This window comes from Falsiporphyromonas endometrii (assembly GCF_042654485.1).
Lineage (GTDB): Bacteria > Bacteroidota > Bacteroidia > Bacteroidales > Porphyromonadaceae > Porphyromonas > Porphyromonas endometrii.
Map to the genome: position 1 here is coordinate 1 of NZ_JBHSGO010000049.1, position 48,026 is coordinate 48,026.

General features: G+C 39.4%; 40 protein-coding genes, 3 tRNA genes and 1 pseudogene. 13 read left to right on the forward strand and 31 right to left on the reverse strand.

Annotated elements, in window-relative coordinates:
- Positions 1-97, forward strand: a pseudogene (locus tag ACFO3G_RS02955) (transposase); the annotation flags it as partial.
- A 608-nt stretch (positions 98-705) separates the two neighbouring features.
- On the opposite strand, the gene ACFO3G_RS02960 reads toward ACFO3G_RS02955, so the two are convergent.
- From ACFO3G_RS02960 to mazG, 7 genes are all read right to left on the reverse strand, one after another.
- Positions 706-2,763: a protein-disulfide reductase DsbD family protein gene (locus ACFO3G_RS02960; RefSeq protein ID WP_380077851.1), complete on the reverse strand. Its 2,058-nt coding sequence runs from the start codon at positions 2,761-2,763 to the stop codon at positions 706-708.
- A 330-nt stretch (positions 2,764-3,093) separates the two neighbouring features.
- Positions 3,094-4,053 (reverse strand): pseudouridine synthase, encoded by a 960-nt coding sequence (locus ACFO3G_RS02965; RefSeq protein ID WP_380077853.1) that lies wholly within the window; start codon positions 4,051-4,053, stop codon positions 3,094-3,096.
- A 2-nt stretch (positions 4,054-4,055) separates the two neighbouring features.
- Positions 4,056-4,421 (reverse strand): hypothetical protein, encoded by a 366-nt coding sequence (locus ACFO3G_RS02970; protein WP_380077855.1) that lies wholly within the window; start codon positions 4,419-4,421, stop codon positions 4,056-4,058.
- 23 nt (positions 4,422-4,444) lie between these two features.
- Positions 4,445-4,834 (reverse strand): FtsB family cell division protein, encoded by a 390-nt coding sequence (locus ACFO3G_RS02975; protein WP_380077857.1) that lies wholly within the window; start codon positions 4,832-4,834, stop codon positions 4,445-4,447.
- Between the two features lie 273 nt (positions 4,835-5,107).
- Complete coding sequence (locus tag ACFO3G_RS02980) at positions 5,108-7,960, reverse strand: M16 family metallopeptidase (protein ID WP_380077859.1); 2,853 nt, start codon at positions 7,958-7,960, stop codon at positions 5,108-5,110.
- A 162-nt stretch (positions 7,961-8,122) separates the two neighbouring features.
- Complete coding sequence (locus tag ACFO3G_RS02985) at positions 8,123-9,451, reverse strand: glycosyltransferase (protein WP_380077861.1); 1,329 nt, start codon at positions 9,449-9,451, stop codon at positions 8,123-8,125.
- 67 nt (positions 9,452-9,518) lie between these two features.
- Positions 9,519-10,307, reverse strand: coding sequence for a nucleoside triphosphate pyrophosphohydrolase (mazG, locus tag ACFO3G_RS02990; protein ID WP_380077863.1), 789 nt, complete (start codon positions 10,305-10,307; stop codon positions 9,519-9,521).
- Between the two features lie 263 nt (positions 10,308-10,570).
- Between mazG and ACFO3G_RS02995 the strand changes: the two genes are divergently transcribed.
- Positions 10,571-12,787: a heavy metal translocating P-type ATPase gene (locus tag ACFO3G_RS02995; RefSeq protein ID WP_380077865.1), complete on the forward strand. Its 2,217-nt coding sequence runs from the start codon at positions 10,571-10,573 to the stop codon at positions 12,785-12,787.
- 35 nt (positions 12,788-12,822) lie between these two features.
- Here ACFO3G_RS02995 and ACFO3G_RS03000 read toward each other — a convergent pair whose 3' ends face one another.
- From ACFO3G_RS03000 to ACFO3G_RS03045, 10 genes are all read right to left on the reverse strand, one after another.
- A complete protein-coding gene (locus ACFO3G_RS03000) occupies positions 12,823-13,920 on the reverse strand; it encodes a glycosyltransferase family 2 protein (RefSeq protein ID WP_380077867.1) in 1,098 nt (365 codons plus the stop codon).
- Positions 13,921-14,060: 140 nt separating this feature from the next.
- On the reverse strand, positions 14,061-15,041 hold the full coding sequence (locus tag ACFO3G_RS03005) for an SPFH domain-containing protein (protein ID WP_380077869.1): 981 nt from the start codon (positions 15,039-15,041) through the stop codon (positions 14,061-14,063).
- Between the two features lie 11 nt (positions 15,042-15,052).
- Positions 15,053-15,517 carry an NfeD family protein gene (locus tag ACFO3G_RS03010; protein ID WP_380077871.1) on the reverse strand — a complete coding sequence of 155 codons (465 nt, stop codon included), beginning with the start codon at positions 15,515-15,517 and terminating at the stop codon, positions 15,053-15,055.
- Positions 15,518-15,694: 177 nt separating this feature from the next.
- The gene (locus tag ACFO3G_RS03015; protein ID WP_380077873.1) at positions 15,695-17,233 is read right to left on the reverse strand and encodes an MBOAT family O-acyltransferase; all 1,539 of its coding nucleotides are present in this window, start codon (positions 17,231-17,233) and stop codon (positions 15,695-15,697) included.
- A 588-nt stretch (positions 17,234-17,821) separates the two neighbouring features.
- Positions 17,822-18,091, reverse strand: coding sequence for a hypothetical protein (locus tag ACFO3G_RS03020; RefSeq protein ID WP_380077875.1), 270 nt, complete (start codon positions 18,089-18,091; stop codon positions 17,822-17,824).
- 106 nt (positions 18,092-18,197) lie between these two features.
- Positions 18,198-18,956, reverse strand: a complete 759-nt coding sequence (locus ACFO3G_RS03025) for a hypothetical protein (RefSeq protein WP_380077877.1) — start codon at positions 18,954-18,956, stop codon at positions 18,198-18,200.
- 371 nt (positions 18,957-19,327) lie between these two features.
- Positions 19,328-20,695 (reverse strand): hypothetical protein, encoded by a 1,368-nt coding sequence (locus ACFO3G_RS03030; protein WP_380077879.1) that lies wholly within the window; start codon positions 20,693-20,695, stop codon positions 19,328-19,330.
- Complete coding sequence (locus tag ACFO3G_RS03035) at positions 20,695-21,198, reverse strand: RNA polymerase sigma factor (RefSeq protein WP_380077881.1); 504 nt, start codon at positions 21,196-21,198, stop codon at positions 20,695-20,697. Before ACFO3G_RS03035 ends, ACFO3G_RS03030 begins: the two co-directional genes overlap by 1 nt.
- 83 nt (positions 21,199-21,281) lie before the next feature.
- Positions 21,282-21,845 (reverse strand): hypothetical protein, encoded by a 564-nt coding sequence (locus ACFO3G_RS03040; RefSeq protein ID WP_380077883.1) that lies wholly within the window; start codon positions 21,843-21,845, stop codon positions 21,282-21,284.
- Positions 21,846-21,936: 91 nt separating this feature from the next.
- Positions 21,937-22,425, reverse strand: coding sequence for a hypothetical protein (locus ACFO3G_RS03045; protein ID WP_380077885.1), 489 nt, complete (start codon positions 22,423-22,425; stop codon positions 21,937-21,939).
- Between the two features lie 162 nt (positions 22,426-22,587).
- On the opposite strand from ACFO3G_RS03045, the gene pfkA reads away from it, so the two are divergent.
- Positions 22,588-23,568, forward strand: coding sequence for a 6-phosphofructokinase (gene pfkA, locus ACFO3G_RS03050; RefSeq protein ID WP_380077887.1), 981 nt, complete (start codon positions 22,588-22,590; stop codon positions 23,566-23,568).
- Positions 23,543-24,658: an A/G-specific adenine glycosylase gene (gene mutY / locus ACFO3G_RS03055; protein WP_380077889.1), complete on the forward strand. Its 1,116-nt coding sequence runs from the start codon at positions 23,543-23,545 to the stop codon at positions 24,656-24,658. Before pfkA ends, mutY begins: the two co-directional genes overlap by 26 nt.
- Positions 24,659-25,444: 786 nt before the next feature.
- On the opposite strand, the gene ACFO3G_RS03060 is transcribed toward mutY, so the two are convergent.
- The 8 genes from ACFO3G_RS03060 to ACFO3G_RS03095 form a co-directional block, all read right to left on the reverse strand.
- On the reverse strand, positions 25,445-25,927 hold the full coding sequence (locus tag ACFO3G_RS03060; protein WP_380077891.1) for an ExbD/TolR family protein: 483 nt from the start codon (positions 25,925-25,927) through the stop codon (positions 25,445-25,447).
- 10 nt (positions 25,928-25,937) lie between these two features.
- On the reverse strand, positions 25,938-26,552 hold the full coding sequence (locus ACFO3G_RS03065; RefSeq protein ID WP_380077893.1) for an ExbD/TolR family protein: 615 nt from the start codon (positions 26,550-26,552) through the stop codon (positions 25,938-25,940).
- A gap of 27 nt (positions 26,553-26,579) precedes the next feature.
- Complete coding sequence (locus ACFO3G_RS03070; protein ID WP_380077895.1) at positions 26,580-27,050, reverse strand: hypothetical protein; 471 nt, start codon at positions 27,048-27,050, stop codon at positions 26,580-26,582.
- Between the two features lie 8 nt (positions 27,051-27,058).
- Complete coding sequence (locus ACFO3G_RS03075; RefSeq protein WP_380077897.1) at positions 27,059-27,892, reverse strand: MotA/TolQ/ExbB proton channel family protein; 834 nt, start codon at positions 27,890-27,892, stop codon at positions 27,059-27,061.
- 51 nt (positions 27,893-27,943) lie between these two features.
- Positions 27,944-28,031, reverse strand: a tRNA-Ser gene (locus ACFO3G_RS03080).
- A gap of 146 nt (positions 28,032-28,177) precedes the next feature.
- Positions 28,178-28,978, reverse strand: coding sequence for a TatD family hydrolase (locus ACFO3G_RS03085; RefSeq protein ID WP_380077899.1), 801 nt, complete (start codon positions 28,976-28,978; stop codon positions 28,178-28,180).
- A gap of 1 nt (position 28,979) precedes the next feature.
- On the reverse strand, positions 28,980-29,987 hold the full coding sequence (locus ACFO3G_RS03090) for a polyprenyl synthetase family protein (protein WP_380077901.1): 1,008 nt from the start codon (positions 29,985-29,987) through the stop codon (positions 28,980-28,982).
- Between the two features lie 189 nt (positions 29,988-30,176).
- Positions 30,177-30,881, reverse strand: a complete 705-nt coding sequence (locus ACFO3G_RS03095; RefSeq protein ID WP_380077903.1) for an energy transducer TonB — start codon at positions 30,879-30,881, stop codon at positions 30,177-30,179.
- A gap of 399 nt (positions 30,882-31,280) precedes the next feature.
- On the opposite strand from ACFO3G_RS03095, the gene ACFO3G_RS03100 reads away from it, so the two are divergent.
- Positions 31,281-31,427 carry a hypothetical protein gene (locus tag ACFO3G_RS03100; protein WP_380077905.1) on the forward strand — a complete coding sequence of 49 codons (147 nt, stop codon included), beginning with the start codon at positions 31,281-31,283 and terminating at the stop codon, positions 31,425-31,427.
- A 49-nt stretch (positions 31,428-31,476) separates the two neighbouring features.
- Here ACFO3G_RS03100 and ACFO3G_RS03105 read toward each other — a convergent pair whose 3' ends face one another.
- The 4 genes from ACFO3G_RS03105 to rbr form a co-directional block, all read right to left on the reverse strand.
- Complete coding sequence (locus tag ACFO3G_RS03105) at positions 31,477-32,520, reverse strand: Omp28-related outer membrane protein (protein WP_380077907.1); 1,044 nt, start codon at positions 32,518-32,520, stop codon at positions 31,477-31,479.
- Between the two features lie 3 nt (positions 32,521-32,523).
- Positions 32,524-34,431, reverse strand: a complete 1,908-nt coding sequence (locus tag ACFO3G_RS03110; protein ID WP_380077909.1) for a hypothetical protein — start codon at positions 34,429-34,431, stop codon at positions 32,524-32,526.
- 115 nt (positions 34,432-34,546) lie between these two features.
- Entirely contained in the window at positions 34,547-36,256 is a 1,710-nt protein-coding gene (locus tag ACFO3G_RS03115) for an Ig-like domain-containing protein (RefSeq protein WP_380077911.1), read from the reverse strand.
- Positions 36,257-36,626: 370 nt separating this feature from the next.
- Positions 36,627-37,205, reverse strand: coding sequence for a rubrerythrin (rbr, locus tag ACFO3G_RS03120; RefSeq protein ID WP_380077913.1), 579 nt, complete (start codon positions 37,203-37,205; stop codon positions 36,627-36,629).
- Positions 37,206-37,728: 523 nt separating this feature from the next.
- Here rbr and ACFO3G_RS03125 point away from each other — a divergent pair.
- Positions 37,729-38,166, forward strand: a complete 438-nt coding sequence (locus tag ACFO3G_RS03125) for an Hsp20/alpha crystallin family protein (RefSeq protein ID WP_380077915.1) — start codon at positions 37,729-37,731, stop codon at positions 38,164-38,166.
- Between the two features lie 158 nt (positions 38,167-38,324).
- Here the strand turns inward: ACFO3G_RS03125 and ACFO3G_RS03130 are convergent, their stop codons facing one another.
- On the reverse strand, positions 38,325-40,139 hold the full coding sequence (locus ACFO3G_RS03130; RefSeq protein ID WP_380077917.1) for a DUF349 domain-containing protein: 1,815 nt from the start codon (positions 40,137-40,139) through the stop codon (positions 38,325-38,327).
- A gap of 616 nt (positions 40,140-40,755) precedes the next feature.
- Positions 40,756-41,025 carry a hypothetical protein gene (locus ACFO3G_RS03135; protein ID WP_380077919.1) on the reverse strand — a complete coding sequence of 90 codons (270 nt, stop codon included), beginning with the start codon at positions 41,023-41,025 and terminating at the stop codon, positions 40,756-40,758.
- 161 nt (positions 41,026-41,186) lie between these two features.
- On the opposite strand from ACFO3G_RS03135, the gene hflX reads away from it, so the two are divergent.
- The 7 genes from hflX to ACFO3G_RS03170 all read left to right on the forward strand — a co-directional run bounded on the left by hflX (position 41,187) and on the right by ACFO3G_RS03170 (position 47,539).
- Positions 41,187-42,419, forward strand: coding sequence for a GTPase HflX (gene hflX, locus ACFO3G_RS03140; RefSeq protein WP_380077921.1), 1,233 nt, complete (start codon positions 41,187-41,189; stop codon positions 42,417-42,419).
- Between the two features lie 8 nt (positions 42,420-42,427).
- Positions 42,428-42,844: a rhodanese-like domain-containing protein gene (locus tag ACFO3G_RS03145; RefSeq protein ID WP_380077923.1), complete on the forward strand. Its 417-nt coding sequence runs from the start codon at positions 42,428-42,430 to the stop codon at positions 42,842-42,844.
- Positions 42,845-43,105: 261 nt separating this feature from the next.
- Entirely contained in the window at positions 43,106-43,951 is an 846-nt protein-coding gene (locus tag ACFO3G_RS03150) for a 3-hydroxybutyryl-CoA dehydrogenase (protein WP_380077925.1), read from the forward strand.
- Between the two features lie 409 nt (positions 43,952-44,360).
- Positions 44,361-46,589: a RelA/SpoT family protein gene (locus ACFO3G_RS03155; RefSeq protein ID WP_380077929.1), complete on the forward strand. Its 2,229-nt coding sequence runs from the start codon at positions 44,361-44,363 to the stop codon at positions 46,587-46,589.
- A gap of 55 nt (positions 46,590-46,644) precedes the next feature.
- Positions 46,645-47,283: a dethiobiotin synthase gene (gene bioD / locus ACFO3G_RS03160; RefSeq protein ID WP_380077927.1), complete on the forward strand. Its 639-nt coding sequence runs from the start codon at positions 46,645-46,647 to the stop codon at positions 47,281-47,283.
- Between the two features lie 85 nt (positions 47,284-47,368).
- A tRNA-Lys gene (locus ACFO3G_RS03165) sits at positions 47,369-47,441 on the forward strand.
- Positions 47,442-47,466: 25 nt separating this feature from the next.
- A tRNA-Lys gene (locus ACFO3G_RS03170) sits at positions 47,467-47,539 on the forward strand.
- Positions 47,540-48,026 lie beyond the last annotated feature (487 nt).

Genomic DNA, 48,026 nt, shown 5'->3' on the forward strand with positions numbered 1-48,026 from the left:
TGAACGATTTATTTGCGTGTTTGGGATTAGCCCAGACCCGCAAGTTATTGACAAACTTTTCAAAGAACTCATTTTATTTACTGCCAGAGCCGCTTAGGCTTGGATATTTTTTAACGAACTATTGTATAACTATAGAATTCACAATCATAATATATCATGCGCTAAATTAATAATTAATATTGAATATTAATATAATTGAATTAAGATGTTATAATTAGCAATATCTAACCTTCTATTGTAGCATTACAAAAAACTGCTATATATTACTTAATCTGTTTAAAAATAAAATTACTGATAAACTATTGTGACATCTATAAACTTGAATTTCCCCTTGTGATTTCTCGCTAAACAAACGGCATTACTTGTCTTGTGGACTTGGCTGTACATCTCACAGAGTTTTCTCGAACAGCCTACCTTTCAATGCTTTTCAACAAAGAAAACCTTCCATAAAGGCAAAATCCATCGCCCCATAAGGCTTCTGCCTCAAAATAGAAGGTGTTTTTCTCAGACAGCTGACTTTGGAACTCAAAAGGGGTGCTTATCTTGTAAAAATGAAATTCTCAACCGCATAAATTCAGCAATTGAGCATCATTTATTATCAACAGCAATAATTAAATATGGCTATCTAATGAGAATAAAGGTTCTACAATAGAAAAGGCCGTGCATTTCTACACGGCCTTAATAGTTATCATTCAGTGTGAATTATTAATTCTTTCGAGCATCAAATTCTTTCAAACCGGCTTTCAAGAAATCTATATAAGCCGACACATCTTCATTGTATGATCTTGAAGGGCCAAGAGGCATGCCATTAGGATCAAGAGGAACATAGAATGGTTGCGACGTAGCTCCAAACTTACTGGACTGCAAATAGCTCCATTTGTCTCCTACTGTACGCAATTTCTTCTGATTGCCATCCTGATCTGTAACAGTAAACACTTCCGGCAAAGGTTTCTTATCGTCTACCATCAATGTTATAAGAACATAGTCCTTGTCAAGAATATCTCTTACAGTTGGATCGATCCATACAGCATTTTCCATTTTACGACAGTTGACACATCCAAATCCTGAGAAGTCTAATAAGACAGGCTTATTATTTTGCTTGGCATAAGCCATACCCTCTTCATAGTTATCAAATTTTGCATGCAGTTCGCCATCATAAAGACTAAAGTCTTGAGTATTTAGAGGGGGAGCAAAAGCAGAAATAGCCTTTAGAGGTGCACCCCAAAGTCCCGGCACCATATAAACGGCAAATGCCAAAGAGATCGTTGCCAAGAAGTATCTCGTAACCGATACTGTCTTAAGCTCGCTATCATGCGGGAATCTAATTTTTCCAAGAAGATAAAGACCTAAGCAGGTAAATATCACAATCCACAGAGAAAGGAATACTTCTCTGTCCAAGATGTGCCAGCCATACGCCAAATCAGCAACTGACAAGAACTTAAGAGATAATGCCAATTCGAGGAATGCGAGAACAACCTTTACAGAGTTGAGCCAACCACCACTCTTTGGCATAGATTGAAGCATATTCGGGAAGATCGCAAACAATGTAAATGGCAAGGCCAAAGACAATGCAAAACCAAACAATCCAACTACCGGACCAATAATATTATTTGTTGTGGCTACCTGCACCAAAAGTGTACCAATGATAGGACCGGTACAAGAGAATGATACCAATGTAAGGGTAAACGCCATAAAGAATATACTCAACAACCCGGTGGTGGCATCGGCTTTGGCATCCATCTTATTGGTCCACTTAGAAGGTAATACAAGCTCAAAAGCGCCAAAGAAGGAAACCGCAAAGAAGATCAATAATAGGAAGAAGATAATATTAAATACAGCATTAGTGGCCATACCATTGAGAGCACTTGGTCCGAAGATCAAACTAATGACAATACCAAGGAGCAGATAGATTACAATGATAGAGAAACCATAGATCAAGGCATCTTTGATAGCTTTCTTACGACTTTTGGTTCGTTTTAGGAAGAAGCTCACTGTCATCGGGATCATTGGCCATACACAAGGAGTCACCAAAGCAATAAATCCATAAAGGAATCCCGAAATAAAGATAAACCAAAGAGAAGAACTGGCTTGATGCAATGTAGCATCGCCATAATCCTTCAGCTCTTGAATAACAGGCTGCCATAGCTTAGATTCTGAGCCAAGTTTTTCAGCGATAGATTCGGTTGAGGAATCCGCAGCTACAGCAGGGGCTATCGTATCCTCAGCCGCAGCAGTTTCTGCAATAGCTACATCATCCTGAGCCTGAGTTGAAGCAGGGTCAGATTGAGCAACTTTGGATGTTGCGGCTACATTATTCTTGTTGAAAGAAAATTCAGATTGTACAACTTCACAATTACCGACAACTTCGCTACAAGCCTGTCCCTTGATATAACCTTCGGCAACAAACTTGTCTCTATCGGTTACTTCCAACTTTTGAGTAAAAGTAACGCTTCCTTCATAGAAGAAAATATCGGTATTAAAATCTTCATCAAACCCCTTCTTAAAGGCTTTGGATGCTTTGGGCGCACCTTGAAGTTTTGCACCACTCAACTTATCGAAGTTGATAGTCAAAGGCATCGGTCCTCCCGACTGCTTAAAATCATACAAATGCCAAGTTGGCTTAAGTTGTGCTGTAAAGACAATAGACTTCACAGGTGTAGGAGAATCAACAAACTTTACTGTCCATTTGCAAGGTGACTGAGCACTTACATTCAAAGCAACCAACGATGCAAGGAACAGAAGAAGTGTACCTATTCTTTTCATAGCTAACTGTTATTATTAATGTTAATTAAATTCAATCTCTTTTGCGCGTTATACTTAATGAGAAATTCAAATAAAGCCGCACTAACAAAAGCACAAGCTACCATCTTAAGTAAAACACTGGCGAGAGAAATTAAATGAACACATGGTAGCTGGAAGCAGCATACTTATCAGCCCTATACGAAAGCAAATGTATTCAAAATAAAGGTTCTCTCTTTCATCCAACAAAATGTCTTGGGGCATATTGAAGGACACCATTAGTCATCTTGACACTAAAAAGATGCCTTACAAATTTTCTGACCTGTTTTAGACATATTTGGATCCAAATATAGTTCAATATTTCTCAGGTACATATAAGACGAGCCTTGAAAACACTGAAGGCATCTTCTCCATAAATACCATCTCTTCATGTGTAAGAGGATGCACAAAAACCATCTTAATCATTTGTAAAGCTACAGCTTCCAAATCATCAATAACCGATCCGCCTCGTTTATCCCCACACAAAGGCATGCCCACCTGCTTCATCTGCTTACGAATTTGGTTATTTCTACCTGCAAGCAACTTTATTTCGAGCAAACTGTTGTGAGGACCCTTTTTGAGCAACTTGTATGAAGCCATACCATTTTGGGGTCTTCCCATTGCGGTGGGATCAAGCTCGGCTATAAGCTTTGCTGTCTGTTTCTTTCCCTCTTCCGGCCTTAAAGGCTTAAGCAACAAACCCTCCTGCAATGGCGGGATGCCCTCGACAACACAACGATAAACTTGAGATAAAACAATCTGATCCCAATGATCCGTAAAATAAGCTTGTGCATCTTTATTTTTTGCAAAGATAACAAAGCCTGCAGTATCATTGTCAAGACGATTGATCATATAGACTTTCGTTTTGGGATTATACTGCTTAAGATGCTCAGAAAGAATCCGTAAAGCTGTATTCTTTTTTTCAAAAGATGTTCCAACCGTCGGAATCCCGGCCCTTTTGAAACAAATTACGATCTCATCATCCTGATACAAAATATCCAGCATCGGGTTGTTTAGCTTGTCCGGGAGTGGATGAGCATGCACAATAACCTCCATGCCATCCGTCATCACTCTGGTAGCAAGCGTTTCAGCAACACCATTGACAGAAACAAAACGATCTCTCAGCAGTTGCTTGACTGTCGTTCTGCTCTTGTTTGGCATATTCTGTAATATGAAATCGATCAGTTTAGGCCCTTTTTGATCATCCTTATCATTCAAGTTTACCACAAAACGCAAAGATCGAGCATTGTTGTGGTTAATAATTTTCTTCTTCATAACTATTTGTTTTTCTTTTTTCCTTCGTTCTTATCTTCTCCATCCTTATCCTTATTCAAAGCCAATAAGACTGTCGAATAGATCGCAAAAACCATTGCCAAAGCAAACAGCAAAATCCAAAGATTGTTGTGACGAAGCATAAACGAAGAAGAGATAATCAATAGAATACCGCTAAAAAAAGCCATTCTAACCAAACGACGATAACGCAACGTCATTTGCTTGTGCGGCATCAAAAGAAAATATAATGTGTACAATATCGCTCCAAATAAATAGACCCATGGAGTCCAACTCCAATCTTTGATAGCGAAGGCTGTACCTATGATAACACAAACAGAACCTATTCTATATAACCAAGGATATTCTTTCATCAATTGTTTGATATTTCTAAATATTATTCTTGTTTTTGATTGACAGCAGGTTGCTCAACCAATTCATCGGAGTCAGATATAATATAGACCTGCTCATCCGGAGCTTTCATCATAAAACGCAGCCTCGCCTTATGCTCCACCCCATCTTTGTCGTTCTCCACCTCCACAAGACGTAAGCTATCATGTTTATATTGCTCGTCCAAACGTTCGATTTCATTGTCAAGATGAATCAATCGAGCACTCTTCTTCAAACTTTGGTAAATGTTGTTTTCACCAAAAGAAAAAGTAAAAACAAGCATAAGCACCAACGCAGCCGCATACTTAAATAAAGGGTGATGCTTCTGCCATTCGTTGAATTGCTTGAGCTTGACCTTAATGCGTCTATATAACTCGGACATTTTCCCCAATCCCATAATACCTTTTTCAAAAACAAGTACCACAAAGATAAACAAGACAAAGCAATAAACAGCATAAGGCTGACAGAATAATAGCTATTGAAATATTGCGTTTCAAAATGCCAAACAGAAGAAGACTATAATATCATTTGGACAATTATTAGGAATCTTTTCCAATATACATTTCAATCTCAATTAAGCTTTAGACAAAATAAGAGGAAAGGTCAAAAAAAAGAGAAGGCCATATCCACATGGGATACAGCCTTCTCGTATTGAGTTATGAGTTATAAATTACTTCTTCAAATCTTTTTCTGTTTTGAAGCTTGTAACCCTCATTTGGAGTTTGTTGCCTTGTTTAAGGATTTCTTTCACCAAGTTTTGAACAGCTTCCGGAGTGATTTCTTTCATCACCTTATCATAATCAGAAACCCAATCAAATCCTTCTACATAGTAGTTGATCATATGACCAAGCCAGTAACCATTCTTTCTTTGGTTTTCTTCATGAACCTTAGCGTTATTAAGAAGAGTCTTCTTGAGATATTCTCTATTAGGACCATTCTTAGCAATGTCTTCAATAGCTTTATAAACAAGCTTATTCATTGCTTCTGCCTTTGTTGGGTCTGTTGGGAAGAACACCTGGATAAATGCTTCTCCCTTAGGATCGCTTTGAAGAGTAGCATATGCACCTACTGAGTAAGCTCCACCTTCTTGTTCACGAATTGTAGCAGTATATTCTTGTGAAAGGATTGCACCAAGCACATCCATTAGAATAGCATTCTTTTGTGTGAAAGGAAGCTTGCAAGGAATTACATCCAATATATAAGAGATTGGGGTATCAAAATCCTTCTTAAAGAACAAGTCTTTCTGTCCCTTTGCCATCGCAACCTGCACCTTTTCATTAGTTACATTAGGATGTTTCTTATCAACTGGAAGTGCTCCGATATATTTTGCAATAAGTGGCTTCATTGTTGCTTCATCGAGATTTCCGATAAAGAAGAACTTAGCTCCTTCATAGTTTGCAAAACGCTCACGAGCAATCTCCATGATACGATCATAGTTTATATCCTTGAGATCAGAAAGTGTAAGCGGTGTTACACGAGGATCATTGTTATAAAGCAATGATGGTACAGAGTCTTGAAGTGCAGACATTGGGTTGTTTGCAGCATTCTTAAGAGCCACTTCCTTACGTTGCATAAATGCATCGAATGCATCTTTGTCAGCTCTTCTCGCTGTAGATTCGAGATATAGAAGTTGAAGCATTGTTTCAAAATCAACTACAGATGAAGATCCTGAAACCATATCCTTATGAAGAGAAACAACACATGATGTAGCTGCTGTACGACCGGTCAAAGCCTTTTGCAGAGCAATAGCATCAAATTTGCCAAGACCTCCAAGATCCATTACTTCACCGAGGACCTTCAAATTGGTAAAGTCTTTTGGTCCATAAAGAGACTTACCACCCTTTTTCTCAGCGCTCATGATGATGGTATCATCCTTAAAGTCTGTCTTCTTAAGATAAACCTTGATACCATTGTTTAGAGTAAGCTCTGTAACACCATACTTTTGGTTCTTCTTTTCAGAAACAATCTTGCCACCCTTAGGTTCCTTGTCAAGGAGCTTTTCATCAGAAACTTCTTCCTTATAAGCCTCTACCTTTGCTTTGCAAGCATTTTCAAAGATTGTCTCAACCTCAGCTTCTGTCGGATATTTAATATCATCCTTTTTAGGACCTGTGATACCGATAGCGACATTCTTGTCTGTAATCAAACCTGCTGCATATTGATTAACCACATCCAAAGGAATGTTGGCAGCAAGTTGTTGCATCATATTATATTCATATTCGATACCGGGGATATATCCACCATCGAGATAGAATGATTTGTATTCTTCGATATATGAGCTGTTTGTTCTCTTAGCACGTTCCTTATATGAGTTCTCATATGATGTAATAAGAGATTTCTTTGCACGATCATATTCACTTTGAGTGAAACCAAACTGCTTAACCTTCTGTGCCTCAGAAACCAAAGCCTCTAAAGCCGGCACTGCACCACCATTCTTACAAATAGCGATGAAGTTGAAAGCTTCTTTAGTTTTGGCAACACCCATATATGAGCCATCATAAGCTCCTGCCTGCAAGAATGGAGCATTAGGTTTCATGGCATAAGCCATTAGTCTTTCATTGAGCATTTGTGAAACCACAGCTTCCATATAATTCATTGATACACCTGCAATAGTATTCTTGTATTCATTAGGCAATACATCATGCTTGTACATCAATTGTACTGTAGTAGCAGTCACTTCCGGGTCTGTAGCGATACCGATAAGAGGCTTGTCATTGTCTTCAACAGGCACATAATATCTTTCTGCAGCATTTACAGGTTTTGGCACATCCTTAAAGATGCGTGTAAGTTCCTTCACTACATAGTCGGGGTCGATATCACCAACAACGATTACACATTGTAGGTCCGGACGATACCATTTTTTATAATAATCGCGAATACGCTTATGAGGGAAATGGTCAACTACATCCATGCTACCAATCGGCATACGCTTAGCATACTTATTGTTAGGAAGTAGTTTTTCCATCAATGTAACCAAGTTGCGAAGTTGTCCATTGTCACGAGAGCGCCATTCTTCATGAATAACACCACGCTCTTCGTCAATTTCCTTACCAACAAGAGAGATATTATTACTCCAGTCATGCATAATAAGGAGACAGCTGTCTACCACATCTTTCTTTTCTGTCGGAGCGTCCATAATAGTATAGACAGTCTCATCGAATGCTGTGTAAGCATTGAGGTCAGCCCCAAAACGGCAACCAATTCTTTCGAGGAAAGAGATTAGATTCTTGTCCGGGAAGTTTTTTGTCCCATTAAAAGCCATATGCTCAAGGAAGTGAGCCAAACCTGACTGGTTGTCATCTTCCAAGATAGATCCAACACGCTGCGCAATGTAATAGTTTGCACGATTCTTAGGATTAGCATTGTGGCGCACAATGTAGGTCAAGCCATTCGGCAATTTGCCATAACGAACAGCCGTATCCACGGGCAATTGTTGCATTTGAGGAGCTTGTGCCGACACACCAAATGGCAACACAGCTGCGAAAGCAAAAGCAACGCCCAAAATTAGATGCTTAAAATTCATAATTTGAATACGTTTTACTTTATAATTGTTATTACTATTTCTCATTGAATTAGGAGCAAAAAAGGAGTTGTCGTCCTAAGATCTCACTCATAAAATTGAGGTCTGCTGTCACAAATGTAATATATTATTTTTTGAAAATGATAGCTTAATAGTATTTATACATCAACATTTTAGGCTTTCAAGGTAGATAGACTGGTACCTCTGAGCTACTATTGGACTGTCATATTTCCCTAATACAGTGCATCTACAGCAGTTTCTGGCGATTGACAAGGATTGATCTTCAGTGGAATTTTTAGGATAATTATTTTTTTCTTCAAAATAGTATTGCAGGATAAAATCTTTCATATTCTCTACATCTTTCAGAGGAGAAACATGACCCAAGTCTTCAGAAGATATCATTTCCGGTATTCCTCCGACATCAAACCCCACACATGGAGTTCCACAAGACAACGATTCCATAATCGTATTAGGTAAGTTTTCCTCCAAAGAGGTAGTTACAAATAGGTCAGCAGCATTGTAAGCCTTTGCCATCAGTCTCTTATCCGTTACATATCCCAAATAATGAACATCAAACGGAGGAAGTTTGTCTTTTGCTTCTTGGCTCATGTTGCCAAATATGATTAAATGAAAATCCTCCCTTATTTCGGGATGGCTCCTATATAGAGAATGCAACATCTTGGCCAACTCATCTATTCCCTTGCGATAATCATCTGCTCTCACTGCCCCAAACATGATATAAAAGCCTTCCTCTCTAATGCCTAACTGCCTTCTTGCAGCAAGACGAGACATCGGGGCAAAAAGGTCCACATCGATAGGATTAGGCACATTATAAAAAGAGGCATTTCGCAACAAGGAAGATTTTTGAGCCTCTTTCATAATCCATTCGCTACAGCCAACGATATGCAGATTGAGCTTTGAGTAGAGTTTTATCTTTTCTGATGCAACTATTCCGGAAAGGTCTTTCTGCTTTGTTGAATTGATTTGAGGACAGATCCCGCAAGGGGCATTTAAGGTGTATCTCTCACATTCTCTCGGATGGTGACAAATAGAGGTGGCCGGCCACAAATCATGCAAAGTCCAAACAATAGGTTTGTGTAATGAGGCAATTTTCTCTATCCCCCTCAAACTCAAAAAGCCCTGATTGATCCAATGAAAATGAATTACATCTGCCCACTTCACCCACGGATGGTCTTGAATATCCAGTCCAAATCCTGCAGTAGAGACATGGAAGAGTTTGGATCTATCCCATTTGTTATGAGTAAATATTTGAAGTCTCTCAGCTAAGAATGCACACTTATACAAGAGTTTTTTACCAAGACTTTCGGTTAAGACTTTGATATGTTCATTGGGTTGTCCGGTAGCCACCAACATCTTTGCATCCACCCCCTTTGAATTATTTAGAGAATGAAGAAGCCTTTGTGCAGCCACAGCTGCTCCACCCACAGCATCTGAGGTGGACACGATAAGAACCTTGATATTATGTTCTTTCATATTAGAGTGGTCTTATTGATCCAACAGTGTAGAGAGATTTGCATATCGGCAATGTCAAGAAAGCATTTTATAATCCATGCTGTTTAGCCTCTTGCCAAAATGCCTCCATCTCTTGAAGAGAAAGATCTGTAATAGAGCGATTGGCCCTGGTCGCAGCCTTTTCGACATAAGTAAAACGATCTATAAATTTCTTATTGCATCTTTCCAATGCATTATCGGGTCGCACTTTATATAGTCTTGCAGCATTGATAACAGCAAAAAGAAGATCACCAAACTCCTCTTCAATATGAGCAGTATCAGACTCTTTTATGGCTTCAAAAACCTCTTGATATTCCTCCTCTACTTTAGCCCAAACATCCTCTCTATGTTCCCAATCAAAACCCACTCCAGCAGCTTTGTCCTGGATTCGGAAAGCCTTGATAAGTGCCGGTAAAGAACGAGGTACTCCCGACAAAACAGTCTTGTTGCCTCCCTTTTCTTTCAGTTTAAGCTTTTCCCAATTGGTTATTACTTCATCAGCGGAGTCAGCCTTAACCTCTCCATAAATATGGGGATGGCGATAAATAAGCTTATCACAAAGAGCATTTGCTACATCTGCAACATCAAAATCACCTTTTTCCTCTCCTATCTTAGAATAAAAGACAATATGAAGCAGTACATCTCCAAGTTCTTTTTTGATCTCATCTGGTTGATCATCAAGCAAAGCATCTGTCAATTCATATACCTCTTCTATTGTGTTTTGTCTCAAACTCTCATTGGTTTGCTTCCTATCCCACGGACACTTTTCTCGTAAAGTATCCATCACATCCAATAAACGGCCAAAGGCCTCCATTTTTTGCTGTTTTGTATGTTTCATTACGCTAAGGTAGTTAATGTGCATCAGTTTATAGATTACACAAGTTGATACAAAGATAGAGACTCTTATCAAGTAATGGCAATGAAGAGTTGATTGTCATTACCATGATCTCTTTCTATTTTAGAGCAGATATCCTCGCAAAAAGAGATAAAAAGGGAAAAGGAGATTTTCTTATCTTTGATAACCGATTTTCAGAGAATGTATAAGTATATAACTAAAACATCTAAGCTTAGGCAAACGATTCAATAACATATATCTACAATATGCTAAGAGACTACCCCGTTATGGGCATGCACTGTGCGGCATGTTCGGCAAATGTCGAGAAGACAGCTTCAAAAGTGGCACATATATTATCTGCTAAAGTAGACCTTGGTGCCGCCATACTCCATATTGATGCAGACGATCAATTTGAGGAAAAGGATCTTATTGAAGCAATCAAGAATATTGGATTTGAGTTGATCGTAAGTGAAGATGAAGACGAGACTCTCAAAAAACAGGAAGAGTTTCAGAAGAGAGAATTTAAGATTTTGTCCTTTGAGCTCATTTTTGCCTGGCTTGTTTTTGTGATTGGCAGCATTGTTATGTTTATAGCAAAAAAGAGTTGTTCGGATTATGCAATGATACAACTCAACCACCATCTGTTTGGATGGTCCATCGCCACCTACCTGATATGTGGAAGAAGGTACATTGTAGGAGCACTCAAACAACTCAGACATGCCGTTTTCTCCATGGACACACTTGTTTTTCTTTCGACCACAGCCGGCATTATCTACTCGGCAATCGCCATGTTCAGACCGGACCTAATGGGCGGGACCAAATTGCACACCAATTCATCAACCATGATATTGGCATTTGTCTTACTGGGGAAGTTTATGGAAACAAAAGCTACCGGCAAAACAAGAAGTGCCATCCGGTCATTGCTTTCACTTAAACCTAAAGTAGCTCGGAAAATTGATAAAGAGGGAGGAGAAGATCTTATAATAGATATCCGTCAAATCAAACCGGGAGATAAACTAAGAATATTGCCGGGAGAAGAGATAACAGCTGATGGGATTGTTTACAAAGGAGAGAGTAATGTAATCGAACAAATGATTACAGGAGAATCACAACCGGCATTCAAAAGTAAAGGATCAAAAGTCTTTGCCGGTACAATCAATGGCAAAGTACACGAATTGATAATCACCGCTCAAAAAACGGGATCGGACACTGTCCTAAACGAGATAATCAGAGTGGTAAAAGAGGCTGAAGCCACCAAAGCTCCGGCAACTCGTATTGCAGATCGCATAATAGCCATTTTTGTGCCGACAGTACTTGTCATCAGCTTACTTACCTTGATTGGGTGGTACGTAATTGGGGGATCACAGATGGTCAGCTATGCTTTGGTTTCAGCAATATCCGTTCTGGTCATTGCCTGTCCCTGCGCACTGGGTTTGGCAACCCCTACCGCTGTATCGGTCGCCATCGGAAAAGCTGCACGCATGCAGATCCTAATCCGATCGGCCAAAGCGCTTGAAGACATCGCAAAAAGTGACACATTTGTCTTTGACAAAACAGGCACGCTTACACTTGGCAAACCCAAGGTAACACATTATGAATGGCTAACCGAGGCAGGTGAGCACAATGGGTTGGCCACCTTGCTATATGAAGTTGAGAAAAGAAGTACACACCCCTTGGCAGAAGCCCTTTGCAACTTTTTGTCCTCCCAAAATTTATTATCCGACAACAAAGAAGATTATTCAAACATCAATCCTCTAACCGAACCGGGCAAAGGAATATCATTCTTTTATAACAACGATCTGTATCGTATTGGGACGGCTTCTTTTGTCAGCGAAATGCTGGATATTCCCATCGATGAAACGAAAAATAAAGAAGAAGGGTCAAAAGTCTATTTTGTCAAAGAGAACTTTCTGCTGGCAAAATTTACAATTAGCGACAGCATACCCCAAAGGAATATTGAAGTAATAAGACATCTCCAGAAGGAGCAAAGAAGGGTCTTAATTATGACCGGTGACAAAAAAGAAGAAGCAGAAAGGGTTGGCAAAATATTGGGAGCCGACCAAGTTTTTGGTGAATTGTTGCCCGATGAAAAGATGCAACAAATCGAAGAACTGATAAAACAGGGGCGCCATGTTGTGATGGTTGGAGATGGAGTAAACGATACTGAGGCTATGACAAAAGCAGAAGTTTCGATCGCAATGTCCAAAGGCTCTGACATTGCAAAGGAGGTGGCAGATATTACCCTTATGAAAAGTGATATCAGACAGATTCCACAACTAATCAAATTATCCGAAAAGACCAGATCAATTATCAAACAAAACCTTTTCTGGGCCTTGATATACAATGCAATCGCCATCCCGGTTGCCTCAGGACTCTTTTTCCATTGGACACACTATATCCTAAATCCCGGTATCGCTGCTGCAGCCATGGCCTGCAGCTCGGTCCTTGTTGTCACAAACAGTCTAAGACTGACTAAAGGATAAAGCGCTGTTTTGAATTGATTGAATCGATCAAATTGTCATTTCTTGGAAGGTGAGATGATTGGCTCCTCCCTACCTCTTTGAAAATGAAATGTGTGTCCTCTACCCGAAAGGAGCTGCATATAAGAGAGGATGTCATCGTAGCTTAAGGTTGTGGTGTCTATTAAGAGATCCAAATTGCCGGCAACTTTGTACTTATCCAAATCTTTGTTGTCGAAATTGATATAATGAACTATTTGGTTGGATCGATCTTCGGTTGCTGAAGTGTTTCGCATCAAGCGGATTCTCCTTAACGCTTTGGCTAAAAGAGTTCTCATAGAAATAGCAAAGCTTATGGTACATCTTCCCAAAAAGCCCATCTTTGATTGATAATACTTATCAAAAAACAACTGCATTGCCCCATTAAACGATTTGAGGTACTTTAGATCGGTAGCCGAAGAGCTCTCGCCCTTGTAGTGTAAGATTGGTACGGGCAGGTAATAGCAAGCAGCCCCACCCAACACAATGCGATGAGAGAGATCAATATCCTCACCATACATAAAAAAACGTTCGTCAAGAAGACCAACCTTATCCAACACAGATCGTCGCATCATCATAAAAGCTCCGGCCAAAACCTCTACTTCATTTGCCTCGTCCATAGGAAGCCACCCCATATAATACCTCCCCATAGTGCGATTCTTGGGGAAAAGACGATACAGATAACTAAGTTTGAAAAAAGAGGCCGAAGGAGATGGGAATCCCCTTTTGCTCTCAGGTAGGAAATCTCCATGCGCATCCATCATTCTCACCCCAAGACCTCCAACCTTAGTATGCTGCTCCATCAATAAAAGACAGTCCTTCAAAGTCGATTCTCCTATCACAGTATCCGGATTAAGAAGCAAGACATACTTACCGGTGCTCTCTTTGATAGCCTGATTATTGGCTCTGGCAAAACCAACATTCTCCCTGTTTTCAATATAATGAACTTCAGGATATCTGGATTTACTTAGAGCTAACGAATCATCTCCGGAAGCATTATCGACGACCCAGACATCTACATCTCCCGGAACATGTTTAATTGAGCGAAAGACCGAATGAAGACATTGTTCCAAAAGTAATGGGACACGATAATTAACGATAACAATAGACAACAACATGCTGAATCATTGGATGATACAAAAGGGACTGACCAATTTTTAAGATTGTCTATCAGTCCCTTTTCTATATTATTTGATAAGATAAAGGCGTTCAAGAAACGGACACCTTCACAAATTACTCAAACTGCTTACACAGCCTTTTAAGAATGCTTCACAAGGTCTTTGATGCCTCCTACAGCTCCAAGCACACCGGTAGCTTCATAAGGAAGATATACAATCTTGGCCTTGTCGCCATCAGACATAGACTTGAGTGTCTCCATATACCTTAGTGCTATCATGTACTGAATAGGATCAGACCCACTGCCTTGGACCGCCTCAGAAACCAAATGAATTGCTTTTGCTTCAGCCTCAGCAACCAATACTTGAGACTCAGCTTCAGCTTCCGCTTGCAAAATCTTAGCTTTCTTATCCCCCTCGGCATGATTGATAGACTCTTGCATCTTACCTTCCGACTCGCGGATAACCGCCTCTTTGAGCCCCTCGGCTTGCAAGATTTGAGCTCGTTTGTCTCGTTCTGCACGCATCTGCTTCTCCATAGCATCTCTAATGTCTCTTGGAGGATTGATATCTTGCAGCTCAACACGATTCACCTTCACACCCCACTTATTGGTAGCGTCATCCAAAATATCCCTCAATTTACCATTGATTGTATCGCGGCTGGTAAGAGTCTCATCCAAATCCATCTCACCAATAACATTACGGAGACTGGTCTGAGTCAGCTTCTCAATCGCATCCGGAAGATTCTGAATCTCGTAGACAGCTCTTATAGGATCGACAATTTGAAAATACAAAAGTGCATTTATTTCAGTTACCACATTATCACAAGTAATAACATTTTGCTTGGCAAAGTCATAAACAGTCTCACGCAAGTCTATACGATTGACAGTAGCAAAACGGACCATCTGCCCCTGCATTGTCTGTACCGTGTACCTCCAATGCATAGGTCTCGCCTTATCAATAAAAGGAACAACCAGGTTGATGCCGGAGGTAAGTGTGGTATAATATTTACCAAGTCTCTCTATAATAACGACTTGCGATTGTTGTACTATAACCAAACTCTTGCTTATGACGGCAATAATAAGCAAGACCAAAACTAAAAGAATAATTAACGTTGTATTCATAATGTGTTTAATTATTTATGATCGATCAAACGAACTTTCAAGATAATACTGTCATAAGAGACAATTTCTACCATTGTCCCAACCTCAATGGAACCTCCATCAACATTCACCGCACGCCAAGAGTCTCCATCCACCACAACACGGCCTTGTTGTCCATCAGATGTAATTAATTCAGACACCTTAACCTTCCTTCCTATGAGTGCATCCATACCGGTCTCACGCCTACGAGACGAACGCTTGGAGATTCGATTGACAAATGGACGCAAATAGATTAGAGACAAAATCGATCCGGCGCAAAAAAATACGACCTGCCAAATAATCCCAAGACCTATCAGTGCCGGCACAATGGCAATCAAAGCTCCCACGCCAAAACAAGCCACCACAAAACCAGGTGAAAAGATTTCAAAAATAAATAGCAATATCGCAATCACCAGCCACCATTGCCAGGATAAAATATTAAAAGTTAAATGTTCCATAATTATTGTTGAGTTTGACCATAAAGGGAATCAAAACACCTCTTGGCAGGTAAATGTATTGCCTTATGTATCTATGACAAATATAATAAATCATATCCTAACACTGAAAGCATTTTGAATTAATTTCTCAATTGGTTAGGAGAATCGTCTTCTGAATATTATAAAAGGGAACAATGATTAAAATTGGAAATAAATAAAAGGCTGGACATCGGCACTCTTAATCTGGAAAACAATAAAGACAATCAGTAGAAGATAAAAAGCTTGTAATACTAACGGAGAAGCTGTAATGGCTCCTTGAATCCGATGATCGACCTTTTTAGGAATAAAATGAGCTATATATCCCAACAACATCATAGCCAAGACATAGGGATATCCGGCAATAATTTGAGGGATAAGAGCAGGCTGAAAGTCGTAAAAAATCTGATGAAGCACGTTTTGCACAACAAGCATATTGTCGGCTCTGAAAGGGATAAAAACAAATGCTACGAAGTTGAAGGTAACAATAACGCCCATCACTCGCCAAAAAGGCTTCATATCTTTGCCCATTGCCTTACATCTCGGGAATAAATGCATCGTAAACTTATGAATAGCCAAGGCTACACCATGAAGAGCACCCCACAAGATAAACTTAGCTCCGGCACCGTGCCAAAGCCCGCCAAGAAGCATCGTTATCAACAAATTGATGTAAGTCCTAAACCTCCCTTTTCGATTTCCTCCCATGGAAATATAAAGATAATCCTTTAGCCAAGTCGATAACGAAATATGCCATCTACGCCAAAACTCTGTAATAGTGGCCGACTGAAAGGGGGTATCAAAGTTGATATTAAACCTAAATCCAAGCAACAAGGCTATACCAATGGCCATATCAGAATATCCCGAAAAATCGCAATAAATCTGTAATGCATATCCATAAACTCCCAATAGGTTTTCCACTCCATGATAGAGCAATGGCTGATCAAAAATCCTGTCCACAAAGTTTAGACTAATGTAATCACTTATCACAGCCTTCTTTATGAGTCCCGAAACGATCAAAAACAATGCTTCACCAAACTCACTTCTTGTAACAAGAGGACGACGATAAATCTGTGGGATAAAGTCAATAGCCCTTACAATGGGACCTGCCACAAGCTGAGGGAAAAATGACACATAGAATATATAGTCTATCCATCTATGCAAAGGCTTAATACGACCTCTATAAACATCAATGACATAACTCATCGTCTGAAAAGTGTAAAAAGAGATCCCGACCGGCAAGAAAATATCGAAATGGACTACGGTAATAGACTCAAGAACGGGAATACCAAACCAACCTCCAATGAAATGAAGAAAATTGCCGCCCAAATCAACCAAGAAATTGAAATACTTAAAATAGCCCAGTACCCCTAAATTGATGCAGGTACTCAGTATGACAAAAAAACGTCTTAGTCGCTCTCGATGAAAGGTCTTCTCCATCAGTAGAGCGATAATAAAGTCACTTGTCGCCCCGGCCACAAGAAGAAGGAAAAATATTCCGCTGCTTTTATAGTAAAAGTAAAGAGAGAAAAGGGTCACATATATAATACGCAACAATGTTCTCTTCCTTAAAAGCATATAAATTGGCAAGAAACACAAAAACAGAAGGAAGAAGAGCCCACTGGAAAATATCATCGGCGATTCACGATGATAAAGCAACAACTCTCCAATTTTGGAAAAATCTAAACCTTGAATGAAATCCATTTATATATAATCTGTCTTGCTACAATATTGCCAATAAAAGTCCCAATGAAAATATGAAAAAGAACTTCTTACTCATATCTTCGACCGGCAAAAGTAAATAGAATAATTCAATTTAGATACAATAAGATAATAGCAGTATGTGATGATTTCACTATACTGATGAACAATACAACTGACAAATTATGGTGCAAAAAGACAACCATTCACAAACGAAGAAATAGAAAACGAATAATATTATCTGTTAAATAGAAGCTCATAAGCTAAATATTGTAAATATATAGAGGAGTATTTCCATGGAAAAAGTAGCCTGTTTTTGAGCTTAAAAAAGGCCATTTCTTCTATAAAATCAGAGCGAAGGGAGATTTGTCGGCCTTACTAAATGTTAATTTATATAAAGTGCTATTTTTATTTGTCTTTCGCCCGCTTAAAAATCGACTTTAGGCCGCCTTTTTTGGAAGGTCGCGCGACTTGCAATCCATTCTCGCGCTACCTTGAACCTATACTCGCGCGAGGTTGCACCCCAAGTAGCGCGACTTCGCATGTCAAGGTCGCGCGAGATCAGATCCAAAGTCGCGCGAGAACGNGACCCTAACCCTCGAATTTGTGAATTTGAAGTTGAATCAGTGTTGTTTCAGTAGCTTTTAGAGCATTAGAACAGGTAACAGTATTTAACAAATAATCCCCTCTCATGACGAGCTTCACAGCCCAATGACAAGGAGACCTCTTCAGGTTGTATTTCATGTCCACGAAGTCATTGATTTGTTGCATGTCAAGAAGACATATCTTACCCTCTTGAAGGAATGATCCTTCAAGTAAAACAATCATCAAAAGGAAGGTAAGTAACATGATTATCTCCATGGTATCTGTCTTTATCAGTGACTAAGATACTAAAAAGGATCCTCTTTAGCAATGTATCTTCACATCCAACCATGATGATTGTTCTGAAAAAAGCGAAATACAATCGTCAATGAACGGCAATCAAAGAATCTGCAATATCATTGGCAACCTCATCAATTTCGGATGAATCTTTTTGTACAACGACCGGTTTTGGCTTGGGCGTAGGCGAAACTTGTGTAATGGCACCCTTTGAATAACTATAAATGTACGATGGCTCTCTATCCCTGGGGGACACAATCTTACCGTCATGAGCGAGGTATGAGTTCTTGATACCCTCTATACGACCGGAAGCTCGCTTTATCTTATCATGATCCTTTCCGGTCAAATAAAATATGTAGGCATAAGATTCATTCTCCATATCCCCATAGGAGGTTACAATTTCTTTGATCCCGTCACCATCCAAATCGACAGCAGAGATTTGCATCTTGTATTGCACTCTCAGGTTATTAAGAACATCAAACATCTTAGCATAAAAATCAGGTTTGGGCGATATCAGGAGATTCTCATCATGTCCATTGATCTTGACAGCCAATTTGATTCCTACATTATGATCAGGCCCTATTATAAGAGTTTCCTCTTGACCATCATTATTCAAATCGACAGCCAAGCTCTCTTCCTCATCATAAAGCGTATTGCCGTCAGCCATGATATAGTCCTTGGCCGGTATCCCAAATAAAACATCCGAGTATTTAGCAGCCTCAAGTTGCTGTATTCTCGCACTATCCATTCCGGTGCTATCATCATCCAATCCCAATGTACTCTTCTTATTTGAGTTGCAGGAAATAAGGCATAAGGCACAAAAGATTGCCAAACAATACTTCATCATAATAACTTCTTCATTAAAGACATATAAAAACAAACATAGATTGAGACGTAAAAATCTCGCATATATGCTGCCTCTTATCTTGCAAAGATAAATTTAATTATCACAAAATGAGTTGATGACAAAAGACATTCAGAGCACCCTCATATAAAGATATAGCCACCGGACGACGGTAATAAAAGAATATACATATCACGGTACTTGCTACCTCCATTATTTTGGGGGGCTGTGTGACTCTTGGCAAAATAATAAGTATTAGCCTTAACTATATGAATGAAATATATACAGAGGCCAACGAAGAGAACACAAAAACGTACCAAAAGTCAATATACTGATGATACTCTCGAAAGAACAATTAGGAATAATAACGAATGTTAGAAATCAAACATCAGTCCAAATGAAAGTGCAAAACTAAACGGATGCTCGGAGTAATAGGTAGATATTTCTGATCCATTGTCTAACACATAAGAAACTGTCGGCTCTATAAAGACACCTACCTTCGTATTAAAATGATATGAAGCACCGGTCTTCAATCTCATACTGAAAGTAAATGGATGGCTGTGTATCGGACTACCACCGTATACACCATACGCCAAATAGTCCACAGCAATACCTGCTCCACCATAAAAGCTCCACCTATATGTTTTATAAAAATCAGCCTTTAGATCAAACGGAATGCCAATCATATGAAGACGCTGATCTTTCTCATTTCCTTCACTATAAAGGAAGGAGTATCTCAATCCGGTTTGTAAAGAGAATCTTTTGGTAAACTTGTAATTTACTTGAAGACCAACCACAAGTGGCAAACGATGCACAAGAGCTTCACCTTGATCATACAACTTGGCATGATTAGATTCTAACTTGTACACATTGATATTGTTATGGTCATTATCGTCAGGAGTATCATCCTCCGATGAGCCGGGTTTATCGTTTACACCATTAGAGCCGGGCCCATCCGGATCCTCCGGCATGAAACCTGTATCCGAAATACCATTGTTCAATGCTGAATTAGTCAGCCCTATTCCAAAATCTACGCTAAGCGAAAATCTCGAACTTTGCTTCTCTTTAGGCAAAGAAGATTGTGAGACAGAGACACTGAAAGAAGAATCTATTGCAGGTGAATCTATCCTCCTCTTAGAAGGCGGCTGATTGGTGGATTTAGAAGAATTTAAATGATTCTCATCTTCCAAATTATCAGGCACTACAATTTTATCTTCGCCATGGTCTGAGATCTCATATATCGTATATGGATTGATAGGCTCGCTCGATAAAACTGCTTTGGAAATAGATTTCACAGAAACCGTAGAAGAAGGAGCGGATCCCGAAAGTTTTTTCTCCTCCACACATGTTTTGGCAGTCCATTTATGACCTTCTTCCAAAGATGACGAGCTATTGTATTCGATTACTCCATTTCTAACAGGGTACAGAAATACTATCCCAAGAAGGATAACGACACACCATGAAACATAGGGAAGATAAACTCTCAATTTGAGATGATTATGACTTCTATCAAAGGCTCTATCAATGATGCTCCAAGCAGCTTTGAGATTGAAAAATACTGCAGGAATCAGCATAAAGAAGGATAGAAACTTTACCCAAAATGAGCTCTCTTCTTTCTTAGGCAACTTTGAAAGCAAATCCTCCCACCCCTTATCCTCATCAAAGGGGAGAAGTGGAGACTCATCGATCAGTTTGTTTCTGATACTATCGAGCCAATCTTTGCTTTTGTCATCTTGCTTCATTATACCTTCTTTAATTTGTTTATCTCCTTGCAAAGGAACTTCTTGGCCCTTGCCAACTGAGAAGAAGAGCTCTTTTCATTGATTCCAAGTTTCTTGGCAATCTCTTTGTGTGAGTAACCATCCACCACATACATCATAAAGATGGTCTTATATCCGGGAGGCAGTTGATCGATTAGAGCCATCAAATCGCCATAAGACAATGAATCCAAGAAAGATTCTTCAGGCTCTTCTTCCTCCAATTCCAAATCAACTGCTATCGCATCATCAAAAGAACAACAGTCCATCTTCTTGGAGTGTCTCAAAAACATCAAAGACTCGTTAATTACCACTCTTGTAAGCCAAGCCTTAAGAGATCCCTCCCCACGATACTTAAACTTCTCAATACGATCAAAAATTAATAGGAATGAGTCTTGCAATAAATCTTTTGAACTATCCAAATCAGATAAATATCGATTAATTACCCCCAACAAATAGTGCGAGTAGGTACAATACAGAAGTTTCATTGACTCCCGATCTCCCTTTTTACAAGCTTCCGCAAGGGCATCCTCCGATATGGTCAAGTTAGTTTGAATAGTACAAAGAATCTCTATTTACCTAAGTCAATGATAATCCTATGCATAATAGGATCATCGTAATATTTAAAATCACTTGGGTCTATCATCGAATACTTATCCCTATCAATAGTGTCCGAATACTTTTTGCCATCAAGAAGTATTGATTCTATAACGTTAGCACCATCGGCATAAAAGTAAAACTTGAGAACCCTCTCTTGACCGTCCGGGAAAGTAATCTTAAAGGTTTGGTAAGTCTTATGATCATTCGGATTAAACTCCCCAAAGCCCAAATAAATGCCGTTATCTGTTTGATTTTTCAAAACACATACTCCTTTGAAGAACTCCGGCCAGGCTCTCAAGCCATTTTTATTTTTATCAATCTCTCCCAAGTGAGTCTCTTTGCCATTGAAAGTAAACTTCAAAGACTTGTAATAGTCCATGGCAGAATCACTTTGAGGCACAGAACCTTGATTATCAACAATCTCTATGACAAAACAATTGTTCCAATAATCCCTAATCACATCTTCGTTTTCTTTCTTGTCACATCCACAGAATAAGATGGAAAGAAATCCAATCAGTAAAAATACGTTCTTCATTCGTCTGCAATTATATGTGGACTTGAATTATTCTTATCCTTCTACCTTCTTAAATGCAAAAAGCAAAAAATACTGCACGAGTACAGAAGGATTAGCTCAAAATAAAAACATACTCCGACTCCTGAGTAAGAGTAACTTCATGCCCATAACTCTCTTCATGAGCATAGTACAAAGCGATTGCTCTAAGTAAAGATCTTCTAAAAATCTGCTCTTTTTCTGCATCTAAACTTAGTTCGGGCAAATTAAGACCAAGGGTTAAAACACCTCTCTTATCCTCTTCCAGACCCTCTTTCTTCACCTCCCCAAAATATAATTCTGCACTGTACCAAGCATCATGAGAAGCGACCAAAACTGCAAGTAGCTGCATTGTTTGCTGACATTCTTCGTCTGCATTGTCATCCATATAAATCATAGAGGGATACACTCCATCATAGCCACAAGCATTAAGATATTCGGTCCATGGGAAATATTGCACTACCCTTCCCAGTCCCAATCTGGGAGCTCTAAAGTTTTGTCCGCCGAAGCAAGGCTCATCATCATCCATATCAAAAGGAGATGTATTCATGTTGTCGTCATTCATCTAAATATAGCTTATCTTTGTGCCAATAAAGGTATATATATTATATCACTTGGAAAGGAAAGATGATGAAGGTACAGCTATGGTTATTGTCGGGAGGACCAGTAACCACAAGTTGAAGTTCGAATCTTGTCATCACAATGTTATTAAGGCAGAGATAATTAAATGGGAAAAATTAATTGTATAGGCATTCTTACTTCCGGAGGAGATGCTCCCGGGATGAATGCAGCAATCAGAGCCGTCACAAGGGCTGCTTTGTATGAAGGGATAAAAGTCAAAGCTATTTATCGTGGATACAAAGGGTTGATTAGTGGAGAGATAAAGGAATTTCATACAGAAGATGTCAGCAACATCATCCTAAGGGGTGGTACAATCCTAAAAACTGCCAGATGCCAAGAGTTTGTAACTCCGGAAGGTCGAAAGATGGCTTACGATCGTTTGGTCGAAGAAGAGATCGATGCTCTTGTTGTCATTGGAGGTGATGGATCTCTTAGTGGTGCATCTGTCTTTTCTAATGAGTTTAATTATCCTGTGGTTGGGCTTCCCGGTACAATCGACAATGACTTATATGGTACAGATATTACAATCGGGTATACTACGGCACTCAACACCATTGTGGATGCAGTGGATAAAATCAGAGATACAGCATCCAGTCATGATAGGCTTTTTATTGTCGAAGTAATGGGAAGAGACGCCGGTTTCTTGGCGCTAAATGGAGCCATAGCAACCGGAGCTGAAGCTGCTGTCATCCCGGAGTGTAAATATGGTCCCGACCAGTTGATGTCATCCATTTCTCATGGTCTGAGAAGCACAAAAAATAGTAGCATTATACTTGTTGCCGAAAGTGAAATTACCGGAGGTGCCATGGGGGTAGCCAATCTCATCAAGGACAGATATCCAGATTATGATGTTAGAGTAACGATACTTGGACATATCCAAAGAGGTGGCAGTCCTTGTGCAACAGACCGAATCATCGCAAGTCAGATGGGAATAGAGGCTGTTAGAGCTATCCTCGAAGGACAAAGAAATGTGATGGTAGGAATTATGAATGGAGAAGTGGTCTATGTACCTTTCGACCGAGCTATCAAAGGAAACAAACCTGTAGGAGACAACATGCTCAATGCACTTGCTATTCTCTCCATCTAATACAGACAGACTGGCGGCAAAGTTTCAACAGAGGCTGGAGATCTGGTATGCAGATGTCTTTCGGCCTCTGCCTTGGCGTGCTACAACCGATCCTTATAAGATCTGGCTTAGTGAAGTGATCCTTCAACAAACAAGGATTGATCAAGGCACAGACTATTATCATAAGTTTATCGAAACCTATCCCACCATAAATGACCTTGCATCTGCAAAAGAAGACGAAGTATTGAAGCTATGGCAGGGATTAGGATACTATTCAAGAGCACGCAATCTTCTCAAAGCAGCAATCATTGTCAGGGACAACTACGATTGCACTTTCCCTACTGACTACAAAAAAGTATTGAAACTTCCGGGAATAGGGCCCTATACAGCTGCAGCAATTTTGTCTTTTGCTTTCAACATGCCTTACGCAACAGTCGATGGTAATGTATCGAGAGTAATAAGCAGAGTATTTGCCTATGAGAGCGCTATTGACAGCACAGAAGGTAAAAAAGAAATCGACCGCCTTGCAACAGAGCTAATCGACAAATCAGAACCAAGGATATACAACAATGCAATGATGGAGTTAGGAGCAACTTTATGTGTCCCTGACACTCCTCAATGCCCCAAGTGTCCGGTGAAAGATTTTTGCCGCGCCAACTATATGGGAATAGCCGAGATGCTGCCCAAAAAACAACCTAAAAGAAAAGCTAAACCAAGATTCTTTGAATACATACAGATAATAGATCCGGAGAAACAACTAATGCTTCTAACAAGAAGAGAGGGGAAGGACATTTGGAAAGGTCTGTATCAGCCAATCCTTATAGAGAGTAACTCCAATGAAGAGCCGGGAATGTTTATTGAACAGATAGAACAGGACAAAAGATTTGAGGAAATCAAAGAATTAAAGGTCAACAGCTTTACAGAAATAGAAACACATATTCTCAGCCACCAAAAAATTATGGCAAGGCTATACAGAGCTACAGCAAGCCTTCAAGAAGACCAAATATACCTACAAGGACAATACAAAGCAATCAAAATAGAAGATGCCAACAAGCTGGCTTTTCCTAAACTACTGACAAACCTATTCGAAAAGCCAAACAGTCTCTTCTAAGGGTGTCAATCACAAAAACTATCTATAAAACCATTTCACTTGATTTTCAATCTCACACAGAAATCATTGCTATTGAATAAAACTATTGCGACAACATCCAACTTGGATTTCATAAAACCACCTTCTAAATCGTAATCTAAGCATTTGCTGTTATTTGTTTTTTACCTCGCCTATACATTGTGATTGGGTTTATTGTCAGATGGCCAAACTTTCATCTGCATAGGGGATGAGAAACTCTCCATGATATTAAAGACGCTTTTGCATGCAAGGCATCTATCCCTACAGATAATAATCTAAGTCTCAGAGTGAGACCATTTATATCAGATAACCGACTTTGATCTTTGAGGGTGTGCTTTTCAAAAAGGTACGCAACTGCATAAATAAAACAATTGAATACACTAAAGATGCTCTTTTCAACTTTTCAGTGAGATACCACAAACAAAGATACCAAGCCTGTATACATTTACTCCTCAAAGCCAAAAATGTTGGTAGAACATCGAAGTATCACATACATTCAACTTCTCAAAGCCATTTGGAACTTTATAACTTCACACCAAAATGGTGGGGAAATTTAGTAGACGATAATCATTTCTAAGATTATAAAACGACGATATATAATCTATAAAGAAAACAATTCCTAATGACGGTCATTAGAACCTGCCATCTAACGACAAAACCGGATTCAAGACAAGTTTCACCCCATCCGGTTATATGACAAAAAGGGCTGCGTCAAAACAATGTTTGACACAGCCCCTTAATATAGAGCTAACAACTTCAGCTAATTACTTATTTAGCATCTGTTTTAGACTGACGAGCAGAATAGTTTACATTAAGAGCGTTAGCCTTACGCAACTGTTCCTTAACGTCAGAAATTACTTTCATATTAAGATCCTTATCACCCTTGATAGAAACCGTCATAAGTTTACGACGTTCATCTCTAATTTTACCCTCTTCAGTTTTTACATAAGTATAAACCTGTGATGGGTCTTGGGTAATCTGGTCATTTAGCTGAATACAAGGCTTAGAACCATACTTAGCTTGATAAGATTGCACCGGCTTACCTACATAAATGAAAGTAACCAATGATTTCTCTTCAAGTTTTGACAATTCAGTTGCATTCGGCAATTGACTATACTGAACTTTTGGTGTTACCTCACGGATTGTCGTTACCATCATAATAAAGAACAGAAAGGCAAACACCAAGTCAGGCAAAGATGACGTATTCAATTCCGGCATCTCTCGCTTACCTGCTTTACTAAATTTTCCCATATCTTATTCTTTACTTTAGATTAGACAAAGGCATTTCCGAAATGTGCATCGGATATGCTTCTACGACAGCCTTTTGCTTTGCAGGTGAAAGATCATCAAACTTCTGATGGAACTTTTCCTGAGCAAAATTATTCCAAACTTCATTGTAAGCCTTTAAGAGCTCATTCTGTACATTAATGTACATCTGGTAGCTTGTCTCAACCTCATTCTTAAGTGAGATTGCATAGCTTGAAGTAGTCAATTTAAGATTGCCCAAATAAGGAACTTCTCTAACCTCTTTCTCGGGAAGAGCAGGATCATCCTTAGGGTTCGTGATAAAATTGACAACAACATCTTTGAGTTCGTCAAGTCTTACGGGTATGGTTTGGTCACCGGCACCACCACCATTTCTATGAAACACGACAATCTTATCTTGTCGGTTCACCAACAAACGGAGGATGTTACGGTCATTGATCTCAACATCTTGTCTTTGTTGTTGCTTATCTGCCATCGGCGGCAGACGTCTCTTCAAACCTTTATCCGTATCCATTGAAGTCGTAATCAGGAAGAAGATAAGCAACATAAAAGCGATGTCGGCAGATGATGATCCGTTAATACCCGGCGTTTTTCTTTTCTTACGAGCCATAGCTTAATGTTTTCTTATAAATTCTGATTACTTCTTCAGCAAATTTTTGCGGATAGCACCCCAAATCAATGCGATAATAACCAATACGAACATTGTATAAATCGTATAGAGCCACATATCGGCAAGTTTTAGGGTTACATCATTGTTATATACTGCAGCATCAGCATTCAAAGGAAGCTTTGCGGTACTACCTACAGCGTAAGATATACCGAAAACAGCAACCAATAGAAGAACGCTTACCACAGATACTGTTGCCTTTTTAGCATTTGTTTGGAAAGATCTGATAAGACCTGAAACACTAAAGGCTACGGCAACTATCGCCGTTATGAAAAAGATGGCGTAGGTCCAGTAGAGCAGTATGTCTGTGTTGTTATAAATCTTCATTGATCCCTCCATGGTATAACCTCCAAGGAAGAAAAGAAGAAGTACAACAATAGATATACCAACCAAGGCCATCAATGTCCAAGAGGACACCTTTCTAATTTTTGATACAGCCATGGATGATATTATTTGTTAGATTTCAAATTGTATTTAATAACGAAGTCAATAAGAGAGATTGAAGCATCTTCCATTCTGTTTAGAATACCTTCAACCTTAGAGAGGATATAGTTGTAGAAGATCTGAAGGATCAAAGCAACAACAAGACCACCAATAGTAGTAATAAGGGCAACCTTCATACCACCTGCAACGACTGTCGGGCTAATATCACCTGCACGCTCAATGTTATCGAATGCAAGCACCATACCAACAACAGTACCCAAGAAACCAAGTGATGGAGCCATAGCGATGAAAAGTGTAATCCAAGAAAGGTTCTTTTCAAGAAGACCTCCTTGCACACCACCGTAAGAAACGATAGAGCGTTCAACAACATCTACGCCTTGATCGATTCTCATAAGACCTTGGTAAGCGATAGATGCGATAGGACCACGTGTATCACGCGCAATTGTCTTAGCACCTTCTACATCACCACGTTCGAGAGCTTCCTCGATTTGCTTTAGGAACTTCTCGTAGTTTGTATCAGCAAGGTTTAGGTAGATGATACGTTCCAAGCAGATAGCCAAACCAAGGATCAATGCAATAGCAACGAGAGCCATAAAGTCAGGACCACCTTCAATAAACTTTGTCTTAAGTTCTTGATGGAATGAACCTTCCTCGTCTGTTGTCATTTGATCAGCAGCAACAGTTTCAGCTTGTTGATCAACAGTAGAATCAGTTTGTTCTGTAGCAACAGTCTCTTGGTTAGAAGAATCTGCTGCAGTTTGCGCATCCTGAGCCAAAGCTGTAGAACTAAGACCTACAGACAAGGCAATGCATACGATACTAGCAAATAACTTTTTCATCGTGATTTGATTTTGAATTAATTGTTTTCTTTTATTATTCCTTTTTGTTTGCGGAGAGGGCGGGATTCGAACCCGCGAAACGCTTTTGGCGTTTACGCACTTTCCAGGCGCGCCTCTTCAGCCACTCGAGCACCTCTCCATAATCTACAAATCCACTTGCATCTTATTCAATCACAACGAGTTAAACAATATTACCCAGCGATACACCTCATAAAATGCTCCATAAAGGTAGTGACATTGTTCGGAAATACTCCGCAAATCTATATTATTTTCCTCACAATTACCTCATTTTGGGTCATTGTTCCCTAAAACCGGCGATAAATTTAATGCAAATAATCGATTTGTGTTCTCAACAAGCATATTTTTAAGATCCGATATATCAAGATTGTATATCTCAGCAATTTTGTTGACGACACTTACCACAAATGCCGGTTCATTTCTTTTGCCCCGATTTGGTACCGGAGCCAAGTAAGGAGCATCCGTTTCGACTAACAATCTATCTGTTGGGACCTTATGAATAAATTGAGGCAAATGACTTTTTTTGAATGTGAGCACACCATTTATTCCGACCATAAAGTTAGGATATTTCAATATCTCATCCAACTCTTCCTCGGTGCCTGTAAAGCTATGAAACACCCCTTTTACATTAGGAGCGACAGCCATAACAATATCAAGAGTTTGCAACACAGCATCACGAGTATGCAAGATCAGAGGCAGGTTTAATTGCTCAGCCCACTTGGCCTGAACTTTAAGAGCTTCTTCCTGCTGTTTTTGCAATGATTTGTCCCAATACAAATCCATACCCACCTCTCCTATCGCCACAAACTCATGTTTAGACAATTCCTTTTCAATAGACTGAAGTTGTGATAAATAAGCATCCTTGACTGATGTTGGATGCAACCCCATGGCCATCTTTGTACATTCGGGATATTGAGCATGCGTATTGTAGAGTCGTGATACAGAATCTTCAGCAATATTTGGGAGAATCATCAGTTTGACTCCTTCCTCCAAAGCTCTTTTTACTACCTCATCCCGATCAGCATCAAATTCGGGCTCAAAGATATGAGTATGCGTATCTACTATCATCCTACATCTTTCTATTTTCCAATCCCTGAAGAAGAGTTTTCAGGTCAGCAACATCATATCCTTTTGACTCCAACTTCTGCAACGAATCTAAGGCCTCTTGATTGAATTGTGCAATCATATTGCGAGCCATCTGAGGGATCTTCAAATCTTCGTATAAGGCAGTAAACCAATTTATTTTCTCGAGCTGCTCGGGCGTTCTGTCTCTCATCTCGACAGCATCAGCAGAGACAACATTGATCATACGACGAGTTGCCTCTTCACGCTGAACAGGAGAAGCCTTCTCAAGCGCACTTATAAGCATAAATGTCTTCTTATTGTTGAGAATATCCCCACCGGTTGGTTTCCCTAACACTTTAAAATCAGCATACACATCCAGATAATCATCCTGAAGTTGAAAAGCCAAACCCAATGCCACTGCAAAATTATATATAAGAGCAGCATCTTCATCTGATGCACCACCGGCTATTGCCCCCATAAGAGCTGAATAGGCCGGAAGTTCAGCAGTTTTGAGACGTATCATCTGCAAATATTGATCTACCGATACATCATCTGTTTCTTCAAAAGCCACGTCGTATTGCTGTCCCTCACAGACCAAAAGAGCCATTTGAGTAAAAAGAGGATATATCTTAGCCAACAAAGCCTTATCCTTCACCTTATTGAGTTCCTCATATGCCATAAGCAACATAGCATCACCCGATAAAATAGCTTGATTACTTCCCCATCGTTTAAAAACGGTCGGTTTATTTCTTCTTATTGGGGAAGCATCCATTATATCGTCATGAATAAGCGTGTGATTGTGATAAATTTCAACAGCTGAAGCAATAAAAATAGCATCATCAGTATCTCCAAATAGTTTGGCACTGAGACAACACAACATTGGCCTAACCCTTTTACCTCCGGAACCAAGTGTGTAAAATACAGGTTCATAGAGACCAAAGGGAGCGCGCTGACTATTATAAATCTTTGATAAATGAGATTCGATATGGGTAATAAGCTCTTTACTTGTCATACGAAGATAGCTTATAGATTAGGATAAAATTAGTGAGGAGAATAATTGGTCTTTGAATTTAGGAGAAAAGACAATTCCACCGACAAAAACAACAGAGCAGATATAAAAAAGAGACTGACCCCAAGATTGGGAGCAGCCTCTTTATATATGTATATCCAGGCCTGCCTATAACGGCATGGCTCCATTTTATCAGTTTCTAAGCTGGAATACAACCGGAAGTGTAAACCTTGTTCTTACAGGTTTACCACGCTGCTTACCAGGCTTCCATTTCGGCATATTGCTAACCACACGGATAGCTTCTTTGTCGAGTGAAGGGTCTACACCACGTACAACCTTAACGTCTGTAGCAGAACCATCTTTCTCAACAACGAACTGAACGATCACACGACCGGATACATTGTTTTCGATAGCTGCTTCAGGGTAGCGTACATTCTTGCTTAGCCACTTCATCAATTCACCAGCACCACCGGGGAACTCAGGGTTTTCTTCAACAACAACGAAGATCTGTCTGTCATCTTCCTCTTCCTTCTGAACCGGCTTTACAACAACTGGAGGAGGTGGAGGCAACTGACGATCTTGGTCTGCTGACACAAGAGATACCTTTTCAACCTTTTGGCTGTTGTCAACAACCTTAAATTCATCAGGCAACTGAACTTCCTGAACGGGAGCTTCTTCCGGCTCCGGCTGCTCTTCTTGCTGTTGTGGGTCTTCAACAACAGGAGCATCATCGATGTCTGCGATGTTCAACTTGTCTTGTACCTGCACTTCAATCTCATCGTACGAACGAAGTTCTAAGAACACGTATACGATGGATAATGCAAGCACCAATCCAAGAAGAAAGGAAAGGAACTTGCCTTTCTCTAAGTCCGCTTTAGGCGATTTCTTGATTTCCATATATGCTTTCTATGTTTGATATTTCAGCTTTTGGGCAAAAATACAAAGTTTTTCTATCAAAATGCACTTTCTAAAGTCACATTCTTCGTGACAGACCAACTTTACATGCTTCAAAGATAGTACCAAAAGTAATACAACTAAATGAATTTCTTAAGGTATCTATAAAAATAGGATATAGACAAATAGATTAACACTCTAAAATACAAATAGTTATAATCTATTTCCATTTTATTGAAACAAAAATATAAGAGTTTATGATTCAAACTTCCTATTGTTTAAAATCCTTTTCGGTTATCTTTTGGATGAATGTCGCACAAACAGCTCGCACGCCCCTTAGTCAGACTCAAAAAAGTTCAAAACAATTTCATACATACAACCCCATAAGGAATCATATTCAAGATGAAGTTAAATCCTCTTGCGGAAGACAAAGCTAAAAAGAGTATTTGGAATAACAATTCCATAACGAACTATTATGCACCATTATCAAGGAAAAGAATACCCATAGGAAGTCTGACTGCAAAATCAAGGGCTGCGACCTCTCTTTGATCTGTCACAGCCCTTACAAATCTATTTTATAAGCGTTTAGATAATTTGATTATAGTGCAATCTCTTCAACATTCTCTACTGTATTGCCCAATATATCGGTATCACTATACCTATTAACAAAGGCTACAATATGGACATTCGAAAGGTTACAATCTTTTGGAGGAGCAAAACTCTTTGACTCAAAACTAAAAGAGCCATCATCTTTGATTTTAATCAAATCTCCTTGTGCTGAAGTAAAATAACCTCTTACAACATGATCGAGTTTATCTCTTGTTATTGGCTTGGGATTGATCACCCCATCTTCAGTCATCACTACGGTTAAGAAATAATCTTGTGAAGTGACAGGTACAGATGGGACAAACTGTCCGGTGACAACCACACTGATAGTTCCGCCCGTTTGAGTTGGCTTTATTTGCAATTTCACAACTGATTTTAAGTCCTTTAGGACAGACCAAAAGGTATCATTGAAGCGTTTTTCTGACGCATAAGAACCAATACTGATCATTGGTCCGACATTAGACTTATTGACCGGGTCATTATAGGACATTCGATTGAGCATAATGGCCGGTGTAAATTGGCCTTGTTTACCCCAAAAAGGAGCATAATATTCAAACTGAGGCAATGTAAAATCATCATTCTTATAACCATAATGGATAGAAAGATTCACTATTCTTGAATCATACATAGGCTTTGAAAACTGACGTTCATAAAATGGTTCAGCAACCATTTCGCAGGCACCGCATCCAATACCGGTAAAGCATTCTGCCAACACCTTTCGATCGTACAGATTTTCAGCTACAACTTTTATTGGGACTCTGCAAATCAATGCACCAGAACGAGCAATCAATTCTGTCTCGCCCTCTTTTAGTCCTTCTACCATAACCCCATCCAACTTCGCAATTCGATCGTCAGCGACCTGAAGGACCGGCTGCAAATCCTTAGGCTTAGATATCACTTTGAGAGATATTTTTTGACCTATTACCAAATTGATCTGCTCAGGTTCTACCTTTAGAGTATTCTCCTCTTTATCCTCTTTGGAACAAGAAAGGAGTGTAACTAAGGTCAATAAGAAAAATAAAATACGAAGATTCATAGCTTAAATAATCACTTTATGCATAGCAATGCCATCGGAAGAGACAACCTTAACGATATATTCGCCCTTCGGCAACTTATGCAATGGGTTCAACATAACACCATCCATTCTAAAGACATAAACCTCAGCTCCAATTATGGGATCAATAACACCATCAGTTATATGCAATCTTGGAGCATAAGAGACTTTTTCCATAGAAAGAGGGAAGAAAGAATAAGGTGTTTCTGTTGCATTAAGTATACCATTGTTATTGAGATTTTGTGGATCATAGAAATGCACAAAAGCAACAAAAGCGGTATTCTTAGGTACAACCGGAGCAAGACCATTCAATAGATCAGAAGGAAGTCTAAAACTTTTCTGATAAATGTACTTTCCACTTGCATCCACATTCAATAGTTCTCCCTCGGGAGCAGTTACATAATATCTTACAGCCTCATTGTGTAAATACGATTTATTCTCACTGCTCGAAAGTCCTCTCTGATTGCGTGCCTTTATTCCATTTTGAATCATACATATAGTAATATAGGGCGCAAGATCTTTTGGTTTGTCCGGAGAAATAACCCCCTCGGCACGAAGTTCGATCATACCATCTGAAGATGTACCGGTCTGAAGATCGATTGTTGCATAAGCCGGCATCTCCATTGTTTCTTGAAGTGCAGCGAGAATATTTTCAACAGAATTGACCTGCGTAATACCCCTTCTCTGACTTACGGATGTCAAGCTATAATTATCCATATTACGATCGATAAACAAACTCGGACTAAAACCTCCACCTAAGAAAAACCTATTGAGATAGACCTCCCCATCGGCTGTCAAAAAGTCTGTAGAAGAGCCACTATGATGATTGATCAAGATAGGTCTATACTGTGCAGCTTTCTCCAAAGCAGCCTCCACCACCCTATGGCCTCTGGGACAACCTGTACACTCTTCATTAGAAAAGAGCTCTACCAATGGACGCCTTACAATAGGATCGCTCCTCAACAAGGTGACTTTTTTGACTGCTTCATAGGCCAGCGGATTATGTACATCGTTGACCTCAACAACTTTGACCCCAATCTCAATTGAATGTAAAGATTCATATTTCTTCAAATCAACATCAATTTGAGGATGAAGGATTTCTATCTTGGAGGATTTAGCCAAAAGGGGTTTAGACAGGTGAAGTTTATAAGACTTTGTCTCTTCGCCTATTCTAATTTGCAATGTAACAGACTTAATTGGATTGAGGCCCGGATTTCTAATTTCTAACGGTATATCCGGCTGGCTATTTAACTTCATAACCGACTTCAAAGCAATCCTATTAAGAATGGCCATATTGCCAAGTAAATTATCCGGTCCGCTTACCACTAACTGTATCGGTAAACTATTGTATGACATTTGGGTAGCATCCATCCATTGTCCTTCAAGACAAATCCAAAAACTTCCGGGCAAGGATCCGGTAGGATCAAGCATAACAATATCTTTTTGAGGGTCACGGCATATAAAGTCATATCCCATATAATAATACCCCTCTTCTGCCTCTTCCAAGTTGTCTATCGCCAAGGGAGCCTTAAAAAGGGCCTCATTCCAATCATTCGTTGTATGCAATTTGGCAATTGACCCACTTATTCTTTTGTATTTATTGCTTCGCAAAGAGGTTTTGACCTCATCTTTAAACTCAGCACACGCAAAACGCAATCCCAAAATTTGGCACCCTTTGAGGCCTTTTATCATTTCAGCAGGGATCTGACTTTGTACTTGTACCAATGTATTGGGCGTATTGAATGCCATTGAAACCTGCGAATTTACCGTTTTGGGATAGCTAAATCCAATGTAAGCTTTAGACTGTGCAGACAATTGATTTGCTCCAATCAAACAACTGACTAAAGCAGAAAACAATGTCAAGCCTACAGGCCAAAGCCTGGAATGTATCATTTTAGAAAACATAGTATTATGATTATGCAGAAATACAAATACCGACTTTATAATCCAACAGTACAGCCATTCCATCGGCCTCCATGTCTTATAAAGTCGGCATCTCTTTTTGATATTACTTTCTTACTCTTTTCAAAATCCTCATAGCTCTGCGATTATGATTGACCTTCTCAGTCTGACCATCGCAATTGTATGATAATTGGGTAGTCTCATCAAGATACCACTCATCATAGACATCTTTATTAAGTGGCAAAGTCAAATCTTCACTCACCTTGATACATTTCAACTCAGGATTGTCATAGGCAGAAAGATGCTTGATAGCACTGGTATTCCCGTTGTCCAAACGCAATGAGATAAGTTTATTCCCATTTACCTCCACATGATTAAGCGCAGACTGATTTGACAAATCAATAGCCTTTATATTACAATCTCTTGCAAAGAAATTTATAAGTTTAGAAGTCTTAGTGATGTTTATACCGGTAATTCCCCTATTACCTCCGATAGACAAATCGATAAGTTTTGTCATTCCATCAATATTGATCACGCCGTTATTGACGTATTGACCATTCTCTTCCGGGTCAACATTGGTCGCACTAAACTTTTGAATGTTTTTGTATTTGTTCAAAATTGGCTGGATAAGCACTCGAGATTCATCAAATGTAATATCTTCGATACGAGGCATTTCTGACGGCCAACTGATACCATTGTCCGAAAGATTTTTAGCTCCATATACATGAAGTACCTGAAGTTTTGAACAACCGGACAAATTAATAGACTTAATCTTGGGGGCATTGATTACATCCTCTATAATCAGACCGGTCAGTTCTCGACAGGAAGAAAAGTCAAGGGAGCTACTTTCTACCCATGAAATATATGCTCCATCAAGATGAGGAATGGTTGTGAGATCCAGTTTAGAAACAGCAGGAAGGTCACTCAACATAATGTTGGTAAGTTTTGGAAGTTTATCAAAATCTATCTTCTTCAAAGTCTTACAGCCTCTAACCATAAGAGCCATTGCATTAGGGAACCACTTAAGATCCTCTGTTGATTGCAATGACCTTCTTGACTTCTCTACACCATCTTCAATTTCTATAATATCAAACAGAGCTAAAGTATTTTCTTTCCCGGTCAAACGAGCTGCCTCTTTTTTAGAAATCTCTCCATCACCATTATAGTCAATACATCCCAAAACAGCGCCATCTTCGGTAGGAAGGCCCTTGACTACACACTCTTTAAAAACAGGATCGACAAACGAGATCAAATCTTTGGAACTGACCAAAACCTTCACTGAAGCAGTCTTACCCTTAGCCGAAACGGTAAGCTCTGTTGCACCCTCTTCAACACCGTGAAGAATACCATCTTTTGAGACGGATGCCACTGATGAATTTGCAACTTTAAAATCAGCCTGCACACCTACGGGCAAACCATTTACGGATACCTTAAGATCCTCTCCCTCATTAACTCTTAATGGATTAGGAGATATAGACAAATCTCCTACCGGAGCCTCATTAACAGTGACCATTACAGTCGCTTTAGCTCCATCTTTCGTAATAGCTTCAACTTGTGTTTCACCTTTCGAAACCCCGGTTATAACACCATCGCTCACTGTGGCAATAGATTCATTCAAAGATTTCCAAGTCGCCGGACCTTGTGTTTCAGGCTCGATGATTGCCAAAACCTTTGCCGTTTCTCCCACATTAACTGTCACCTTATCAGGCGATACAGTAATAGTTGTTGCCTTATCATCCTTGCTGCATGAAGAAAATGCAAAACAAGTCAAGACAAGGATTGAAAAAGACAAAACTCTTCTAATACTTGCATTCATGATTTTTGAATTGATTATAAATAAAACATATTCACCTAATATCGTTCAATAGCATATAGCCTAAGGTATATCCTCTTTGATTTGCAATAGTTCATGTGTCAAGCAACAAATCACATATAAGATATGGACCTTCTGTATACAACTTCAGACCAGCTGTAATACATGACTTTTCACAAAGGTATAAAAGAATTTATAAACAACTAATTATACTCCCAGGTAATAGATAAGATCTTAAAAGGGTTGGTACACCGAAACTACGATAGGTATTAAGGAAAAGGAAAGCATAAAAAGAGGTGCACAAACCTGTACACCTCTTTTTATGCTTTGATTAGTAGACTTTAGTCGTCTATCTTCACAATGTCACATCAAATCAATAGTTCTGAGCCATTGGTTGGAAATAAGATTGTGGATGCTTGCAAGATGGACATTTTGCAGGAGCCTGTTTAGCTTCTACTACATAACCACAGTGGCGACATTGCCATAGGATAGCCTCTTCTCTCTTAAAGACTGTATCTGTCTTAACACGATCGAGAAGTTTTAGATATCTCTGCTCATGCTGATATTCAGCCTTAGCAATCTGCTTAAAAGTATTAGCAATATCTCTAAAGCCCTCTTCTTCTGCAATCTTTGCAAATTCAGGATAAAGTTCTGACCACTCTTCATTTTCACCACCGGCAGCAGCTTCCAAATTTTCTGCTGTTGTACCAATGATACCTGCGGGATACATTGCTGTAATTTCTAGCATTCCACCCTCAAGATACTTAAAGAAAGTCTTAGCATGTACTCTCTCTTGTTCTGCAGTTTCTGTAAAGATAGCTGCGATCTGCTCGAAACCTTCTTTCTTTGCTACACTAGAAAAATAGGTATATCTATTACGAGCTTGTGACTCACCTGCAAATGCCTTCAATAGGTTTTGCTCTGTTTTTGTTCCTTTAATGGACTTTTCCATATCTCAAAAATTTAAATACTAACAACTATATAAATATAATATTGTACAACAATATAACAATAAATTGGTATCAACACCCTCCATTCGCCCAAATACACATACGAAAGAGCACCAACACCTCTACAAATGTAGACTTTAAATTTGTGGATTACAATAGATTTATCCACATCCCTCGGTAAAAGATACCTACATTTAGGTAACAATAAATGATATAAGATTGTTCATATTGTCTCACTAAAAACTGTTTTTGATCCGGCAACAATTCTCCAAGATAGTCGCAATAGCCATTGTCCAATACAATATCTACACAAGGCAACTTCACAACAGAGCTTCACAAATCAACTATTGCCATATTGTCAATAATACTGCCAATATGACAAAAAGCATAAATAAACCTTATTGGCACAGCTATTGCTTTATACCATAGTGAAAGGTGATTGAATAATTACCTAACAATTAGACAGACAATATAATCTGTTTAAAGTAAATAGAAAGTATAATAAATAAAAAAGGAGATAAAATTATGATGCCTATTAAAAGAACAAATGACTGGTTACCCAGCATGTTTAATGATTTTTTCAGTAATGACTGGATGGCTCAAACTAATGCAACTGCCCCGGCAATCAATGTAATTGAGAACAAGGATGGCTATCAAGTTGAAGTAGCAGCACCCGGCATGAACAAAGAAGACTTCAAGCTTCACATTGACGAGAACAACGATCTTGTTATTTCAATGGAAAAGAAAGAAGAAAAGAAGGAAGAAAGTGATGGCGATCAAAAGCCACGCTATTTGAGAAGAGAGTTTTCTTACTCTAAGTTTAGACAGACTCTAATCCTTCCCGAGAACGTCGATCACGACAAGATTGAAGCTTCTATGAACGATGGAGTTCTTACTATCCAAATTAAGAAACTCACACCGGAAGAGCTTAAAAAGTCAACAAGAGAGATTACTATTAAGTAAGCACTCTTAACTTATAACTAAAGGGAAGCAGCAAGTTGAATCCTCCAAGATTCACTGCTGCTTCCCTTTTTTTATTTCATAAGCCTATTGTAAAGGCCTTAATTGTCGGGATTACACCAATCTCACTCCTCTGAAAAGAATGATCTGATTGGGATGGATCAATCCTCATTATCCGAAGAATTAATCTCCACTTTGATCAATTTGAGCTTTTCTTTTGTGAGCTTTATGTCTTCTTCCAGTCTTTTCTTTTTACGCTTCATATCATCGACCAACTTATTGCCTCCCTTGCTATCAACCGTGAAGCAACTTAAATTGTGCTCATATGTATGAAGTTCCTGCTTCATCCGATCAAGGATGCGACCTATACGATCTCTTTCCCTAAACAATGCATTTTTAGAACTATCTGCTATCTCTTTGAGAGACTCACTGTAGTTGTCCAGTTTTCTGTGATTTCTATCCAACTTCAATTTATTATACAAATCATCAGAAGCCTTTCTAAAAGCCTCTTTGATATTGTCTTTCTCCTTGTAAGGAACAAAGCCGATCGATCTAAACTGACTCATCAAGGAAGATAGTTGTTCTCTTGCAATATTCTCATCCTCTTCATTCATCAAGGCCTCAAGCTTGGCAATAATTTCTTTCTTCGCTTTAAGGTTTTCCTTAAACTCTCCTTGACCTTGAGAAAAGTTTTCCTTTTTTCTTTCGAAGAACTTGTCACAAGCAGATCTAAATCTATCCCACAAAGTCTGGTTATACTTTCTATGTACGGGACCTACCTCTTTCCAGTCTTTCTGCAGCTTGATAAGCCTGTCTGCAGTAACCTTCCAATCAGTACTATCTTGCAAACTTTCTGCTTCATCAACCATCGCTTGCTTCTTTATGTAGTTTTGATCAAGTTCGCTGCGTCTTCTGGAGAAGAAAGTACTCTTATTGGCAAAATATGCATCGCAAGCAGCACGGAATCGAAGATAAATTTTTTCGTTTTCCTTCTTAGGCGCAAAACCAACAGTTTTCCATTCCTTCTGCGTATCAATAATAAGCGTTGTAGCTTTCTTCCAGTCACCCGGTTGTTTGAGATTGTCTGTATTGATAGCCTCAATCCTCTCGCAAAGCGATTTTTTCTTTTCAAGGTTTTCTTCCTCTTTGGCTTTAATCTTTTCGAAAAACTCTTGATGACGCTTATTAACCTTAGAAGAAGCCTCCTTAAAGCGAGCCCAAATACTGTCTCTCAAATCCCTGGCAACCGGTCCAATCTCTTTCCATTGTCTGTGCAAAGTTTGCAACTGGCGAGCTGCACCAATCACATCATCACTTTCGGACAAAGCCTCAGCCTCTTCACAGAGAGCAGTTTTTGACTCAAGATTCTTCTTAAAGTCATATTCTCTAAATTCCTCATTGATCTGCTTAAGGTCGTAAAATTGCTCTACATACTTGCTATAAGTAGATTGAAGCTCGTCTGCAACATTATCGGGGACATCTCCGGTTGCATCCCAATTCTCACGAAGCTGTCTAAACTCAACTATAATCTTCCCAAACTCATCTGTACAGACAAGCAGTTTCTTAAGCTGTTCGATCAAAGCCTGCTTTTTCTCAAGATTGGCTTCTTTTTTAGCCTCTTCTTCTTCACGAATCTTTTGAGACTTATCCTTAAAAGAGGACAACAAATCTTTCAGACGCTCTTCATGCACCTCGATTTTATCATTGATATCCTCCTTAAATTCTGCTCCCTCTTTCTGAATCTTATTTTCAACATACACCTTACGGCGATAGAAGGCTTTTTTATAAACATCAACCTCTTGTCGTGTGGGAAATGGATCTCTCTGCAAAAGAACAGCTAAAGCTTCCACAAGCTCTGCAGCATTTTTATTGGAGAGATCAGGTTCCTGACTGCTTCCAGATTGATTCATATAATATTGTTCACGATCCAAGCCATCGTCTTGTGGCTCAATATGAGAGTTTGTTGTCATTTCCATATAATAAAACCTTCTTTTTAGTTATGCCTATCCGGCTTAAGAAAGACATTCTCATCTCCAGATAAGCAATTAATGTGAATGTCTCCTACAAATTTAGGCAATAATTTTGTTTATACACTATTTTTATAAAAGGAGATTAAAGAATTTGAATAGTTAAAAATGACGCTTCGGAGTATATACTTCGAGCATATCTACAATCTTTTCAGAGAAAGAGATTCACCAATATTGAGCTTCAAACAAGCTACAAATCATTCTTAATCAACTACACTCTTGACCGGCAAAAGAAGCTATTGGCTATCAAATTAGATAAATAATGTAAATACACAAAGGCGTTTTTTGACCTAAAAACAACCCATTATTGAGGTCAAAAAATGGCCATTTCTTCTATAAAAACTGAGCGAAGGGAGATTTATCGGTATTGCTAAATGTTAATTTATATAAAGCGCTATTTTTATTTGTCTTTCGCACACTTAAAAATCGACTTTAGGCCGCCTTTTTTGGAAGGTCGCGCGACTTGCAATCCATTCTCGCGCGACCTTATTTGTTAAAATAGCGCATAAATAAAGCCCGTTTTGTACTATAAAACGGGCAAAGTCGGCATGAAGGTCAGGTTACCCTAACCCTCGAACTTAAGATTTTGGGGTTGAATCAGTGCTGTTTGAGCAGCTTTTTGAGCATTAGATACGGTAACAGTATTTAACAAATAAACCTCTCTATTGACGAGCTTCACAGCCCATAAATAAAGAGCTTTGTTAAGATCATATTTGATAGTTACCGAGTCATTGATTTGTTGCTCGTTGACAAGACATATCTTACCCCCTTGGAAGAACACTCCTCCAAGCGAAATCATCATCAAAAGTATGGTAAGTAATATGCTTATCTCCATGGTTCTCTTTATATTTTAGTGACTAAGGTACTAAAAAGGATTCTCTTTAGCAATGACTAAGCATTTGAAAAACACACGAAAGGGGGTAAGCAAAGATTTTTCTAAGGATATTGTTTCGTGAGCGATTCAACATTTGAAGCAAAATCTATACCTTTGATTATATGAAAGAATTTGTAATATCAGACTTCAAAACCGAACTGGCTATTCTGGTCGGGCTTATTCCTCCAACCTCAAGTGAAGAACAGGTTGAAGAGAACCTTGACGAGCTTGCTTTCTTGGCTGAGACAGCCGGATTGACTACAGTAAAAAGATTTACACAAAAACTTGATGTGGCTAATAATGCCACATTTGTAGGAAAAGGGAAACTCGAGGAGATAGCCACTTATATCAAAGATCAAGCGGAACAAGGAGAAGATAAAGAGATAGGCGTTATCATCTTTGACGATGAGCTTTCGCCCAACCAGCTAAGAAACATTGAACAGAGGCTCAAAATAAAGGTTATTGACCGAACAGGTCTTATTCTGGACATCTTTGCCACTCGCGCACAAACAGCGCATGCAAAGACACAAGTTGAATTGGCCCAATATCAATATCTTCTTCCAAGACTCACAAGACTTTGGTCTCACTTGGAGAGACAAAGAGGAGGTGTCGGCATGAGAGGACCCGGTGAGACTCAGTTAGAGACTGACCGACGAATTGTATTGGACAAGATTAGCAGACTAAAGGACAAGTTAAAAGATATAGATAAGCAGAAATCTGTTCAACGCAAAAATCGGGGAAAGATGGTACGCGTAGCTCTCGTGGGATATACCAATGTGGGCAAATCTACCATCATGAACCTAATTTCCAAGTCAGATGTTTTCGCCGAGAACAAACTTTTCGCCACGCTCGACACAACGGTTAGAAAAGTTGTCATACAGAATCTCCCATTCCTTATGTCCGACACAGTAGGATTTATTCGCAAACTTCCAACTCAATTGGTCGAATCATTTAAGAGTACCTTGGATGAGGTAAGAGAAAGCGACTTGCTTATCCATGTCGTCGATATATCACATCCGGGTTTTGAAGAACAGATTGAGGTGGTGGAAGAGACCCTGAGAGAAATCAATGATGGTGAAGAGAAGCCAACCATATATCTCTTTAACAAAGTCGATGCTTTTTCTTTCACACCCAAAGATGAAGATGACCTCACTCCAATGAGCAAAGAAAACATTAGCTTGGATGAGCTAAAAAGCACCTGGATGGCAAAAATTGGTAAGGACTGCCTGTTTATATCGGCAAAAGATCAAGTCGGTATTAGCGAGATGAAAGACCTCTTATACGACAGAGTCAAAGAAATCCATGTGAAGAGATACCCATACAACGACTTTTTGTACCAAGACTATAATATATAATCAGGGATATGAACCTAAAGCAGGCTATTATTTTAAGTATCGCGTCGCTGTCAATACTGTTAAGTTTTTTGAGTTGTAACACCAAGACCCACATCAAAGATGTCACGACCGAACAATTTGAGCAGGTCATCAAAAATAGCAACATACAGATAGTAGATGTCAGGACTCCTAAAGAATTTGCTCAAGGACACCTCCATGATGCCATCCTAATTGATGTTAAAAGCGACAAATTCAAAGACTTGGCACTAAGCAAACTGCATAAAGATTTGCCGGTAGCTGTTTACTGCCGTTCAGGGAAAAGATCTGCATTAGCGGCCAAAATATTGTCCGATTTAGGATTTAAGAAGGTGTATAATATGGAGGGAGGATTCACAAAATGGGCCAAAGAGGATAGAGCACGATCTATCACCAATGTTGCAGAGTAAGGTTATTCTCTTGATCAAAAAGACTCAACTTTACTTTCCTTGCCATAAAACCCATATTAGGATTGGTCTTTATACCTTTGTTTTCGTACCTTTGTATTATAGGACCACGGCATGAGGAGCATATGGTTGCATTGACGCAGCAACAGACAGTTGTTCGGAGAGGTGATAGTTTCACCAACTCATTGGTTTGCAACCACTAAGTATCTTCCTTATGCAAATTCAAGTTAAGTATAATATTCAAATCACTAAAAACACTTTATAATGAAAATTGCAGTAGTTGGCAATGGCACAATGGGTCGCGGTATCGCACAGTGCATTGCACAAAAAGGAATGGATGTATTGGTAAAAGGTCGTTCAGACGAATCTCTTGGACGCGCAATCGCTTCAGTACAAAAAGGTCTTGACAAGCTTGTTTCTAAAGGCAAGATGACCGAAGCTGACAGAGATGCCGTAATGGGAAGAATTAAGACAACAAAGTCTTATGACGATCTAAAAGATATGGATATCGTTATCGAAGCAATCTCTGAAGATATGGAAGTTAAGAAAGAGACTCTTCGTACCCTCAGCGACACACTTCGCAAAGACGCTATCATTGCAACCAATACTTCTTCATTGAGCATTACAGAAATCGCTTCTGTAGTAGAAGGCTCACACAGAGTAATCGGTATGCACTTCTTCAATCCGGTACCTGTAATGAAGCTTGTGGAAGTTATCAGCGGTGAAACTACATGCCCTGATGTTTTGAAGCAAGTACTCGAACTTTGCGAAAAGTTAGGAAAGACAGCTGTTAAGGTCAACGAAGCTCCGGGCTTTGTCGTAAATCGTATCTTGATCCCGATGATCAACGAAGCTTGTGGTATCCTCGCTGACGGAGTAGCTTCTGCAGAAGAGATTGACGAAGCAATGAAATTGGGAGCCAACCACCCAATGGGACCTTTGGCTCTTGGTGACTTCATCGGATTGGATGTTTGCCTTGCTATTATGGAGGTTCTCTTCAACGAATATGGAGATCCAAAATATCGTCCACATGTACTTCTTAAGAAGAAAGTTCGTGCCGGTCACTTGGGTAGAAAGACCAATATCGGTTTCTTCGATTACAGAAAGTAATCACATATAGACAAGGTTAAACCTTGGTACTAAAAGACAAAAGGCTGTGTCAAGATGTAATATCATTTTGGCAGAGCCTTTTCTTTGTCATTTCAATGAGGAAGCACAGCAATCTAAAGGTCGAATAACATTTTATGTTTATTGTTATATTTGCGATACAGATGGAGAGGTAATCCCTTGGCAGAAATGTATACTATTGCTTTTTCAAATACATAATCTTGGTGTAAACCTCACCTTATACATTCTAACAACATTATTGCAGGAGAAAAGAAATATGAGTTCTGATAATAATACAACCTCTGACAATCAGTCTACAAATGCACCACAAGAAGCCCAAGAGACCATTCTTAAACCTCGTGACAGTTTCGTTGGAAGCGTTGACAACCAAGATCCTTTGACTGATGATGAGATGATTGATCAGGCATACAGTGCCCTCATTCATTCATATCTCAACTCCAATCATAGACGTAAGGTTGAGATAATAGAGAAAGCATATCGTCTTGCAAAAGAAGCCCATAAAGGGGCAAAAAGACGCTCGGGAGAGCCCTATATTATACATCCTATTTCAGTAGCCATGATTTGCTCCGAAGAAATGGGGCTTGGCTCAACCTCTATCTGCTGCGCGCTTCTGCATGATGTAGTGGAGGATACAGATTACACCGTTGAAGACATCAAAGACCTATTTGGAGAGAAGATTGCAACCATAGTAGATGGCTTGACCAAAATATCGGGAGAAGTTTTTAGCAATACCTCAGCACAGGCCGAAAACTTCAGAAAGCTCATCTTGACGATGAATGATGATATTCGTGTTATTCTGATCAAGATAGCAGACCGACTTCACAATATGCGTACCCTGGACTCAATGCGGCCGGACAAACAGATGAAGATTGCAGCAGAGACCATGTATGTATATGCACCTTTGGCTCACCGATTGGGGCTATTTACCATTAAAAGCGAATTGGAAGATCTTGCTTTCAAATACGAACATCCCGATGAGTATGAAGATATTAAGATGAAGATTAGGGATTCGCACGAGAAGCGCCAAGAGATCTTTAGCAATTTTGCCCTTCCTATTTGTAGAGAATTGGATAGTAGAGACTTCGAATACGAAATCAAAGCAAGAGTTAAGAGCGTCTATTCCATCTGGAAAAAGATGCAGAAAAAGGGAGTCACATTTGAGGAGATCTACGACATCTTTGCAGTTCGCATCATTTTTGAAAGCCAAGATGGTGTCTCAGATAAACAAAAATGTTGGGAAATATATTCCATCATTACCGACATATACAAAAATAGGCCTGACCGAATAAGGGATTGGATCTCCGTACCCAAAAGCAATGGATACCAAGCTCTTCACCTTACCGTCATGGGCCCGGATGGGGACTGGATAGAGGTGCAGATTAGGAGTCGCAAAATGGATGATATTGCAGAGAAGGGGTTTGCTGCCCACTGGAAATACAAAGGCGACAACATTGAGGAAGACTCAGAGCTCGAAAAGTGGCTTAGAACCATTCAGGAGATTTTGGAAAATCCCAATCCAAATGCAATGGACTTTTTGGATACAATTAAGCTCAATCTTTTCTCCGGAGAGGTAATGGTATTTACGCCCAAAGGGGAGATCATCAAGTTGCCTCAAGGGGCTTCCGCTCTGGACTTTGCCTATGCCATCCACTCAAAGATAGGGAACCACTGTATTGGAGCAAAAGTCAATCATAAACTGGTGCCCTTATCTTATCAACTATCCAGCGGAGACCAAGTTGAGGTCTTGACAAGCAATAGTCAAGAGCCTATCGAAGAATGGCTCAAATATGTTAAGACAGCTAAAGCAAGAAGTAAAATTGACCAACATCTGCGCAAAAAAAGAAGAGAAATCGCCGCAATAGGGCAAGAGAAGGTTGAGGCAATGATTGGAAGCGACTCTGAGACTCCCGATTATTCAATGCTTGACAAGATTGCCGGAGGATATGGCTTCTCTAACAGAGATGAATTCTTCTATGCAGTAGGCAATGGTAGCGTAACACTTCCGGAAAGCATCAAAAAACTTCCTTATCTCAATTATTCCAACAATGAGACAAGCGGAAATATCTTCACCAGATTCTTCCGTTCCGCCCTCGGCGGCAACAAAAACAAGCACAAAGAGGACAGACCTATCAGCATTAAAGATGTCAACTTCAAGAAGTTCGACAAAAACAAGCCTTATGTACTCCGAGAAGAACAACTGCATCAGACCTATGAAATTGCCCCTTGTTGCAAGCCAATACCGGGCGATGACGCATTTGGATTTATCGGAGATGATGGCAAAGTTATGGTCCACAAGCGCTCATGCCCTGTTGGGACCAGACTAAAAAGCAGTTATGGAGACCGCATCCTTAATACTCGATGGAGTGCTCACGCCAACACCCTTTTTGAAGCCACCCTCTCAATTAGAGGTATTGACTCGAGGGGAATCCTCAATGCGATTACTCAGTCTTTGACCAAAGATCTCAATCTCAATGTTCGTGAAATTCATCTGACAGCTAAAGACGGAATATTTAGTGGGAAAATAAAGATATTGGTTCACAATGTGATGGATGTCCATAATATTTGCGACACCTTAGGCAAAGATGTTGCCATCAAATCAATATCCAGAGTTGTGGACTAAGAAGTTGCCAGATCGGCAGCTAACTTATATATGAATAATAAACAGACATAGTATAATGGTATATTTTATTAGTGGTATTGACACCAATATTGGAAAGACATACGGGACAGCCTTCTTGGCCAAGTATCTAATGAGCAAAGGTAAAAAGGTCATCACACAAAAAATGATACAAACCGGATGTCAAGAGACAAGCGAAGATATCGAGATGCATCGCAAGCTTCTTGGTCAGGAGACTCTTCCGGAAGATAAAGAAGGTCTCACTTGCCCCTACATATTTACATTCCCATGCTCCCCTCACTTGGCAGCTGAGATTGATCACCGAATAATTGATTGTAATTTTATCGATCAGTGCACAGAGAGACTTTTAGAGAAAGGTTATGACACAGTTCTGATGGAAGGTGCAGGAGGTCTTATGGTTCCCATCATGAGGGATTACCTGACTATTGATTTCGTGGCAGAGAGAAAGTATCCCCTTGTACTTGTAACCGGTGGACGACTTGGTAGCATCAACCACACTCTTATGAGTCTCGAAATGGCCAGACTAAAAGGAATAGATGTGGCTTATGTCATCTATAATGAATATCTCGAAGATGATCATAAGATATCGCAAGACACTTTGGAATACACAAAGAAGTACCTCCAGACGAATTTTCCCAAGGCAGAACTTTTGCTGATGGGACGAGAAAATAATTGATTTTTTTGCTAAAAGGCTTGTATTGTATAGAAAAAGTTGTACATTTGCACCCGTCAAACGAAACCAATCGTAACTGACAGAAGTTGACTCCGTAGCTCAGTTGGTAGAGCAAATGACTCTTAATCATTGGGTCGAGAGTTCGAGCCTCTCCGGGGTCACTTTTCAGTGGATTGGGTTATTGATGACTCCGTAGCTCAGTTGGTAGAGCAAATGACTCTTAATCATTGGGTCGAGAGTTCGAGCCTCTCCGGGGTCACGTATTAGTAGAGCATCACAAAGAAGTAGTTTATCTCTTCTGCGTGATGCTTTTCATTTATATCCCTAATAGATTTATAGAAGAGAAACATTTGAAGGCACTGAATAATTCCTTATAGTTGATTGATTTAAGCATATTGATTCGGCTAAAAATTATTTCATTGAAGGAAGGGAATGTACTCATATAGAGGACAAATCCAAAGAGCAAATACCATTAGGACCTGATTGCCTTATAGATAAAAAAGAAATGTCGGTATGAATTTGTCCAACAACAAGTTCATACCGACATTGGTTATAGGCCAGAGCGCGGATCAGGCTCGGCAATCAAGAAGGCTTTTAAGGTCTAAACTAAGAGCATAATAAGATACTGTCCCAAAAAAGTGTGTAAGACCCAAGACTATTATCTTTGAAAAAATAAAATAAAACAGTAAAACAGTATGGATCTCACACGAGTACAAATTAAAGAAATTATTTCGAATTGTCTGGCA

Bases quoted from the DNA above. Each gene is read 5' to 3' on its own strand.
- ACFO3G_RS03145 (WP_380077923.1), top strand. From the start codon at position 42,428: ATGAACCTAAAGCAGGCTATTATTTTAAGTATCGCGTCGCTGTCAATA.
- ACFO3G_RS03095 (WP_380077903.1), bottom strand. From the start codon at position 30,881: ATGGAAATCAAGAAATCGCCTAAAGCGGACTTAGAGAAAGGCAAGTTC.
- ACFO3G_RS03065 (WP_380077893.1), bottom strand. From the start codon at position 26,552: ATGGCTCGTAAGAAAAGAAAAACGCCGGGTATTAACGGATCATCATCT.
- ACFO3G_RS03090 (WP_380077901.1), bottom strand. From the start codon at position 29,987: ATGACAAGTAAAGAGCTTATTACCCATATCGAATCTCATTTATCAAAG.
- ACFO3G_RS02985 (WP_380077861.1), bottom strand. From the start codon at position 9,451: ATGAAAGAACATAATATCAAGGTTCTTATCGTGTCCACCTCAGATGCT.
- ACFO3G_RS03125 (WP_380077915.1), top strand. From the start codon at position 37,729: ATGATGCCTATTAAAAGAACAAATGACTGGTTACCCAGCATGTTTAAT.
- ACFO3G_RS03110 (WP_380077909.1), bottom strand. From the start codon at position 34,431: ATGATACATTCCAGGCTTTGGCCTGTAGGCTTGACATTGTTTTCTGCT.
- ACFO3G_RS02995 (WP_380077865.1), top strand. From the start codon at position 10,571: ATGCTAAGAGACTACCCCGTTATGGGCATGCACTGTGCGGCATGTTCG.
- ACFO3G_RS03100 (WP_380077905.1), top strand. From the start codon at position 31,281: ATGAAGTTAAATCCTCTTGCGGAAGACAAAGCTAAAAAGAGTATTTGG.
- ACFO3G_RS03115 (WP_380077911.1), bottom strand. From the start codon at position 36,256: ATGAATGCAAGTATTAGAAGAGTTTTGTCTTTTTCAATCCTTGTCTTG.
- ACFO3G_RS03070 (WP_380077895.1), bottom strand. From the start codon at position 27,050: ATGGCTGTATCAAAAATTAGAAAGGTGTCCTCTTGGACATTGATGGCC.
- ACFO3G_RS03035 (WP_380077881.1), bottom strand. From the start codon at position 21,198: ATGAAACTTCTGTATTGTACCTACTCGCACTATTTGTTGGGGGTAATT.
- ACFO3G_RS02970 (WP_380077855.1), bottom strand. From the start codon at position 4,421: ATGAAAGAATATCCTTGGTTATATAGAATAGGTTCTGTTTGTGTTATC.
- bioD (WP_380077927.1), top strand. From the start codon at position 46,645: ATGGTATATTTTATTAGTGGTATTGACACCAATATTGGAAAGACATAC.
- ACFO3G_RS03150 (WP_380077925.1), top strand. From the start codon at position 43,106: ATGAAAATTGCAGTAGTTGGCAATGGCACAATGGGTCGCGGTATCGCA.
- ACFO3G_RS03020 (WP_380077875.1), bottom strand. From the start codon at position 18,091: ATGGAGATAATCATGTTACTTACCTTCCTTTTGATGATTGTTTTACTT.
- ACFO3G_RS03025 (WP_380077877.1), bottom strand. From the start codon at position 18,956: ATGATGAAGTATTGTTTGGCAATCTTTTGTGCCTTATGCCTTATTTCC.
- pfkA (WP_380077887.1), top strand. From the start codon at position 22,588: ATGGGAAAAATTAATTGTATAGGCATTCTTACTTCCGGAGGAGATGCT.
- ACFO3G_RS03045 (WP_380077885.1), bottom strand. From the start codon at position 22,425: ATGAATGACGACAACATGAATACATCTCCTTTTGATATGGATGATGAT.
- ACFO3G_RS02980 (WP_380077859.1), bottom strand. From the start codon at position 7,960: ATGAATTTTAAGCATCTAATTTTGGGCGTTGCTTTTGCTTTCGCAGCT.
- ACFO3G_RS03040 (WP_380077883.1), bottom strand. From the start codon at position 21,845: ATGAAGAACGTATTTTTACTGATTGGATTTCTTTCCATCTTATTCTGT.
- ACFO3G_RS03000 (WP_380077867.1), bottom strand. From the start codon at position 13,920: ATGTTGTTGTCTATTGTTATCGTTAATTATCGTGTCCCATTACTTTTG.
- mutY (WP_380077889.1), top strand. From the start codon at position 23,543: ATGCACTTGCTATTCTCTCCATCTAATACAGACAGACTGGCGGCAAAG.
- ACFO3G_RS02965 (WP_380077853.1), bottom strand. From the start codon at position 4,053: ATGAAGAAGAAAATTATTAACCACAACAATGCTCGATCTTTGCGTTTT.
- ACFO3G_RS03010 (WP_380077871.1), bottom strand. From the start codon at position 15,517: ATGGAACATTTAACTTTTAATATTTTATCCTGGCAATGGTGGCTGGTG.
- ACFO3G_RS03155 (WP_380077929.1), top strand. From the start codon at position 44,361: ATGATTGATCAGGCATACAGTGCCCTCATTCATTCATATCTCAACTCC.
- ACFO3G_RS03075 (WP_380077897.1), bottom strand. From the start codon at position 27,892: ATGAAAAAGTTATTTGCTAGTATCGTATGCATTGCCTTGTCTGTAGGT.
- ACFO3G_RS03130 (WP_380077917.1), bottom strand. From the start codon at position 40,139: ATGGAAATGACAACAAACTCTCATATTGAGCCACAAGACGATGGCTTG.
- rbr (WP_380077913.1), bottom strand. From the start codon at position 37,205: ATGGAAAAGTCCATTAAAGGAACAAAAACAGAGCAAAACCTATTGAAG.
- ACFO3G_RS03060 (WP_380077891.1), bottom strand. From the start codon at position 25,927: ATGGGAAAATTTAGTAAAGCAGGTAAGCGAGAGATGCCGGAATTGAAT.
- mazG (WP_380077863.1), bottom strand. From the start codon at position 10,307: ATGAAACATACAAAACAGCAAAAAATGGAGGCCTTTGGCCGTTTATTG.
- ACFO3G_RS03005 (WP_380077869.1), bottom strand. From the start codon at position 15,041: ATGAATACAACGTTAATTATTCTTTTAGTTTTGGTCTTGCTTATTATT.
- ACFO3G_RS02975 (WP_380077857.1), bottom strand. From the start codon at position 4,834: ATGGGATTGGGGAAAATGTCCGAGTTATATAGACGCATTAAGGTCAAG.
- ACFO3G_RS03135 (WP_380077919.1), bottom strand. From the start codon at position 41,025: ATGGAGATAAGCATATTACTTACCATACTTTTGATGATGATTTCGCTT.
- ACFO3G_RS03085 (WP_380077899.1), bottom strand. From the start codon at position 28,978: ATGATAGTAGATACGCATACTCATATCTTTGAGCCCGAATTTGATGCT.
- hflX (WP_380077921.1), top strand. From the start codon at position 41,187: ATGAAAGAATTTGTAATATCAGACTTCAAAACCGAACTGGCTATTCTG.
- ACFO3G_RS03015 (WP_380077873.1), bottom strand. From the start codon at position 17,233: ATGGATTTCATTCAAGGTTTAGATTTTTCCAAAATTGGAGAGTTGTTG.
- ACFO3G_RS02960 (WP_380077851.1), bottom strand. From the start codon at position 2,763: ATGAAAAGAATAGGTACACTTCTTCTGTTCCTTGCATCGTTGGTTGCT.
- ACFO3G_RS03030 (WP_380077879.1), bottom strand. From the start codon at position 20,695: ATGAAGCAAGATGACAAAAGCAAAGATTGGCTCGATAGTATCAGAAAC.
- ACFO3G_RS03105 (WP_380077907.1), bottom strand. From the start codon at position 32,520: ATGAATCTTCGTATTTTATTTTTCTTATTGACCTTAGTTACACTCCTT.